A 57,259-nucleotide genomic window follows, 5' to 3' on the forward strand; every position below is an offset into this window, starting at 1 on the left:
CAGGACGTTCTCGCCGTCGAGGAGGACTTCGCCCTCGGTGACCTCGTACTTCGGGTGGCCGGCGATGACGTAAGACAGGGTGGACTTGCCGGAGCCGTTCGGGCCCATGATGGCGTGGGTCTCGCCGGAGTTAATGGTCAGGTTCACGCCCTTGAGGATCTCCTTGGGCTCTTCGCCCTCTTCGTTCGGGAGCACCTGGGCGTGGAGGTTCTTGATTTCCAGAGTTGACATAGCGATTTAATCTTTCTGTTGCGTGGGTTTCAGCAGGGGCGCTAGGCGTTGATCTTCGCTAGCTCGTCAGAAACACGGTTTTCCAGCTCTTCGCGCAGGGACTCGACCGGAATGCGGTTGATGACCTCGTTGAAGAAGCCGCGAATGATGAGCCGGCGGGCTTCTGCCTCCGGGATACCGCGGGACATGAGGTAGAACAGCTCCAAGTCATCGAAGCGGCCGACGGTGGCAGCGTGGCCGGCGCCCGTGATTTCGCCGGTCTCGATCTCCAGGTTCGGGATCGCGTCGGCGCGCGCACCGTCGGTCAGGATGAGGTTGTTGTTCGTCTCATAGGTGTCGGTACCCTGCGCGTCGGCGCGGATGAGCACGTCGCCCACCCAGCAGGTGCGAGACTCGGCCTTCTTGTCGCCCTGCAGCGCGCCCTTGTAGAGCACGCGGGAGCGGCAGTTCGGCACGGAGTGGTCGACCAGCATGCGGTTCTCGAAGTACTGGCCGGAGTCCGCGAAGTAGACACCGAGCAGCTCGACGTCGGCGCCCGGGGCGCTGAAGGTCACGCGCGGGACGATGCGCACGATCTCGCCGCCGAAGATGGCGGAGTTATGGCGCAGGGTGGCGTCGCGGCCCATCTTGATTGCTTGGTGCGACAGGTGGACGGCGTCGTTTTCCCAGTCGGCGTCGACAATCACGGTGACGTGGGCGCCGTCGCCAATGACGAATTCGACGTTGTCAGCGTGGGTGCCGGAACCCTCGTACTTGAGCACGACGGTCGCCTCGGCGTGGTGGCCGACCTCGATAGAGGTCGCGCCAAAGCTGGTAACGCCGTCGCCGCGGCCGGTGATCGTCACGATGGTCGGCTCCTCCAGCCGGGCCTCCGGCTCGATGGTCACGACCTGGGCCTCCGGCATGGAGGTCCATGCCTGGGCAGCCACGCGGTCGGTGGGCTTGCCGGCCCGGCCCAGCCGCTCGTCGGTGGGAGCGACCGTCTCGGTGCGGACCTCGTCCGGACCGGTGACCTTCACGTCTTGGGCTACGGCCTCAGCAAACTCGCCGTTGTGCAGGCCGCGGAGGTTGCGCAGGGAGATAAAGCGCCACACCTCGTCGCGACCCTTCGGGATGTCGAAGTCCGCCACGTCGAAGGAACCGAAGAGATCACCCTTGGTGACCTGGTTCGGGTTCTTACGAGCAGAAAATTCGTTTGAGTTCACCATCGGGACTAGCCCACCGATCCTTCCATCTGTAGCTCGATGAGGCGGTTGAGCTCGAGGGCGTACTCCATCGGGAGCTCCTTCGCGATAGGCTCAACGAAACCGCGCACGATCATAGCCATTGCTTCTTCTTCCGCGATGCCGCGCGACATCAGGTAGAACAACTGCTCCTCCGACACCTGCGAGACGGTCGCCTCGTGGCCCAAGGTCACGTGGTCGTTGCGGATGTCGTTGTAGGGGTATGTGTCCGAACGCGAGATGCTGTCGACCAGCAAGGCGTCGCACTCCACGTTGGAGGTCGAGTGGTGCGCGTTCTGGTTGACCTGAACCAAGCCGCGGTAGGCCGCGCGCCCGCCGGCGCGGGCCACGGACTTGGACACGATGTTCGAGGAGGTGTGCGGCGCCATGTGCGTCATCTTCGCGCCGGTGTCCTGGAACTGATCTTCGCCGGCGAAGGCGACGGAGAGCACCTCACCGCGGGCGTGCTCGCCGGTCAGCCAGACGGCCGGGTACTTCATGGTCACCTTCGAGCCGATGTTGCCGTCGACCCACTCCATGGTCGCGCCCTCTTCACACTTGGTGCGCTTGGTCACCAGGTTGTAGACGTTGTTCGACCAGTTCTGGATGGTCGTGTAGCGGCAACGGCCGCCCTTCTTGACGATAATCTCCACGACGGCGGAGTGCAGGGAGTCCGACTTGTAAATCGGCGCGGTGCAGCCCTCGACGTAGTGCACGTAAGCGTCCTCGTCGACGATGATGAGGGTGCGCTCGAACTGCCCCATGTTTTCCGTGTTGATGCGGAAATATGCCTGCAGCGGGATGTCCACGTGGACTCCCGGCGGAACGTAGATGAAGGAGCCACCGGACCAGACGGCGGAGTTCAGCGAGGAGAACTTGTTGTCGCCGGCCGGGATGACGGTGCCGAAGTATTCCTTGAACAGCTCTTCGTGCTCGCGCAGGGCGGTGTCGGTGTCGACGAAGATAACGCCCTGGCGCTCCAGGTCCTCGCGGATCTGGTGGTAGACGACCTCGGACTCGTACTGGGCGGCGACGCCAGCCACCAGACGCTGCTTCTCCGCATCCGGGATACCCAGCTTGTCGTAGGTTTCCTTAATGTCGGCGGGCAGATCGTCCCAGGTCTGGGCCTGCTCCTCGGTCGACTTGACGTAGTACTTAATGTTGTCGAAGTCGATCCCGGACAAATCCGCGCCCCAGGTGGGAATCGGCTTCTTCTCGAAGATGTTGAGGGCCTTGAGCCGCTGGTTGAGCATCCACTCGGGCTCGTTCTTTTGGCGGGAGATGTCGCGAACGACCTCCTCGCTCAGCCCACGTCGTGCCGATGCACCGGCCACGTCCGAGTCGTGCCAGCCATATTCGTACGCACCGATGGACTCGATGATCTCGTCATCGGTCATCTTGGCCTCGGTACCCGGCGCAGATTGTGCCTGAGTCATGACCCGCTCCTTTCTCACTGCATGTGAAGATTAGTTGCGTTGTTTAAAAATTGGTGTCAAGGGGATGTTAGTCGTGCAGATACCGTGGCCGTCCGCAATGGAGGCCAAAGGCTGCACGTGCTTGCCTAACAGGGCGGAAAAGACCTCCTGCTCCGCCTCACACAACTCGGGATGCTCCGCTGCCACGTGAGCCACGGGGCAATGGTGCTGACAAATCTGCACTCCCTGGCCTGCGCTGGTCACGGTGGCGGCGTAGCCGTGGTCGTCCAAGGCCGCGGCGAGCTCCGCCGCGATCTCTTCCACGGATTCGCCCTCCTGGACCAAGGGTTCCACGTCCGCCAGCAACCGCTCCATGCGAGCTTTCGCAAATTGCTTGACGGCCGCAGAGCCGCCGACTTCCCGGAGGGCGGTCAGCGCCTCGGAGGCGAGTTCGTCGTAGGCGTGCCCGAACTGGGCCCGCCCCTTGTCGGTGAGGCGGAAATGTTTGGCGGGGCGCCCGCGCCCGGCCGGTTCCCCGTACTTGGGGTGCGGCCGGCGGTGGACTACCTCCGTCAAATCCTCTTCCACCAGGATGTCTAGATGGCGTCGCACGCCCGCGGCGGAAAGCCCCAGGCGCTTTCCCAGGTACGAAGCGGTGACCGGACCGTCCTTGAGCAGCAGAAGCATGACTTGGCGGCGGGTGTCCCCCTCCGTGGAGCGAGACTCCTTTGCCGGGCTCGCCGCCGCGGCAGCTCGCGCCTTGTTCGTCATGTCTTCCACCTCCTTGCGCACTAGCCGTGCACACCTAACAAGTCGTATCCGAGTCAGCCACCTCGATACCGGGGCTAACACTTTAGACAACACTAGTGTTCCCTAATTCATTCCCGAATGCCACCAACGCTGGTTATCGGCGTGCCGCCCGCGGGCCCCCGCGGGTGGAGTGCGTAAAGTAGACGCCGATGAAACAGATTTTCGCCGACGGTCTCCGATCCCTGAGATCCGCGCTACCCCGCCTGGGCACGGCCGGTTCTCGGTCGGCGTTGCTGCACACCAGCAATGAGCCGGAGGCCCGCGCAGAGCGCGCTGCAGGCGGCGAAAGAGGCGCCCGCTTCGACCTCCTGCCGGTCGATCCCGCGGGGGGTAGCCGGGGGCGATATTCCGTCAACCATCTGCGGGGCTTTTTCATCCTCCGGTGGATGGGCACCGTCGGCGCGCTCCTTATCGCCTTCGGCGGCCTGGGCGCGGGTGCCGTGCCCGTGGTGGGCAACCCCTACGACAACGTCCCCTTCGGCTCGCTGATGTCCCGCATGCTGCAGACCGCTTCCGCCCTGGTCTTCCTGGGCGTGGCCCTCCTGGTGCTCGCCTGGGTGCTGATGGCGCCTTACGTGGGCGCGCCCCTGCGCCGGGCCCAGCGGCAACACCCGGCCGTGGCGCCGCACCTTTTGTGGCGCACCTTCGCCGGCTGGGTCATCCCGCTTATCCTGACCGCTCCCCTGTTCACCCAGGACATCTATTCCTACCTGGCCAACGGCTCCATCGTCGTCGATGGCTTGGACCCTTACTCGGCGGGGCCGGTCCAGTTGCTGGGCCCGGAAAACGAGCTCGCCCGGTCGGTGCCGTTCATCTGGGCCAACTCACCCTCCCCGTACGGGCCGGTCGCCCTGGGCCTGGCGGGCGCGGTCAGCTGGCTGACCCAGGACTCCATTCTCTTGGGAGTTATCGCCCACCGCCTGCTGTCCATCCTCGGCGTAGGCGCGGCCGGCTGGGCGCTGACCCGGCTGGCGCTGCGCTGCCGGGTCAAGGTGGCCACGGCCCTGTGGTTGGGGATCCTCAACCCGCTGACGGTCCTCCACCTCATCGGCGGCATCCACAACGAGTCGATCATGCTGGGGCTCATCCTGGTCGGCGTCGAGTTCGGCCTCCGGACCGCCGACCGGGTAACTGACCTCCCGACTAGCGCGGGGTTTAGTAGTCCCGTCGGCCGCGCGATCGCCGGTTACCTGGCCTTGTCTGTCGCGCTCATCTCCTGCGCCGGCATGGTCAAGGTCACCGGCTTTATCGCCCTAGGGTTCGTGGGCATGACCTTGGCGCGCACGCTGGTCCGCCACCGCGGCGCCAGCCCGCTGCGGGCCATCGCCCTGTCCGCCGCCACCCACCTGGCCCTACTTATTGCGACCATCGCCGTGATTACCGTGCTCACGGGTATCGGCCTGGGGTGGATCACCGGCCAGGGCGGCGCGGCCACCATCCGCTCCTGGATGTCGGCGACCACCTCGGTGGGCGTGGGCGCCGGCTTCCTCGGCATGCAGCTGGGGTTGGGTGATCACACCGACGCCATCCTCTCGGTCACCCGCACCCTGGGCGTCCTGGTCGCCGGGGTCTTCATGGTGCGCATGCTTTTCGCCACCTTCCGCGGCTCCATCCACCCCGTCGGCGGGCTCGGGGTCTCCACGCTGGTGCTGGTCGTCTTCTTCCCGGTGGTCCACCCCTGGTACATCCTGTGGGCGGTCTTTCCGCTGGCCGCGTGGGCCAACCGCTTAGTCTTCCGCGCCGCGGTGGTCGGCTACTCGGCCATCGTCAGCTTCTTCGTCCTGCCCCGCGGCTTGGGCCTGCCGCCGATGACTATCCTGCTCATCTACCTCGCTGCGGCGGTAATGTTCGTCATAGTCGGCGGAATCTGGTGGGTGCTATTACGCCGATCGCGGGTTGATCTCCTAAGGTAGAGCGGTGTGACTAAAACTTTCGATGGATCTTTAGCTTTAGAGCTCCGCGGGGTGCACAAGACCTACAGCGGCAAGCCCGCCGTCAACGGGCTCGACCTGCGGGTTCCCCGCGGTCAGATGCTCTGCCTGCTCGGCCCCAACGGTGCCGGCAAGACCACCACCATTGAAATGTGCGAGGGCTTCATCGCCCCGACCTCCGGGTCCATCCGGGTCCTAGGCCTGGATCCGACGTCCCAGGCCGACCAGGTCCGCGCCCGGATCGGCATCATGCTCCAGGGCGGGGGCTCCTATTCCGGCATCCGCGTGCGCGAGATGCTGCACCTGGCCGCCAGCTACAACCAGAACCCCCACGACCCGGACTGGCTGATGGAGCTGCTCGGCCTCGAGGGCGTAGCCCGCAATACCTACCGCAGGCTGTCTGGCGGCCAGAAGCAACGCCTCTCGCTGGCGCTGGCGATTATTTCCCGACCTGAGCTGGTCTTCCTCGACGAGCCAACCGCCGGCATGGACGCGCAATCCCGGCTGGCCGTCTGGCGGCTTATCGATGCCCTCAAGCGCGACGGCACCACCATCGTGTTGACCACCCACCTCATGGACGAGGCCGAAGCCCTGGCGGACTATATCGCCATCATCGACCGCGGTGAGCTGATCGCCGAAGGAACACCCAGCGAGCTGATGACCCGCACCGCGAACCCGCAGGTAACGCTGTCCACGGACGAGGCCATCGACGTGGATCGCTTTGCCCGCGACTGCGGCATCGGGCTCGACCTCGTCCGTCCCCTGCACTACCGCGTTCACGCGGCCGGCACGCCGGAGCTGCTCGCCCGGCTGACCCAGGCGCTGGCCGGCCAGGGGGTCCTCGCCCACCGCATCGACACCGCCCACCGCAATCTCGAGGATGTCTTCCTCGATCTCACCGGCCGCGAACTACGCAGTTAAGGGGAATAACCATGGATACACCCACCACACCTGCTGATTCCGCCCGGGCCGTCGGGCGCGCTGCGGACTTCCCGCCGGGCACCTTCCGCCCGGCACCGCAGCGGGCATCGGCGGCTCAGCTCGCCTGGGCCCAAGGGCTCATTGAATCCAAGCTCATGCTCCGCCACGGCGAGCAGCTGTTGCTCAGCATCATCATCCCGGCGCTGCTGCTCTTCGGCGCGGCCCGGATGCCGCTGCTGGCAGACGAGATTCACCTCGACCAGATCTTCCCGATGGTACTGGCCGTAGCCGCCACCAGCGCGGGCTTTACCGGCCAGGCCATCTCCCTGGCCTTCGACCGCCGCTACGGCGCCCTCAAGCGCACCGGCGCCTCCGGCGTGCCCGCCTGGACCATCGTGACCGGCAAGATCATGGCGGTGCTCTCCATGGTCACCGTCCAGGTGATCGTCCTGGGCGTCATCGCCGTGGCCCTGGGCTTTAGGACCAGCTGGGTGGGCGTGCTGCTCGCCCTGGTCATCCTCCTGTTCGGCGTGGCGACCTTCACCGCGCTGGGCCTTATCCTGGGCGGGACGCTGTCGTCGGAGATCGTCTTGGCGCTGGCCAACCTCATCTGGTTCCTGCTACTGGGCGTCGTCGGCTGGGCGATGTACAGCCAGGGGCTCGGCTCCAACGGGCTCCTCAACGTGGTGCCCACGGTGGCCCTGGCGGGTGGATTGGCCGACGCCTTCGCCGGTCACCTACCCTGGGTGCAGATGCTGGTCTTGGCCGCCTGGGCAGGCGCAGCGTCGTTGGCGGCGGCCAAATGGTTCCGATTCGAGGGCTAAGTGTGAGTTATTTCTAAAAACCCAGCTTGACCCCTACTTTTCTTTTTAGTTCGACCCCATACGGAGTACCCTAATGACCGTGAGTGACAACGTGACAACCTCTGCTTCCCCCGCCTCGGGCGATACCCGCCCCGGGTTCTTTTCCCGCCTGGGCAATTTCGTCCGGAACGGCGTGCCCAGCCTGCGCCAGCAGCGCATCATCGCGTTCATCCTGCTGCTGTGCCAGGGCGGCATCACGGTCTCCGGTTCCATCGTCCGCGTGACCGGCTCCGGGCTGGGCTGCGTGACGTGGCCCAATTGCCACCCCGGTTCGCTGGTGCCGCTGGAGGGCACGGCCCCGCTGATCCACCAGTTCATCGAGTTCGGTAACCGCCTGCTGACCTTCGTGGTGCTGGCCGCCGCCCTAGCCGCGGCCTTCGCCATGCACCGCGCGCGCCGCCGCAAGGAGCTCAAGGTCTACGCCTGGATTTCGGTCGCCGGCATCTTCGTCCAGGCGCTTATCGGCGCCCTGTCGGTCTTCCTGAAGCTGAAGTGGTGGGCGGTGGCCATGCACTTCCTGCCGTCGATGGTCCTGGTCTGGATCGCCGCGCTGCTGTATACCCGCCTGCGCCAGCCGGATGACGGCACCCCGACCCAGGCCTTCCCGCGTACCATCCGCAACCTGGCCGCCGTCGCCGCGGCCGCCCTGGCCGTCGTGCTGATTACCGGCACCTTCGTCACCGGCTCGGGCCGGCACGCGGGCGACGCCGAGGAAGGCATGCTGGGCCGCCTCCACCTAGACACCGAGTCCATGGCCGTGGTCCACGCGATGTGCATGTACGTCTACCTAGCCCTGACCCTGGTCGTCATCATCCTGCTCTACCGCAACCGGGTCGCGGCCCGCCCGCGCAACATCGGCTGGTACCTGGTGGTCGCTATTTTGATTCAGTGGGCCATCGGTGTCATCCAGTTCCGCCTGGGCATCCCCCGCTGGACCATCCCGGTGCACATCGGGATGTCCTCCCTCGTCACCGCCCTGACCGCGGCTCTGTATGCCTACGGCTTCGTCCGCACCGGCGGCACCGAGGGCCTCAAAACGGGCTCGATCGAGGGTGATAAGCACTACGCGGATCGCCAAGCTGCCCTCGCCGCGCGCTAAAAACAGTTAACGTGGGTGTATGCATGCTATTCAAGTAAAGCGCACCGGCGGCCCGGAAGTACTGGAGTACGTGTCCGTGGATGCCCCCGTCCCCAGCGACAACGAGGTTCTCGTGGATGTCGAGCGGGCGGGGGTTAACTATATCGACACCTACTACCGCGAGGGCATCTACAACGCCAACGTCCCGTTCATCCTCGGCCTGGAAGGCGTCGGCCGCGTCAGCCACGATCCGCGCGGCGAGATCGCCGAGGGCACCCTGGTGGCCTGGCACCACGCCTTCGGCTCCTACGCCGAGCAGGTCTGCGTGGACCGCAACCGCATGGCCCAGGTACCGGACGATTTCCCGCTGAATATCGCCGCCTCCATGATGCTGCAGGGCATGACGGCGCACTACCTCACCCACGGCGTCTACCAGCTGGAGGAAGGCTCCACCTGCCTGATTACCGCCGGCGCCGGCGGCGTAGGCCTGCTGGCCACCCAGATGGCCAAGTACTTGGGCGCCACGGTCTACTCCGTGGTCTCCTCCGATGAGAAGGAGCAGCTGGCCTACGAGGCCGGAGCGGACCAGGTCTTCCGCTACTCCGACGTGCTGGCCGAGCAGGTCCGCCGTTTCAACGGCGGCCAGGGCGTCGACGTGGTCTACGACGGCGTCGGCCAGGCCACCTTCCAGGAGTCCCTCGAGGTCGTCCGCCCGCGCGGCACGGTCTGCCTGTTCGGCGCGGCTTCCGGCCCGGTCGAGCCCATCGACCCGCAGGTGCTCAACACCCACGGCGCGATCTTCCTGACCCGCCCGTCGCTGGCCGCCTACACGGCTACCGATGCCGAGTTCCAGAAGCGCTCCCAGGCCGTCGTCGAGATGATCCGCAGCGGCCACCTGACCCTGCGCGTGAGCAACGAGTACCCTCTCGAGCAGGCCGAGCAGGCCCACCGCGACCTGCAGGCCCGCAAGACCACCGGCTCCATCGTCTTAAACCCCCGCGCCTAGCGCCCGAAGCACCCAAAAACCCAGCCCGCCTTCCGCCCGTTGGAGATATCCACGGGGAGGTCAGACGGGCTGGGTTTCCTTATTTGTTAAGCCGGGCCGGAGGGCCTACTAGAAGCCGAGGGCCTCGCCGACGGTCTGCCAGCCCAGGATGGCGTCGATGGACAGGCCGATAAAGAGCACGGACAGGTAGTTGTTCGAGTAGATGAACAAGCGCATGGGCTTGACCGTCTGGCCGCCCTTGACGCCCTGGTGCAGGCGGATGGCCATCCACAGGAAGGCCGCACCGGAGAGCACCGCGACCACCAGGTAGATCCAGGAGGTGGCCGGGACGATGAGCCAGGACACGATGACGGTGCCGATGGTGTACCAGACGATCTGGCGGGTGACCTCCTGGTCGGAGGCCACCACGGGCAACATCGGGACGCCAGCGCGGCGGTAGTCTTCCTTATACTTCATGGCCAGCGCCCAAGTGTGCGGCGGGGTCCAGAAGAAGATGATGAGGAAGAGCACGATGGCCTGCCACCACTGGCCCGGCTCGTCGGCCGGGGCGTTGTCCTTGATGACCGCCCAGCCGACCATCGCCGGCATACAGCCAGCCAGCCCGCCCCAGACGATGTTCTGGGCGTTGCGCATCTTCAAAAACTTCGTGTAGACGAAGACGTAGAACAGATTCGTCAGGATGACAAAGAAGGCGGCGAGCCAGGAGTTGGCCATGACCCCGAGCCAGAAGATGGACAGCGCCAGCATGATCCAGGCGAAGATAGCAGCGTTGCGCTTGCTGATCTTAGCACGGACCAGCGGGCGGGCGCGGGTGCGCTGCATCTTCTGATCGAGGTCGTAGTCCACCACGTTGTTGAACGTGTGGGCGGCCGCCGCGCCCATCCAGCCGCCGAAGAGCGTGGAGAGGATGAGCCAGATATTGTCACTGACGGCCTCGAGACCGCGCTGCGCCTGGAGCATCGCCGGAATTGCTGCGACGAGGAGGAGCTCAATGATCCTCGGTTTAGTCAGCGCAATATAGGCCTTGATGGTCTCCAAGGAATCATCCTCCAGCGTCCTGGGCACGAGCGGGTTGGTGGTCAATAGGCGGCCGCTAAAGGCCGCAGTTAAGTGGTCACCCCTTCGCGGGCGATAGTTCCGCGCACGCCGTGACTCGTTACCAACTTCACAACGCCGGCGGGTGGGAAGACTACTACAGGGCTTTAGTCGGACGAGGCGCGCCGCGAAAAAGCGCGCGCTGATCCAGCCCCAGCCTTTCCTATCCCTGCCAGCCTACAACGTTTGGCTGATAAACCTTAAATTCTCTCCGCTGCCGTGTCGAGACACCTCGGTACCGGCCGCCGGCAGCCCACCGAACGCCCGGCCCCCGGGCGGCCAAGTGCGGTTTGGCCCCAGCTCAGCGCGAGTGCGCGCCGCACCAGTACGGCGCCCCTCCACCGGGCCGGCTGCCGCGCCCGCCGCACAATTCGCCCCCGGCTTCGGTAGATGCGCCCGGAGGTGCTCCCTTGGGACCGCAAAGTTCACTAGACTGAGGGAGGAATTTTTCTATGTCGAAAACACCGAGCTAGTAAGGACCATTTACCGTGTCGGAAATTACCTTGTCGCCTGAGCTGCAGGCCATGACCGAGCGCCGCTACCCCGAGGATTGGACCGACCGGGACACCCGGGCAGTCGATACCATCCGCGTACTGGCCGCCGACGCCGTGCAGAACTGCGGTTCTGGGCACCCGGGTACCGCGATGTCGCTCGCGCCGCTGGCCTACACGCTGTACCAGCGGATCCTCAACCACGATCCGCAGGATAAGGACTGGGCCGGCCGCGACCGCTTCGTGTTGTCCGTGGGCCACTCCTCCCTTACCCAGTACATCCAGCTCTTCCTGGGCGGTTTCGGCCTGGAGATGGACGATCTGAAAGCCCTGCGCACCTGGGGTTCGCGCACCCCGGGCCACCCGGAGGTCCACCACACCGACGGTGTGGAAATCACCACCGGCCCGCTGGGCCAGGGCCTGGCGTCCTCCGTGGGCATGGCCATGGCCGCCCGCAAGGAGCGCGGCCTGTTCGACCCGGAGGCCCCCGCCGGCGAGTCCCCCTTCGACCACTTCGTCTACGTCATCGCCTCCGACGGCGACCTGCAGGAGGGCGTGACCTCCGAAGCCTCCTCCCTGGCGGGCACGCAGCAGCTGGGCAACCTGATCGTCTTCTGGGATGACAACCGCATCTCCATCGAGGACGACACCAACATCGCCTTCAACGAGGACGTCGTGGCCCGTTACGAGGCTTACGGCTGGCACGTCCAGACCGTCGAGTCCGGCGAGGACGTCGTAGCCATCGAGAAGGCGGCGCGCGAGGCGCAGAAGGTCACCGACAAGCCTTCCTTCATCCGGGTTAAGACCGTCATCGGCTACCCGGCGCCGAACAAGATGAACACCGGTGGCGCCCACGGCGCCGCCCTAGGCGACGAGGAGGTCGCCGCCACCAAGGAGATCCTGGGCTTCGACCCGCAGGAGACCTTCCACATCGACGCCGATGTGCTCGAGCACACCCGCGGGCTGGTCGAGCGCGGCGCGCAGGCCCACGCGGACTGGCAGCAGCGCTTCGACGCCTGGGCAGAGAAGAACCCGGAGGCCAAGCAGCTCTTCGACCGGATGCAGGCCCGCCAGCTGCCGGAGGACTTCGCGGCCGAGCTGCCGATCTGGTCCACCGAGGACAAGCCGCTGGCTACCCGCAAGGCCTCGGAGGCGACCATCCAGGCGCTGGCCGCTGCCCTACCGGAGATGTGGGGCGGCTCGGCCGACCTGGCCGGTTCCAACAACACCGTGATCAAGGGCGCGGATTCCTTCGGCCCGACCGCCATCGCCACCGACACCTGGTCCGCGCAGCCTTACGGCCGCAACCTCCACTTCGGCATCCGCGAGCACGCGATGTCGGCGATCATGAACGGCATCGCCCTGCACGGCAACACCCGCGTCTACGGCGGTACCTTCCTGATCTTCTCCGAGTACCAGTTCCCGGCCATCCGCCTGGGCGCCCTGATGTCCACGGATACCTACTACGTCTGGACCCACGACTCCATCGGCCTGGGCGAGGACGGCCCGACCCACCAGCCGGTCGAGACCCTGGCCGCCCTGCGCGCCGTGCCGAACCTGGCGGTCATCCGCCCGGCGGACGCGAACGAGACCGCCCAGGCGTGGGCCGCCGCCCTGGAGCGCCCGGCCGCCCCGAAGGGCCTGTCGCTGACCCGCCAGAACCTGCCCATCCTGGAAGGCACCGCGGAAAAGGCCGCCGAGGGCGTGCGCCGCGGCGCCTACACCCTGGTCGAGGCCAGCGGCGGCGAGCCCGAGGTCATCCTGATTGCCACCGGCTCCGAGGTCCAGTACGCCGTCGAGGCCGCCCAGGTGCTCGAGGAGCAGTCCGTGCCCACCCGCGTGGTCTCCGCCCCCTGCCTGGAGTGGTTCGAGGAGCAGGACGCCGAGTACCGCGAGCAGGTGCTGCCGGCCCAGGTCCGGGCCCGCGTCTCCGTGGAGGCCGCGGTCGCCCAGCCGTGGCACAAGTACACCGGCACCTTCGGCCGCAACATCTCCCTCGAGCACTACGGCGCCTCGGCCCCGGCGGAGGAGCTCTTCGAGAAGTTCGGCTTCACCGCCCAGGCCGTCGTCGAGGCTGCCCAGGAGTCCTTGGCCGCCGCCCGCGCCTAGTTTTCACCCGCCCGACCGAGCTACCCAATCCGAGATTTTCCTTAAGGAGAACGCACATGAACAACGTTGACAAGCTCGCCCAGATGGGCACCTCGACGTGGCTGGATGATCTGTCCCGCCAGCGTCTGCAGTCCGGCAACCTCCGCGAACTCATCGACACCAAGAGCGTGGTCGGGGTGACGACCAACCCGACCATCTTCGCCAAGGCCATGTCCCAGGGCACGGCTTACGACGCCGACATCGCTAAGCTCAAGGAGCAGGGCGCGGCCGTGGACGAGGCCGTCTACAGCTTGGCCATCGACGACGTGCGCGCCGCCTGTGACGAGCTGCACGACGTCTTCGTCGACAGCAACGGCGAGGACGGCCGCGTGTCCATCGAGGTCGACCCCCGCATCTCCGACGACGCCGAGGCCACCTTGAACCAGGCCCGCGACCTGTGGAAGAAGGTCGATCGCCCCAACGCGATGATTAAGATCCCGGCGACCGACGGCTCACTGCAGGCCATCGAGGACGCGCTGGCGGAAGGCATCTGCGTCAACGTGACCCTGATCTTCTCCCTGAAGCGCTACGTCAAGGTCGTCGACCGCTACAAGGAGGGCATCCGCCGCGCGGAGGCCGCCGGCCTGGACGTGACCAAGATCTTCTCGGTCGCCTCCATCTTCATCTCCCGCATCGACACCGAGGTCGACAAGCGGCTGGAGGAAATCGGCACGCCGGAGGCACTGAAGCTGCGCGGCCAGGTCGGCCTGGCCGAGGCCAAGCTCTGCTACGGCTTCTTCGAGTCCGCCTTCCTCCACCCGGAGCGCCTGCCCGCCCCGGATCCGCTGCCGGCCGGGGCGAACTTCCAGCGCCCGCTGTGGGCTTCTACCGGCGTGAAGAACCCGGAGTACCCGGCCACCCTGTACGTAACCGAGCTGGCCGGCCCGGAGACCGTCAACACCATGCCGGAGGCCACCCTGGACGCGTTCCTGGACGCGGACGTGCGCCTGGGCGATGCCCTGACCGGCATGCTGGAGACCGCGAACAGCACCTGCGGGCGCGCGGCCCAACTGGTCTCCCTCGAGGAGGTCTACGAGCAACTCGAGCAGGAGGGCGTCGACAAGTTCGTGGCCTCCTGGAACGAGCTGCTCGAGACCATGTCCGCGAAGCTCTAGGGCCGCTCCTCCGCCCGCCTGAAGGTGGGCGTTGTGTCCCTCCCTCAGGCCGCGATTCGCAGCGCACCGCCGAAGTAAACCGGCGGTGCGCTCCTCGCTACAATGGGTAACCGCAACCTTAAAATAAATATTGTCTTCTTAATCTCCGGCGAAAGGATTTCCCGTGTCAGACCCCAGTTCCTGGGACAACCCGTTAAGGGATGAAAGAGACAAACGCCTACCCCGCATTGCCGGCCCCTCCGGCATGGTCATCTTCGGCGTTACCGGCGATCTGGCACGGAAGAAGCTCCTGCCGGCCATCTACGACCTGGCCAACCGCGGCCTCCTGCCGGCCGGCTTCACCCTGGTCGGCTACGGCCGCCGCGACTGGGACAAGCAGGCGTTCGCCGACTACGTCCTCAAGGCCGTCCAGGACGGGGCCCGCACCGAGTTCCGCGAGCACGTCTGGCAACACCTGGCCCAGGGCGTCGAGTTCGTCACGGGCGGCTTCGACGACGCCGGCTTCGACAAGCTCTCGGCCCGCCTGAGCGAGCTGGATACCGCCCGCGGTACCGGTGGAAACTGGGCCTATTACCTGTCCGTCCCGCCGGAGTTTTTCTCCAGCATCTGCCACCAGCTCGAGCGCGTCGGCATGGCTAACAGCTCCGACAACACGTGGCGCCGCGTCATCATCGAAAAGCCCTTCGGCCACGACCAGAAGTCGGCCCGGGAGCTCAACGAGGTCGTCAACGCGGTCTTCCCGGAGCAGTCGGTCTTCCGCATCGACCACTACCTGGGCAAGGAGACGGTGCAGAACATCATGGCACTGCGCTTTGCCAACCAGATCTTCGAGCCGATGTGGAACGCCCACTATATCGACCACGTGCAGATCACCATGGCCGAGGACATCGGCTTGGGCGGGCGCGCCGGCTACTACGACGGCATCGGAGCGGCCCGCGACGTCATCCAGAACCACCTGCTGCAGCTGCTAGCGCTGGTGGCCATGGAGGAGCCCTCCTCCTTCGAGCCGGAGGCCCTGCAGGCAGAAAAGACGAAGGTGCTGCGCGCCACGACGCCGGTACACCCGCTGAACAAGACCACCGCCCGCGGCCAGTACACCGCCGGCTGGCAGGGCTCGGAATACGTCAAGGGCCTGCGCGAGGAGGACGGCTTCGATCCGGAGTCGGCGACGGAGACCTACGCGGCCTGCACGCTAGAGGTCAACTCCCGGCGCTGGGGCGGCGTGCCGTTCTACCTGCGCACCGGCAAGCGCCTGGGGCGTCGCGTGACCGAGATTGCCTTGGTCTTCAAGCACGCCCCGCACCAGCCCTTCCAGAACGGCCAGGCCGACGCCCTGGGACAAAACGCCGTGGTCATCCGCGTCCAGCCGGACGAGGGCGTGACCATGCGCTTTGGTTCCAAGGTGCCGGGCTCGACCATGGAGGTCCGCGACGTGAACATGGACTTCGCCTACGCCGAGGCCTTCACCGAGGAATCCCCGGAGGCCTACGAGCGGCTGATCCTCGACGCCCTGCTGGACGAGTCCTCGCTCTTCCCCACCAACGAGGAAGTCGAGCTGTCCTGGGCAATCCTGGACCCGATCCTCGATTACTGGGCCGAGGCCGGCCAGCCGGACGAATACCCGGCCGGCACCTGGGGCCCGGAGTCCGCCGACAAGATGCTGCGCCGCCGGGGCCACTCCTGGCGCCGCCCTTAAGAGCTCGAGCGAAAAGAGAGATTTGCCATGATTATCCCCTTGCCAGATACCACCACGCGCGACATCTCCAAGAAGCTGGTCGAGGCCCAGGAGCACTACACGCTGACCACCGGCCGCGTGCTGACCCTGATTGTCTCCGCGTACCAGGGCGATGACATCAACGTCATCCTCGACTCCATCCGGGATGCCTCCCACGAGCACCCGGCCCGCGTGCTGGTCGTCATCTCCGAGGACCCGGAGGCCGACACCAGCCTGGACGCGGAGCTGCGCGTCGGCGGCGAGGCCGGTGCCTCCGAGATCGTGATTATGCGCCTGCACGGCGAGCTCGCCCACCAGGCCGAGGCCGTCGTCACCCCGCTGCTGCTGCCCGATACCCCGATTGTGGCGTGGTGGCCGACCCGTTACCCGGATTCGCCGGCGGAGGCTCCCATCGGCAGCCTGGCGCAGCGCCGCATCACCGATATCGCCCATTCCGAAGGCCCGACCCCGGACATGCTCCAGCTGCTCTCTGACGGCTACCAGCCGGGCGACTCCGACATGTCCTGGGCGATGATCACCCTGTGGCGCGGCATCGTCGCCTCCGCCCTGGACCGCCTGCCGCACGAACCGGTCGGCTCGGTGACCATCTCGGGCCCCAAGTCGCACCCGGCCGTGGATCTGGCCGCCGGCTGGCTGGCCGATCGCCTGGGCGTGGCGGTGCGCCGCGCCGCGGACGACCCGAGCCTGCACCACCACTTCCCCATCTCCAAGCTCATCTTCCACCGGGACTCCGGCGACATCAGCCTCACGGTGGTCGACCACGGCAGCGTCGAGCTGGCCGTGCCGAACTCGCCCACCTCGCTGGTGGCCCTGAGCGTGCGCTCCCAAGCGGAGGTGCTCGCCGAGGAGCTGCGCCACCTGGACACCGATCAGATTTTCGCCAACGCTCTGCGCGCCCTGCCGCGCGTGAGCTACGTCTAATCAGGAAGGCACCCAACATGGTCGATATTCGCCGCGTCAAGGACAAGGCCGCCCTCACCGAGCAGGCCGCACTCGACTTCATCGATTTGGTTGCCGCTTGCCAGGCGCCCGGCGGCGGCCGCCACGGCGACGGGGTCGCCCGCGTGGTGCTCACCGGCGGCAGCGCGGGCATCGGCATGCTCGAGCAGCTGCGCCGGTTCGCCGACGCCGCGCAGGCCCAGGGCGAGGATTTCCCGGCCCTGCAGGTCGACTGGTCCCGCGTACACATCTTCTTCGGCGACGAGCGCAACGTGGCCGTCGACGATCCCGAGTCCAACGAGGGGCAGGCGCGCGCTGCCCTGCTCGACCACGTCGGCATCCCGGATTCCCACGTCCACGGCTACGGCCTGGGCGCGGCCGACCTCGAGCAGGCCGCCGAGGACTACGCCGCGGTGCTGGATGAGTACGCCCCGCGCGGTTTCGATCTGCACCTTCTGGGGATGGGCGGCGAGGGCCATATCAACTCGCTGTTTCCCCACACCCCGGCGGTGCGCGAGGAAGAACGCCTCGTGGTGGCGGTGACCGACTCCCCCAAGCCGCCGGCCGAGCGCGCCAGCCTGACCCTGCCGGCCATCCGCCGCGCCGAGCAGGTGTGGCTGCTGGTTAGCGGCGCGGAAAAGGCCGAGGCCGCCCAGCACGTCATCGACGGCGCGGACTTCCTCGACTGGCCGGCCGCGGGCGCCCAAGGCGCGGGCACTACCCGCCTCTACCTGGCCGACGACGCCGCCCGCGATTAGTCCCGGGCCGCCCGCCCGGCGGCCCCAAGAGGACACCATAGACACTAAAAGACGCAAACACCGCCTAGCTGGTTTGGCCAGCTAGGCGGTGTTAGGTTTCGGCGGGTAGCTACCGCGGCGGCTCACGCCGCGTTGGGCGGTTTAGCTGAAGGCGGTGATCAGGTTCAGGCCGATCACGCAGCCGAGCCAGATGATGACCATCACGATGGTAACTCGGTCCAGGTTCTTTTCCACGACGGTCGAACCGGACAGATTGGACTGCACCCCGCCGCCGAACAGGCTCGACAGGCCGCCGCCCTTGCCCTTGTGGAGCAGGACGAACACAGACATCAAGACTGCTGCGATAACCAGAATGATCTGCAATGCCAGGGTCATTAAAATTCCTTGCTTCTCGATAAGGCCGAAAGGTCCGCGCGCCGGTCAGCGGGAGCACGCAACGCGCGCGCCACGCTCCAGCGCTTGAAGTACTCCGGCTAGTCTACACCACCTGCCACTACGGCAGTAGCAGCGCCTCGCCGAAACCCCGGCACCAGAGATCCACGGTGCCGGGGCGGGCGCGACTGCTACTGGACGGCGTTGGCGGCGTTGGCCACCAGCTTGGCGAAGTCCTCGCCCACCAGGGAGGCACCGCCGACCAAGCCGCCGTCCACGTCCGGCTGGCTGACCAGCTCGGCCGCGGAATCGACCTTCATGCTGCCGCCATAGAGGATGCGCATCTGCTGCGCGGTTTCCTGGCCGGCCAGCTCGCCGAGGACGCCGCGGATGGCGGCGCAGACTTCCTGCGCGTCGGCGGCGGAGGCGACCTTGCCGGTGCCGATAGCCCAGACCGGCTCGTAAGCCACGACAACCTTAGCCAGCTGCTCCTTGTCCAGACCGGCCAGCGAGTTGCGCGTCTGGTTGACCACGTAGTCCACGTGGGTACCGGCCTCGCGCACGTCCAGCGGCTCGCCCACGCAGACGATTGGGCTAAGCCCCTGGCTCAGGGCCGCCGCGGACTTCTGCGCCACCGTCTCGTCCGTCTCGTAGTGGTACTGGCGCCGCTCCGAGTGGCCGACGATGGCCCAGCTGGCGCCCAGCTTGGCCAGCATGTGGGCGGAGACCTCACCGGTGAAAGCGCCGGATTCATGGCGGGAGACATCCTGCGCGCCGTAGGTGATCTTCAGGTTATCCCCGTCGACCAGGGTCTGGATGGTGCGCAGATCCGTGAACGGCACGAGGAAGGCCACGTCCGCCTTCTCGTAGTATTCCTTCGGCAAGGAGAAGGCGAATTTCTGCACCGAACCGATGGCCTCGATGTGGTCGAGGTTCATCTTCCAGTTGCCCGCAATGAGCGGTTTACGTGCCATGACGTGGTGGTCCTTTCTTAGGGTTTAAACGTAGGCTGCCCGCGAAGATACGCGGTGCGTGCGAGAGCTAGGCTTCGAGGACGGAAACGCCCGGCAGCTCCTTGCCTTCCAGGAACTCCAGGGAGGCGCCGCCGCCGGTGGAGATGTGGCTGAAGCCGTCCTCGTCCAGGCCCAGCGCCCGCACGGAGGCGGCGGAGTCGCCGCCGCCGACCACGGTGAAGGAGCCGTTGGCCTTGGTGGCGTCGATGATGGCCTGGGCCACGCCGGCGGTGCCGCGGGAGAAAGCCTCCATCTCGAAGACACCCATCGGGCCGTTCCAGAACACGGTCTTGGACTCGGCCAGCACGGAGGCGAACTCCTGGACGGTCTTCGGGCCGATGTCCAGGGACATCCAGCCCTCCGGGATCTCGGAGACGGAGGTGGTCTCGTGCTCAGCGTCGGCTGCGAACTCGGTGGCGGAAACCAGGTCGACCGGCAGGACGATCTTGTCGCCGAAGCGCTCGAGCAGGTCGCGGCAGTTGTCGATCTGGTCCTCCTGCAGCAGGGACTTCTGGACGTTGTAGCCCTTGGCCGCCAGCAGGGTGTAGCACATACCGCCGCCGATGATGATCTTGTCGGCCTTGCCGGCCAGCGCTTCGATGACGCCGAGCTTGTCGGAGACCTTCGCGCCGCCCAGGACGACGACGTAGGGGTGCTCCGGCTCCTTCGCCACGGTGGAGAGCACGTCCAGCTCCTTCTGGACCAGCTTGCCGGCGTAAGCCGGCAGCTTCTTGGCGACGTCGTAGACCGACGCCTGGGCGCGGTGGACCACACCGAAGCCGTCGGAGACGAAAGCGCCATTGTCAGCGGCCAGGGCGGCCAGCTCGCCGGCGAAGGCCTCGCGCTCGGCCTCATCCTTGGAGGTCTCGCGCGGGTCGAAGCGGACGTTTTCCAGCAGGACGACGTCGCCGTCGTTCAGGCCGTTGGCTCGCTCGTGCGCGTCCTCGCCGCAGACATCGCCGGCCAGGGCGACGTACTGGCCCAGAGCCTCGGACAGGGCTTCCGCGACCGGAGCCAGGGAGTACTTCGGGTTAACCTCGCCCTTCGGGCGGCCCAGGTGGGCGGTCAGGATGACCTTGGCGCCGCCGTCGACCAGCGCGCGGATGGTCGGCAGCGAAGCGGTAATACGGCCCGGGTCCGTGATATTGCCCTCGTCATCCAGGGGGACGTTGAAGTCGGAGCGCACGAGCACGTGGCGGGACTCCACGCCCTCGGACAGCAGTTCGTCTAGCGTCTTGAAAGCCATAGTTTTTCTACTCCTTTGGCGAAAGTTGATGCACCTAAAACAATACCGACCCAACGCGGGCGGCGCCGTCAGATGGGCTGGGCCTGCGCTGGGTCGGTGTCACAGAAAACTAGTTCTTAGAGAAACAGTTTCTTAGAGGTTGGCTGCCACCTGGTCGGTCAGGCGCAGCAGCTGGGCGGTGTAGCCCCACTCGTTGTCGTACCAGCCGAGAACCTTGACCAGGTTGCCGTTGGAGACCTTGGTCATGCCGGAGTCGAAGATGCAGCCGTGGCCGTCGGTGACGATGTCGGTGGAGACCAGCGGATCCTCGGTGTAGCCCAGGACGTCAGCGAACTCGCCGGTGGACGCTTCCTTGATGGCGGCGTTGACTTCCTCGACGGTGACGTCGCGGGAGGCGGTGAAGGTCAGGTCGGTAGCGGAGCCGGTGATGATCGGCACGCGCATGGCGTAGCCGTCCAGCTTGCCCTCCAGGTTCGGCAGGACCTTAGCCACGGCCTTGGCGGCGCCGGTGGAGGTCGGAACCATGTTGACGGCAGCGGCGCGGGCGCGGCGCAGGTCCTTGTGCGGAGCGTCCTGCAGGCGCTGGTCGCCGGTGTAGGCGTGGATGGTGGTCATCAGGCCGTTTTCGATACCGAACTTCTCGTCCAGGACCTTGGCCATCGGAGCCAGGCAGTTGGTGGTGCAGGACGCGGCGGAGATGATGTGGTGGTTAGCCGGGTCGTACTCCTCGGAGTTGACGCCGTAGACGAAGGTCGCGTCGACCTCCTTGCCCGGGGCGGAGATGATGACCTTCTTGGCGCCGGACTCGATGTGAGCGCGGGCGCTCTCGCCGGTGCGGAACTTGCCGGTGGACTCGATGACGATGTCCACGCCGTGCTCACCCCAGTTGAGGTCCTTCGGATCCTTCTCCTCGGTGACGACCACGCGCTTGCCATCGACGGTGATGGACTCGTCGTCGTAGGTGATTTCGCCCGGGAAGCGTCCCAGGACGGAGTCGTACTTCAGCAGGTTTGCCAGGGTCTGGTTGTCGGTCAGGTCGTTGACCGCGACGATCTCCAGGTCGTGCTCGCCTTCGACAACTGCGCGGAAGAAGTTGCGGCCAATGCGCCCGAAGCCGTTGATGCCTACGCGGATAGTCACTTGATGTTCTCCTAGAAAATTGGATGTACGTAAGGTTTTACGTCTGGTGGAACTCACCGAGGGCTACGTGAGGTAGCTTGGCTTTTCCTCGACAACTTCCAACAAGACCGATACTACCGACGCTCGCGCTAGCGCGCACGGGTTACGGAAAGCAAATCAACAAAACCAGACATAATCCCACACCCGGTGACTGATATTCCTGGACACGGCCACAAAATAGCGAACATACCCGCAGGTAGACGCCCGGTGCCCGATTCAGTCTGCATACGCGCGAAGGCAAGATAGCGGACGTGATTCTGGGCACAGGACCGCGGGCGGGGCGGGTTAAACCACTCCCCTGGTCGCGCTACGCCGGGCTTAGTTCTCGCCGTCGGCCTGGTGCTCGCCGTGCCCGGCGCCGTCTGCGTCGAAGAGGTCCTCGGTGACTGCTTCGCTTGTCGACGGGATGCCCAGCTCCTCGGCCCGCTTGTCCGCCATGGACAGCAGGCGGCGGATGCGGCCGGCCACCGCGTCCTTGGTCATCGGCGGATCGGCCAGGCGGCCGAGCTCCTCCAGGGAGGCTTCGCGGTGCTGTACGCGCAGCTGGCCGGCATCCGCCAGGTGCTCCGGCACGTCGTCGCCCAGGATCTCCATGGCGCGCTCCACGCGGGCGGCCGCCGTCACGGCCGCGCGGGCCGAGCGGCGCAGGTTGGCGTCGTCGAAGTTCTGCAGGCGTTCCCCGCTCATGCGGACCTCGTTGCGCAGGCGCTTCTTCTCCCACTTCAGGCGGGTGACCTGCGCGCCCATACGGGTCAGCAGCGCGCCGATGGCGTCGCCGTCGCGCACGACCACGCGGTCAGCACCCCGGGTCTCCTTGGTCTTGACGGACAGCCCCAGGCGCCGCGCGCAGCCGACCAGGGCCAGGGCGGCCTCCTGGCACGGGCAGACGACCTCGAGCGAGGAGGATCGGCCCGGCTCGGTCAGGGAGCCGGCGGCCAGGAAAGCGCCGCGCCAGGCTGCCTCGTTGTCGGCGATAGAGCCGGAAATCACCTGCGGCGGCAGGCCCACCACCGGGTGCCCGGAGCGGGTGATAAGGCCCAGGCGGCGAACCAGGTCGGGGGTGCCGTCGGTGATGCGGATGTGGATGCGGGCCCGCTTGTGGGCCTGGGCGGCGGTCGGGCCCACCACGTGGCTGCCCACCTTGATCCCGTAGAGCTCGTCCAGGGCCGTGATGACCCGGTCGGCTGTGTCCTGGTCGGGCAGCTGCACCTCGTACATCATGGAGCTGCCCGAGACGGTCAGCTCGCCGGCGAAACGCAAGATGGCCGCCAGCTCTGCTGCCCGCGCGCTAGTGCGGGTGGCGTGCACCGCCGTTAACTCTTTTTTCACCGCGTCGGTAAGAGTCATCTTTTATGCCTTCCTGCCCTTTCTATCCTGCGGTGCCAGCTTCCGGCCCGCAGCACCACACCGGTTGTCGTCAGGTAATCGAAATAGAGATGAAAAATATTGAAACAGATTGCCTATTCTAGCGCCCGGCCTCGAGGAAGGCGGAATGCATCCGGGAAAGCGCAGCGGACAGCTTATCCGGATCGTGGACGCTGGTGGGCTGCCCATTATCGTCCAGCCGGCAGAGATCCGCATATTCGACCGTGGCGCCTAGGGCGCGGGCCGCGCGCTGCAGGTACTCCCGCTCGCTGGGCGCGGTGAGGATCTTCTCCTCCACCAAGATCTTGTCGATCCGCAGGCCCGGGGCGTGCTGAGCCAGGACGTGGAGGTGGCGCTCCGCGGAAAAGCCTTGGGTCTCCCCCGGCTCCGCGGACAGGTTGAGCACCACCACGCGCAGGGCATCGGCGGCGCTGATGGCCTCCATCAGGCGCGGGATGACCACGTGCGGCAGCACGGAGGAAAACCACGAGCCCGGCCCCAGCGTGATGAGGTCGGCCTGGCCGATGGCTTCCAACACCAAGTCGTTGACCTTTGCGTCCTCGGGGATGATCCGCACGCGGCGGACCTGGCCCGGCGTCGAGGCCACGGCCACCTGGCCGCGGACCGAGCGCACCACCCGCGGGTCCTCGTCGAGGCCCGCGACCTCGGCCTCGATCTCCAGCGGCTCGTTGACCACCGGCAGGACCCGGCCGTGCGACTCCGTCAGCTCCGCGACCTTGTCGAGGGCGGCCTGGCTATCGCCCAAAATCTCGGTCAGCCCCGCGATGAGCAGGTTGCCCAGCGCGTGCCCGGCCAGCGCCCCGTGCCCGCCGAAACGGTGCTGGAGCGTGGTCGCCCAGAAGCGCCCCTCGTCCTCGCCGTCGGACAGCGCCGCCAGCGCCATGCGCAGATCCCCCGGCGGTATGATCGCCAGCTCGCGGCGCAGGCGCCCGGAGGAGCCGCCGTCGTCCGCCACGGTCACGATAGCGGTCACCTTCGTGGCGCCGGTCTCCTGCGCCGCGAGCAAAGTTTGGTACAAGCCGTGCCCGCCGCCCAGGCAGGCTACGTGGAAGGGATTAGACATCGGAAGAGATCCCTGCCGCCTTTCTATGGTCTCGTCGCCGGTGGCCGCTGCCTCAGGCCTTGGTTCTCAAGGCCTCGGGCACGGGACTAAGCAGCGGGCTGCGCACAGTCCGTGCCTGTGCCAGACCCATCCGCCGCGTTTGTCCACCGACGCTGCGGGCGTTTATCGCCCTGGTTCGTTGTGGGTGTATTCAGTTCCTTTAAATTTTCGTTATCCGGGGCGGGCTAGTTTTCCTAGTCCCGCTCGATATCTCTGTGCAGGACGCTCACGTCGACCTTGCCCTTCTCACCGAGCCGGTGGGCGATCTCCTCGGCCACGGCTACGGAGCGGTGGTGCCCGCCGGTGCAGCCGACGCCGACCGTGATGAAGTTCTTGCCCTCGTGGTGGTAGCCGGCCAGCATGGAATCCAACATCGCCATGAAACGGTCGATGAACTCCTCCGCGCTCGGTTGGGAGAGCACGTAATCAGCCACCGGCGCATCCGTACCGCGGTAGGGCCGCAGCTCGTGGACCCAGTACGGGTTCGGGAGGAAACGCACGTCGACGACTAGGTCCGCGTCACGCGGCGAGCCGTGCTTGAAGCCGAAGGACTCGACGGTCACGTGCTGCTTCTGGCTGCCCAGCGGCCCGAAGGAGGCCTCGATGGCGCGGCGCAGATCGTGGACCGACAGGTTCGTGGTGTCCAGGATGATATCGGCGCGGGCGCGCACGCTCGCGATGGCCTCGCGCTCTCGCCGGATGCCGATCTTCAGCGTGTCCTCGCCCTGCAGCGGGTGGGTGCGCCGGACGGAGTCGAAGCGCCGGATCAGCACGTCGTCCCGGGCATCCATAAACAGCACGGTGGGCTGCATGTCTCGCTCGCGCAGCTGGTCGAAGGTCTCCAGCAAGGAACCCGGGAACATCCGGCTGCGCACGTCGGTGACGACGGCGACCTTGTCGACGGGCGAGTCGTCCTGGGCGCACAGCTCCAGCAGCTCCACGATGAGCACCGGGGGCAGGTTGTGCGCGACGAAGTAGCCCTTGTCTTCCAGGACCTTGGCCGCCGAGCTAAGCCCGCCGCCGGACATGCCGGTCAGCAGGATGGGAGGGGTGACAAATTGTGCCATGGGGCCATTCTATCTGGTTCGCGGCCGATCCCGGCCCGTCAGGATTCTTAGCGGGCCTGCAGCCCGTCGAAGACGGTCTGGGCCAGCTTCGGGCCGAAGCCCTTGACCTCGGCGATTTCCTCGACGGAGGCCTGCTTGAGCTTCTTGACGGAACCGAAATGCTTGACCAGGTCCTTGCGCCGTTGCGGCCCGAGCCCCGGGATGGAGTCCAGCACCGACGAGCGCATCCGCGCCGAGCGTTGCTGGCGGTGGTAGGTAATCGCAAAGCGGTGGGCCTCGTCGCGGATCTGCTGGAGCAGGTAGAGTGCCTGCGAGTTTCGCGGCAGGATCACCGGCTCGTCGTCGCCCGGCACCCAGATTTCCTCCAGGCGCTTCGCCAGCCCCACGAGCACCACGTCGTTGATGCCCAGCTCGTCGAAGGCCTCCTGGGCCGCGGCCACCTGGGGCGCGCCGCCGTCGACGATGAACAGCTGTGGCGGGTAGGCGAAACGCCGCCCGGCCTCCGCGGCTTCCTCCACGACCTGCTCGTCGGAGAAGGTCTGCTCCTCCGATTCCTCGTCCGGGTTGGCCAGCTTGTCGACGTGGTGGCGCTTGAAGCGGCGGCGGGTGACCTCCGCGATCGAGCCGACGTCGTCGGAGCGGCCGTCGCCGGCGGCCTCCTTGATGCGGTAACGCCGGTAGTCCGACTTCCGCGGCAGTCCGTCCTCGAAGACCACGAGGGAGGCCACCACGTCGGTGCCCTGGATGTGGGAGATATCCGTGCACTCGATGCGCAGGGGCGCTTGCTCCATGCCGAGGGCTTCCTGGATGTCCTGCAGCGCCGCGGAACGGGCGGTCAGATCGCCCACGCGCTTGAGCTTGTGCTGGCGCAGGGCATCCTTGGCGTTGCGCGCGACCGTCTCCATCAGGGCGCGCTTGTCCCCGCGCTGCGGCACGCGCAGATCCACCCGGGCCCCGCGCAGCTTTTCCAGCAGCTGCTTGACCTCCGCGTCCTCGGCCGGCAGGCGTTGGACCAGAATCTCCGGCGGGACCACCTTGACCGTGCGGGACTTCGCGTGGGATTCCTGGTCGACGCCGCGCCGCGGCACTCCCAGGTCGATGGCCGCGTCCTCGGCGGCCTCCTGCTTTTCGCGTTCCACGGCGTCGGAATAGAACTGGATGAGGAAGTTCTGGATGAGCGCCGGCAGCGCCGGGTCCTCTTCCCCCTCGGCGACGGTCTCGGTACTAGCCTGGTCGCCGACCTTCTCCACGACCCAGCCGCGCTGGCCACGGATGCGCCCGTCGCGCACGTGGAAGATCTGCACCGCGGCCTCGAGCTCGTCGGTGTGGAAGGCGATGAGATCGGCGTCCGTACCGTCGCCGAAGACGACGGACTGCTGCTCCATGATCTTGTTGATGGCGCCCAGGTCGTCCCGCAGGCGCGCGGCCCGCTCGAATTCCAGGTTGGCCGAGGCCTCTTCCATCTCCTGGGTGAGCTGGCGGGTCACCGGGGCGGTGTTGCCGTTCATGAAGGAGACCAAGCGCTTAACCGTAGCGCGGTGCTCGTCCTCGCTGACGCGGCCGATGCACGGGGCATCGCACTTGCCGATATAGCCCAGCAGGCAGGGCCGGCCGAGCGCCTCGTGGCGGTTGAACACGCCCTTGGTGCAGGTGCGCATGGGAAACACGCGGGTGAGCAAGTCCAGGGTCTCGCGCACGGCCCAGGCGTGCGAGTAGGGCCCGAAATAGCGCACGCCCTTGCGCCGCGGACCGCGGTAGAAAAACGCGCGGGGGAAGCGCTCGCCCACCGATACCGCGAGCATCGGGTAGGTCTTGTCGTCGCGGTACATGACGTTGAACCGCGGGTCGAAGCGCTTAATCCAGGTGTATTCGAGCTGGAGGGCCTCCACCTCGCTGGCCACCACGGTCCATTCGACCGACGCCGCGGTCAGCACCATCTGGCGCGTACGCGGGTGCAGCTGGGTGATGTCCTGGAAGTAGTTGGACAGGCGGGCGCGCAGGTTTTTGGCCTTGCCGACGTAGACGACGCGCCGGTTTTCGTCTCGGAACTTATAAACCCCCGGTTCCGTGGGGATGGTTCCGGGGGCCGGCCGATAGGTAGTTGGATCAGCCACGGCGGCGCCTAATCCTGCGGCATGTAGCGGGCTTCTAGGGCGCGGAATTCGTTGACGGAGTCCATGATGGTGGACTTGTCACCGGCCTGCAGGGCCCACATCGGTACGTATTCGAATTCCGGCAGCTCGAGGCGAGCCATGCGCGCGCCCTCGGGGAAGGACAGTCCGTAGATGACCGCCCACGGGTAGAAGCGGGTGCCCACGATGTTGCGGATCTCTACCCCGTCCTCGTTGGCCCGCACGCGCGGGCGGGTCAGGATGAGCCAGAACAGGATGGATAGCAGCACGCCCACGCCGGGGAAGGCGAATTTGTCAATGGTGGTCACGGTCGCGCCCGTGAATTCGATGTCCAGGGTCAGGCCCATGAAGATGTGGATTGCCATGACCACGATGACGACGATGACCGCCAGCTTGCGCAGGTACGGGGACTTGACCTCGAGCTCCCACGGCTTGTTGCTGGTCTGGGCGAAGGGATCGATGCGGGTATAGGCCAGCAACTCCTCTTCGGACAGTTGTGGCTTCGCTGGCTTGCCAGTGCTGTCAGTCATCAGTGCTCCACTCCTTTGTCTGCGCCCTCATAGTCTACGTCCGCGCTACCGGATTGGTTAATCGCCCGCAGCTTCACAACGGTGTCAAGCGCCGCCACCATGGCTTCGGATCCCTTGTTCTCGGCGGAGCCGGCAAAGCCCGCCCGATCGACGGCTTGGTCGTGGTCGTTGACGGTGAGGATGCCGTTGGCCACCGGGGTGGATTCATCCAGCGCGATCCGCGTCAACCCCTGGGTGACGGAGTCGCAGACGTAGTCGAAGTGCGGGGTGCCGCCGCGGATGACGCAGCCGAGCGCCACCACGGCGTCGAAGCGCCGCGCCGCGGCCTGCACAGCCACGGGGATCTCCAGGGCCCCGACGACGCGGAAGCCCTCGGCGTGGGCGCCGTTGCGCGCGGCGGCCGCCAGCGCCTCGGCGTGCAGCTGGTCGCAGATATCCGCGTTCCAGGTGGCAGTGACAACGGCTACGGAAATCCCGCGCGCATCGACCGAGTCGATCGCCGACAAGCCTTCCTTACTCATTTCGGTACCTCTTTCCGGTCGGTGGTGTTTCCTGTCGGTGGTGCTTTTACCGGAGGTTTTCGGCCCTTCTCCGGCTGCCGTTTCGGCCTAGTTGCTCACGCCGTGCTCGGCGTCCCAGGCGGCGACCTGCGGCAGGTGGTGCCCCATCCGGTCGCGCTTGGTGCGCAGGTATTTGATGTTTTCCGCGTTCGGCGTGACCTCCAGCGGCTGGTGCTCGCTCACGTCGACGCCGAAGCCGGCCAGGCCCTGCCCCTTGTGCGGGTTGTTGGTCAGCAGGCGGGCCGAAACGATGCCCAAATCCCGCAGGATCTGCCCCGCCACGGAATACTCGCGGGCGTCTTCCGGCAGGCCCTGCTCCAGGTTCGCGTCCACGGTATCCAAGCCCTGGTCCTGGAGCTGGTAGGCCTGCAGCTTGTGGAGCAAGCCGATGCCGCGGCCCTCGTGGCCGCGCAGGTAGATGACCACGCCGCTGCCGGCGCCCTGGATAATCTCCAGCGAGCGGTGCAGCTGCTGGCCGCAGTCGCAGCGCCGGGAGGAGAAGACGTCCCCGGTCAGGCACTCCGAGTGGACGCGCACGGTGACGTTTTCCGCACCGCGCAGCTGCTCCGGGTCGCCGGCGATAAGAGCCACGTGCTCCTGGCCGTCCACCGCGTGGCGGTAGCCAATGGCGGTAAAGCGGCCGTAGTCGGTGGGCAGCTGGGTGTCCACGACGCGCTCGACCTGGGACTCGTGGCGGCGGCGCCACTGGATGAGCTGCTCGATGGAGATCATCGCCAGGCCGTGCGCGTCGGCGAAGCGGCGCAGCTCCGGCGAGCGCGCCATGTCCGTCGGATCCTCCTCGGAGACGATCTCGCACAGCACGCCGGCCGGGCGCAGGCCCGCCAGGCGGGCCAGGTCGACCGAGGCCTCCGTGTGGCCCTCGCGCTCCAGCACCCCGCCCGGGCGGGCGGCCAGCGGTACCACGTGGCCGGGGCGGGTGAAGTTCTGCGTGGTGGATTCCGGATCCGCCAGGCGGCGGATGGTCTCGGCGCGGGAGGTGGCGGAGATGCCCGTGGTGCCGGTGGCGGCGTCGACGGTCACGGTGTAGGCGGTGCCGCGCACGTCCTCGTTGCGCGCGACCATGGGCGGCAGATTCAGCCGGGCGCAGTCGGCCGGCAGCAGCGGGGCGCAGATATAGCCGGAGGAATAGCGCACCATGAAAGCGACCAGCTCCGGGGTGGCCAGCTCGGCGGCGAAGATTAGATCGCCCTCGTTTTCTCGGTCCTCGTTATCGACCACGACGACGGGCTTGCCGGCCGCGATCTCCGCGATGGCGGTCTCCACCGAATCCAGCCGCACGCTACCCGCGGCGGTCTGCTGCTCCTCAACGCTCATAGTGCTCAACCTTAGTCGGGTCGACAGCGCCGCCGGCCTTCGGGTAGGCCAGCATATTTTCCACGTATTTCGCCAGGATATCGACCTCCAGGTTCACTACGTCGCCAGGCTTTAGGTCGCCGTGGGTGGTATCCCGTAGGGTCACCGGGATGAGCGAGACCTCGAACCAGTCCTCGCCGCGGGCGCTGACGGTCAGCGAGGTGCCGTCGATGGCGATGGAGCCCTTCTCCACCACGTAGCGCGCCAGCTGCTCCGGCAGTTCGAAGCGCAATACCTCCCAGTGTTCCGAGGGCGTGCGCTCGATAAGCCGGCTCGTGCCGTCGACGTGGCCTTGGACGATATGGCCGCCTAGCCGCGCCGAGGCCGCCAAGGCCCGCTCCAGGTTCACCCGGTCGCCAACGCCGAGCTGGCCCAGCGCGCTGCGGTTCAGGGATTCCTGCATCACGTCCGCGGCAAACCCGGTCCGCTCCGCGTTGAGCTCCGCCACGGTCAGGCACACGCCGTTGACGGCGATCGAATCCCCCAGGCCCGCGTCCTGGACCACGTGCGGGGCGCGAACCCACAGCCGGATGGAATCCCCCAGCTGCTCGAGGGACTCCACTGCCCCAGTCTCTTCAATCAAGCCGGTAAACACTTCTGGTGCGTATCTCCTTCGCGGTTGACCGCCGCCGTATTCGGCGGCGCTCACTGCGTCTGCGTCTTCGTTCGTTCTAAAAGGTATTCAGTTGTGCTAGAGCTTCATGCTCTCCAACGCCGCGTCGCTGGTGACGTATTCCACCAGGACGTCTTCGCCCAGCTGGCGGGTACCCAGGTGGTGGAAGCGCGGGGCGCCCGCCAGGGTGTCGGCCAGCGGGTGGGCCAGGATGCCGAGCCCCTCGCCCAGCAGCACCGGCGAGATATAGGCGTTGATGGCGTCCACGTAGCCGCCGTAGAACAGGGCGCTGGCCAGCCCGGCCCCGCCCTCGACGAGCACGTCGCGCACCCCGTCGTCGTACATCTCCTCCATGGCTTCTTCGAGATCGCCGTACTGGGTATAACCCAGCTCCCGGAGGTTGGTCGACGCCGGGCCCGCGGCGCGCAGATCGCGCTTGCCGATGACCACGCGCCGCGGCTGGTGCTCATAGAGGCTGCCGTCGGCCCGCCGCGCGGTCAGCGAGGGGTTATCCGCGAGAGCCGTGCCGGTGCCGACCACGATCGCGTCGCGGTGGGCGCGGTCGCGGTGGGCGTACTCGCGGGCGGCGGTGCCGGTGATCCACTGGCTGGTCCCGTCGGCCGCGGCGGTGTACCCGTCCAGGGTCTGGGCGAATTTCACGGTCACGTGCGGACGCTTCAGGCGCACCGCGGTCAGCCACGGGATGACAGCGTCCCGGGTGCGCAGGGCGGGCGGCACGTCCCGCTTTTCGACCTCGATGCCATGCTGGCGCAGGGCCTCGGCGCCGCCGGCCGCGCCGGTGGGATCCGCGTGCAGGTAGATAACGCGCGCCACCTGGGCATCGATAAGCGCCTTCGCGCACGGGCCGGTGCGCCCGGTGTGGTTGCACGGCTCCAGGGTCACGACCACGGTGCTGCCGGCCGCGGCCTCGCCCGCCGCGCGCAAGGCCACGACCTCCGCGTGGTCACTGCCGGCCGGCTGCGTGGCTCCCTCGCCGACGATTTCGCCGTTCGCGCCGAGCACGACCGCGCCCACCGGCGGGTTCGGGCTGGTCGTCCCCCGCACGCCGGCGCCTAATTCGATTGCTCGTTCCATGGCGCGCTCGATGCCCGCTGCGAGTCCTTCTGGCATGCGATTCCTTTCCAAAGATTCTGGCTTCCTCGGCCCAGCCCGGCGGCTGTGCGCGCGGTAGGTGGCGGTTGTTAAGAGGCGGTGGCTTGGGTGGCGGCCGAGCGCAGTTCGTCGACGGCCCGGCCTGGGTCGGCGTGCTTGAAGACGGCTGAGCCGGCCACGAAGGCATCCACCCCGGCGGCCGCGGCCTGTGTGATGGTCGTGGCGTCGATGCCACCGTCGATCTCGATGAGGGTCTTCAGGCTGCGCTCGTCGATCGCCGCACGCAGGGCCCGGGCCTTGTCCAACATCTCCGGCATGAACTTCTGGCCACCGAAGCCGGGTTCGACGCTCATGACTAGGACCAGGTCGATATCCTCCAAGATCTCCAGCCAGGGCTCGATGGGCGTGTCCGGCTTGATGGAAATGCCGGCCATAACCCCCTGGCTACGCAGGTCGCGGGCCAGCTCGACCACGGCGGCCGCGCTCTCCATGGCCTCGACGTGGAAGATGACGCAGTCGGCGCCGGCCTCGATATAGGTCTGCGCCCATTTCTCTGGGTGCTCGATCATCAGGTGCACGTCCAGGTGCTGGTCGGTCAGGCCGTTGACCGTGGAGGTAATGCCCGGGCCAAAGGAGAGGTTGGGGACGAAGTGGCCGTCCATGATGTCGACGTGGATCCAGTCCGCGTTGGAGATGGCGGAGATCTGCTGGCCGAGCCGGGAGAAATCCGCGGCCAGGATGGACGGCGAAATGATCGGTGCTGACATGTCTACTATCCTACGTATCCTTCCGGCGCAGGGCCGCGAAGAACATCGCGTCCGTACCGTGCCGGTGCGGCCACATCTGGACGGACTTCTCCTCGCCCACGTCGGTCATTGCCTCCGGCAGGAGCGCGTGCGCGTCTTCTTCCACGGCGCCCAGCTGCGCGACGGCCTTGTCCACGATTGAGCGGGTCTCGCGCAGTTCCGGCGAGCACGTCGAGTAGATGAGGATGCCGCCCGGGCGGAGCAGCTCCAACCCGGAGCGCAGCAGCTCGAACTGCAGGCGGCTGAGCTCTGCCAGGTCGGCCTCCTCCTTGCGCCAGCGGGCCTCCGGGCGGCGGCGCAGGGCGCCCAGCCCAGAGCACGGCGCGTCCACGAGCACGCGGTCGTAGCCGGGTTCAAGGCCCGGATCGCGGCCGTCGGCCACGTGGACCCGCACCGGCAGGTCCCCGGCGGTGCGGTCGATGAGCTTGGCGCGGTGCTCGCTGACCTCGACGGCGTCCACCTTCGCGCCCTCGATGCGCGCGAGCGCGCCCATCAGCGCCGCCTTGCCGCCCGGGCCGGCGCACAGGTCCAGCCAGCGGCCGTGATCCTCGCCGCTGACCTCGGCCTCGACGACGGCACGGGCGATGAGCTGGGAACCCTCGTCCTGGACGGCGGCCATGCGCTCCTTCACCGGCTCCAGGTCCGCCGGGTCGCCGTGTTCCAAGTAGACCGCATAGGGCGAGTAGCGCCCCTGCTCGCAGCCGGTCATCAGCGCAAGTTCTTCGGTGGTGATTTCGCCGGGGCGCGCCACCAGGTGCACCATGGGGCGCTCGGAGTCCGCGGCCAGCGCGGCCGGCAGCTCCTCGCGGCCGACCACGCGGGCGAAGGATCGGGCGATCCACTCGGGGTGGGCGTGCTCGAAGGCCAGGCGGGCGACCTCGTCGTCCGGGGCCAGCAGGTTGATCCAGTCCTCGCGGCTGCGGCGGGTGACCGCGCGCATGATGCCGTTGGCAAAGCCCTTGGCCTTGGTCTCCCCTGCCGCCTCGACCAGACGCACGGTGGTATCCACTGCGGCGTGGTCCTCGACCCTGGTGTAGAGCACCTGGTAGACACCCATGCGCAGGGCGTCGAGCACGGCCGGCGCAATCGCCGACAGCTCGCGGCTCGAGCACCGCGCGATGACCGCGTCCACCACGCCCTCGGCGCGCAGGGTGCCGTAGGCGATTTCGGTGGCAAAGGCGGCGTCGCGGCCGCTAAGCTTCTGCTCCCGCAACGTGCGCGGCAGGATGAGGTTGGCGAAAGCGCCCTCCTGGTGCACGCGCTGCAGGGTCTCCAGCGCCACCGCGCGCGGCAGGTCCAGGCCGGCCTGCTTCGCCGCCTGCGCCAGGGAAGCCGCCTGCGCGCGCTCGTTCAGGCGCTGCCCGCTGCTGGCCCGCCCGGGACGACGGGACGAGCCGGCGTTGGCGCCGCCGCGTTCCTGCCGGTGGCCGCGGTTATCGCGGTTGTCGCGGAAGTTCTTCCCACCGCGGGAATTGCGACCGCCGCCGCGACCGTTACGTCCGCGGCCGTTGCCGTCGCGACTCTGGCCGGCTCCCTGGGCGGGCTTGTCCTTCGGCTTGTCCCCCGACTTCGAGCGGGAACGGAAACCACCACTCATTCGAAGACCACCTTTCCATCGTTCTGGTTCAGGCCCCGGGCCCAGGCCGCGGCCTCCATCATCTTCTTGCCTGGCGGCTGGATGTTGCCCAGCTGCACCACGTCGCTGCCGGTGCCGACGAAGACGGCGTCCTTAAACACGTGCAGCTCGCCCGGCTGCAGCTGTTTCAGCGCGTCACTGTCCGGGTGGGCCTCACCCTCCAGGCGGACGGGCGTCAACGGCCCCAGCTTGACGCGCTTGTCGCCCCACAGCGTCCACGCGCCCGGGGCCGGGGTGTGGGCGCGCACGGTGCGGTCGATGGCAAAGGCCGGGTCCTGCCAGCGGATGCAGGCATCGTCCTTGGAGATCTTGGCGGCGTAGGTCGCCTCCCCCTCCTGGGCGCGCGGCGCGGCCTCGCCGCTGTCCAACAGGTCCATCGTGGCGACCAGCAGGTCGCCGCCGGTATAGGCCAGCCGGGTCAGCAGATCGTCGGCGGTGTCGGTGGGTTGGATCTCCTCCGTGACGGTGCCGAGGATCTCGCCGGTATCCAGGCCCTCGTCGATCCGGAAGGTGGTCGCCCCCGTGATGTCGTCCCCGGCGGCGATGGCGGCCTGGACCGGCGCCGCGCCGCGCCAGGCGGGCAGGAGAGAAAAGTGCAGGTTGACCCAGCCATGCGGGGCCACGCCCAGCAGATCCGGGGTGATCAGGTTGCCGTAAGCCACGACCGGGATGGCCGCGGGCGCCAGCTCGATGAGCCGGCGGCGCAGCTCCTGGCCGTCCTCGGTGCCCGGCTTCAGGGTCGTCGGCGTGAGTACCTCAATGCCGTGGCTTTCCGCGCAGGCCTTGACCGGGCTGGGGTGCAGGCTCCGCCCGCGCCCACGGCGCGCGTCCGGCCGCGTGATGACGGCTACGACCTCGTGCTCGGATGCGATGAGCTTTTCTAAAGCAACCACGGCCGGCTCTGGTGTCCCGGCAAAAACAATTCGCATGACGGTTAGGCCCTCGTCCTTCCCAATTGACCTCTCGCTCCCCGCTTCCCGCGGGCTGACCGGGAGACCCGGTTAACCTTTGCGTTCAGCGTTGTCTCCCTCATGATACGGACTGGTACCTCCTAGCGGTTAAACCAGTCCGCGGAGCGAATGGCCGCCATTGCCTCCCGGCGGTCCTCGGTGCTCAGGTGCGCCAGGAACAGCACCCCGTCGAGGTGATCGGACTCGTGCTGGATGCAGCGCGCTAAGAGCCCGCCGGCGAGCAGAGATACCGGCCGGCCCCACTCGTCGAAGCCGCGGACTACCACCCGCTCGTGGCGCGGCACGGTGCCGGGCACCCCGGGGATGGACAGGCAGCCTTCGCGCCCGGGCACCAGGGGCGCGGCTTCCCCGTCGGTGCCGTGGGCCACCGGGGCCCAGGCGGGATTGACCAGCACACCGCGGCGGCGCGCGCTGCCGTCCGGGCAGTCGTAGACGAAGACCCGCTGGGTCACACCCACCTGGTTGGCCGACAGCCCGACGCCGCCGGCATCGTCCATGGTTTCGAGCATGTCCCGGGCCAGCGTGCGCAGCCCCGGGCCGAAGGAGGTCACCGCGTCCGCGGCGGTGTTGAGCACGGGATCGCCGAAGAGGCGAATCGGTCGCAATGTCATGGTCGTTGTCCCTTTCTGACGGCTGGCGCGCCGTCTTAGCCGATATGGATCGGATCTACCTGAATGCGCAGGGGCGCGTCGTCTTTGCGGGAAGTGCGCGCCGCGTTCGCCTGCCGCAAAGCGCGGCCGAGCTCGGAGCGCGGACCCAGCGGGGTGCGCACGAGGACCCGCTGGGGCGGGCCGAGGCGCTGTTCGTCGTAGTCGCCGGGCAGCTTCAGCCCCGGCGGGAGCGGCACCGGGCCGAGGATTTCCGCGTTGGCGGGCAGCTCCGCTAGCTCCAGGAAGCCGTCCAACGCCGCGTCCGGGCCGTCGATGGCGGCCATGTGCACCGCCGGCGGGAAGCGCACCTCGCGCCGGCTGGACAGCTCCGCGTGCGCGGCGGCCGCGAAGTCCCATTCGGCCAAATACCGCACCAGCGGCAGGTCCGGCTCGGCGGCGACGATGACCTCGCCGCCTTGGCCGGCCGGGGCGGCCAGGCGGGCGGCCCGGGCCCATTTGGCCAAGGTATCCTCGCCGGCACGCAGGTCCTGGCGGTTGAGCAGCGCGCCCGTGTCCATCAAGATGACCGCCCCATAGGCGCCGCCACGCACGGGTGGCTCCGCCCCGGGGGTCGCGACCACCAGCTGCGCGGCGTCTTCGATGTCCTCGATGACGCGGTTGCCGCCGGAGACCTTGACGCGTACCGAGGGGAAGGCGCGGCCGAATTCCTCGGCCGTGCGCTCCTGCCCCAGCACGATGGCGCGCAGCCGCGGCGAGCCGCACTCGCTGCAGCGGTGATGGGCGGCTATCCGCCCGCACCAGCGGCAGGTCGGAGCGGAGGCCTGCCCCGCGGCGCCGGGACCTTCCTCCGGCGGCAGGCCGATGGGCCCGTTGCAGTGGCGGCAGCGGGCCGGCGCGCGGCAATTCCCGCAGGCCAGGATCGGCATGTAGCCGGCCCGCGGGGACTGCACCAGGACGGGCTCGCCGCGGTCCAGCGCGCGGGCCATCGCCTGGAAGGCCGGGCCCTGCAGCCGGGTGGTCCCGCCCTCCGTGTTGCGGGATAGGTCGATGCCGTAGGTGCCGACGGGCAGCACCGCGGGCATCCGGGCGCGCAGGGTGGCCGGAGCCGGCACGAGATCGTGCATCCACCCGGACTCGACTAGCAGCTGGGCCTCCGCGGTGCGGGAAAACCCGGCGACAATAAGAGAGGCGGACTCCTGGGCGGCGCGGGTGCTCAAAACCTCGCGGGCGTGGACGTAGGGCTTGACGTTGTCGACCAGGTTGTCGTTGCCGTCGTCGACCACGACCGCCAGGCGCAGCCCCTTCACCGGGGCGAACGCGGCCGAGCGGGTACCCAGCACGATCCGGGCTTGCCCCTGGACCGCGGAGAGGAAACGCCGGTAGCGCGCCTGCGGGCCCAGGCTGTTGGACAGCACGGAGATCTGCTTGGCGGAGACGTAGTCGCGCAGGCTATCTTCCAGCTCGTCGAGCTGGCGCTGGGTGGGCACGACCAGCAGCACGGCCCCGCCGTCGATGGCGACCTTGGCGCTCAAGGCCGCCAAGGGGCGGTGCCACTCGTTACCGGGCGCCATCTGCCAGGCCGCGCGGGCGGGGTTGCCGCTTAAGACGTAGTCAACGAAAGACTGCCCGTGGACGTAGCCGGCCCAGTCGGACAGGTCCGGTTCCGTGGTGGAACCGAGCTCCTCCCAGGGCGTGGAGAAGTCCGCCTCTTCGGCCTTGGCGTGCCGCGGCGGCAGGGCCGAGCGGATGATGTCAGAGCGCACCCCGCCGTAGCGGTCGGCGAGGGATTCGACCAGCGCGGCCAGCTGCGGCGGGTAGACCACGAAATCCGAGATGACCCGTTCGATAAACCGCAGCTCGCCGCTAAACTCCGGGCTCGGCTCGCGGCTGAGCACGAGGGCATCGCACAGGCGGCCGGCGAAACGGATGCGCACGCGCACCCCGGGCTGCGCGGCCGCCGAGTCGGCCTCGCTGACGTAGTAGTCGAAGCCGCGGTCCAAGTGGGAGATGCCCAATAAAGGCAACACCCGCGCCACCGGTTTGGTGGCAGCGGGTGTCTTGGGAGGCATAGGCCCCGATTCTACAGCCCGGCTGCAGCGCGCAGGGCGGCGGCCCGTTCGGTCGACTCCCAGGGCAGGTCAACATCCGTGCGCCCGAAGTGACCGTAGGCGGCCGTCTGCCGGTAGATGGGCCGCAGCAGGTCAAGGTCGCGGATGATGGCGGCCGGACGCAGGTCGAAGACCTCGTTAACAGCAGCCTGGATGGCGGCATCGGTCAGCTCGCCGTGGGCGGTGCCGAAGGTCTCCACGTACAGGCCCACGGGCTTGGCGCGGCCGATGGCGTAGGCCACCTGCACCTCGGCCTTGTCGGCCAGACCGGCCGCGACGATATTCTTGGCCACCCAGCGCATGGCGTAGGCCGCCGAGCGGTCGACCTTCGACGGATCCTTACCGGAGAAGGCGCCCCCGCCGTGGCGGGCCATGCCGCCGTAGGTGTCGACGATGATCTTGCGGCCGGTCAAACCGGCATCCCCCATCGGTCCGCCCAGGATGAACGAGCCGGACGGGTTGACCAGCAGCGTGGTGCGCTCCGAGTCGTAGAAATGGGCCAGGCCGGCGTCCTTGATGACCCACTCCACCACGTGGGTGCGCAGCTGCTCGGCCAGCTGCTCCTGGGTGATCTCCTCGTCGTGCTGGGTGGAGATAACGATGGTGTCCAGGTGCTTCGGGTTCCCGGCGTCGTCGTAAGCGAAGGTGACCTGGGTCTTGCCGTCTGGGCGCAGGTGGTCGACGATGTCCTCCTTGCGGACCTGGGTCAGGCGGCGGGCTAGGCGGTGGGCCAGGGCGATGGGCAGCGGCATGTACTCGTCGGTTTCGTTGGTGGCGTAACCGAACATCAGGCCCTGGTCGCCGGCGCCGGCCTGGTCGTCGGCCTCGAATTCGTCACCGGAGCGGACCTCGGTGGACGAGTCAACGCCGGCGCCGATTTCGGCGGACTGCTCACCGATGGCGACGTTGACGCCGCAGGTATTCCCGTCGAAGCCGACGTCAGAGGAAGTAAAGCCGATCTCAGTCAGGGTCGAGCGCACCAGCTGCGGGATTTCGACGTAAGTGGAGGTGCGCACCTCCCCGACCACGTGGACCTGGCCGGTGGTGACCAGGGTTTCAACGGCTACGCGCGCATGCGGATCCCCATCCAGCATGGCGTCCAAAATGGCGTCGGAAATGGCATCGCAGATCTTGTCTGGGTGACCTTCGGTTACAGACTCGCTGGTAAATAGGCGGGTCGCCGGGGCGGCGTTTTCTGACACGTATTTATCCTTTTCTACGAACTACATTCTCCAGCTCGACTGACGCATCAAGCTTTAACAATCCCCCACCATAGACCAAGCAGTCTATAAGGGCAACCTAGTCTGTCTACGGGTTACTCAGCTCACGCCTCATTCGCGGCGGCCCTAACCCGGTCGACCGTGGCCAAGATCTGCGCCGCGACGACCTGTTTCGTCCCACGCTCGACTATCTCGGGCTCGGCGCCGGGGGTTAGCAACCAGCCCTGGTTGTCTAGCTGACCAAAAACCTTGCCACGGCCGACCTCGTTGGCCATGAGGACGTCACAGCCCTTGCGCTCCAGCTTGGCCTGCGCCAGCTCCACGGCGGTGTGGTTTTCGTCGCCGGTCTCCGCCGCGAAGCCGACCAGCACCTGGTGGGCCGGCAGCTCGCCGGCGGCTCGCTTGTCAACCAGCGTCTTCAGGATGTCTGGGTTTTCCACCAGCTCGAGGCGGGACAGGTTAGCGTCATCCGCGCCCTTTTTCATCTTGGATTCGGCCACGGTGGCCGGGCGGTAGTCGGCCACGGCCGCGGACATGATGACCACGTCGGCGTCCGCGGACTCGGCCAGCATGGCCCCCAGCATGTCCCGCGTCGAGGTCACCTGCACCACGCGGGCACCGGCCGGGACCGGCAGGTCCTCTACGTTGCCGGCGACCAAGACGACCTCGGCGCCGCGCTGGCTGGCCAGCTCGGCCAGGGCAAAACCCTGGCGCCCGGAGGAACGGTTGCCCAGGTAGCGCACCGGGTCGAGGTCTTCCTGCGTGCCGCCGGCGGAGATAACCACCTTCATCCCCTGCCAGTCGGCACGTGGCGCGTAGCCGGCCAGGGTCGTGCGGGTCAGCTCGGCGATCTGCGCGGGCTCCAGCAGGCGGCCGGCACCCGAGTCGGCGCCGGTGAGCCGGCCGTGCGCCGGGTAGAGCACGGTCATGCCGCGGCGGCGCAGGGTGGCCACGTTGTCCTGGGTAGCCGGGTTGTTCCACATCTCCGTGTGCATGGCGGGCGCCACGATCACCGGGCAGGTCGCTACCAAAACGGACGCGGTGAGCAGATCGTCGGCGCGCCCGGCGGCCAGGCGGGCGATCAGATCCGCGGTGGCCGGGGCGATGACGATGGCGTCGGCCTGCTGCCCGAGTGCGACGTGTTGCACCTCGTCGACGGCCGTGAAAACCGAGGTGTCCACCGGGTGGCCGGACAGGGCCTCGAAAGTCGCGGCGCCCACGAATTTCAGCGCGTTCGGGGTCGGGATGACCCGCACGTCCGCGCCGTTTTCCTTCAGGTCGCGCACGAGGTGGCAGGCCTTGTAGGCGGCGATGCCCCCGGCCACTCCCACCAGGATGCGGGGAGTACCTGCCGCCGGCTGGGGCGCTGCTTGCTGCTCTTGTCCGTTCTGCTCAGTCACAGCACCTCATTGTACGCACCCGGCCCACTCCCCCGGCGTTGTCTCGTGCCCTGGGCACACAAAAACCTCCCGGCGGGGCGGGATGCCCAGTCCGGGAGGTGTGCTGCGGGGAACGCGAGTGGCTTAGTTGCCTTCCTCGTGGTCCAGCAGGCCCGCGTCGATCTCACGCAGGGCGATGGACAGCGGCTTTTCGCCGGCTTCCGGGGTGACCAGCGGGCCGACGAACTCGAACACGCTATCACCGTGGTTCTGGTAGTAGCTGTTGATCTGGCGAGCACGCTTGGCGGCGAAAATCACCAGGGCGTACTTGGAAGATACCTTGTCCAGCAGCTCATCGATCGGCGGAGCGGTGATGCCCTCGGGGGCGTCGAAAACCGGCTCGGCCTTTACTGCCTCAGCGGTGTCATTGGTGGTCACGTTAGTCACATGCACCTTTTCGTTGAATTGCGGATACTTGAATACTGACTCTAACCTTGCAGGATAGCACTGATGGCGGCGACCGCCTCTTCCAAGTCCTCGTTGACCACCACGTGGTCGAACTCGTCTTGGGCTGCTAGCTCCTGCCGCGCGGTTTCCAGCCTACGCTCGATCACGTCCTGCGGTTCCGTACCCCGGCCGGTCAGGCGGTCTACCAGGATATCCCACGACGGGGGCGCCAGGAAGACCAGCTGTGCCTCGGGCAGCGCCTGCTTGACGGCGCGGGCACCGGCCAGATCAACTTCGACCAAGACCGGCCGGCCTTCGGCCATCGCGTCCTTGACGGGCTGCGCTGGCGTACCCGACCGCTGGAGCCCGCCGTGGATCTCTGCCCACTCGAGCATCTCGCCGGAGTCGATACGTTCTTGGAACTGCTCCGGGGTGACGAAGAAATAGTCAACCCCGTCTTGCTCACCAGGACGGGGTTGGCGCGTCGTCATGGACACGCTGAAGTACAGCCCGTCCACTCCGGTGCGTAGGCGCGAAACCACCGTGGATTTACCCACTGCGGACGGCCCAGCCAGTACCACTAGCCGCCCGCGTTTGGTTGCACCAGACATGACGGACTTAGGAGGAGTAGCCGAAGCGCTCCAGCAGGGCGCGACGCTGGCGCTCACCCAGGCCGCGCAGGCGGCGGGTCTGAGCAATCTCCAGGTCTTCCATGATTTCCTTAGCCTTGACCTTGCCCACCTTCGGCAGTGCTTCCAGGAGAGCGGAGACCTTGGTCTTGCCAATGATCTCGTCGCTTTCTGCCTTGTCCAGTACTTCCTTCAGGTTGGTAGCGCCGCGCTTCAGATCAGCCTTCAGCTCAGCGCGAGCCTTGCGGGCCTCAGCAGCCTTAGCGAGGGCTTCCTTACGCTGCTCATCGGTCAACTTTGGAAGGGCCACAGGGTTTCCTCCGATTCGTTAGATTGATTTTGACGTCCAGTACATGAATACCAGATTCCGGAGCCTGTACCAGCGCATTACACGCAGGCACGCGCTCCGACTTCTGGCAATCCTAGCACTGCTAGTAAATCGATGCCGTTACCGGGCTTGGTGTCGCGCACCGTTTCAGCACGTCATCGAGGTGCGGTTACTAAAATACCAGGTTAGGCCCGGGGCCGATAATCGGCCCGAGGCGCGCGCTAATCCCGGAAGTCCGCGGCTACCGTTTCCACGGCTTTGCGCAGGTCATCCACCTTCGGGACGCGCTCCAGGATGGCGCGCGAGACGTTCGCGAAGCCCAGTTCGCTGCGCCCGGCCACGATCGCGCGGACCTCGTTGGGACCGGCGCCCTGGGCGCCCACGCCCGGCAGCAAGACCGGCCCATTGAGCTGGTCCAACTCTGGCGGCGTGTCCAGGGTTGCCCCGACCACCACGCCGATATCCCCGACCTGGCCGGGGCGGGTTTCCGCGTTGCGCTCGGCGCAGGCATCCACCACCGACTGGGCCACGGTGCGGGAGGTGCCCGGCTCCTGGAATCCCTGCAGGCGGCGGGCCTCCGGGTTGGAGGTAGCCGCCAGCACGAAGATGCCGCGACCAGTCGCCCGCGCGGCCGCGAAGGCCGGCCCCAGGGCGCCCACGCCCAGGTAGGGGCTCAGGGTGACCGCGTCGGCCCGCAAGGGCGAGTCCTCGCCCATCCAGGCGTCGGCGTAGCCGGCCATGGTGGATCCGATATCGCCGCGCTTGGCATCCGCCACGCTCAAGCAGCCGGCATCCCGCAGGTCGGCCAGGGTCTCTTCCAGGGCCGCCAGGCCCGCGGAGCCGAAGCGCTCGTAGAACGCCACCTGGGGCTTGACGAGTGCGGCCACCGGCGCGAAGGCCTCCACGCAGCGGCGGCTGAATTCGCGCACGCCGGCGGCGTCCACGCCCAGCCCCCACTGCTCGAGCAGGTACGGGTGCGGGTCGATGCCGACGCACAGCCGGCCGCGCTCCTGGCCGGCCGCGACCAGCCGCTCGCCGAAGCCCGGCGTGGTACTCCCGGGCTGCTGCTGACTAGTTGTTGACTGGGGCATGCTTGAGCTCCTGCAGGGCGCGTACCTCGAAGTTGCCCTGGCGCTGCGCCTCGAGCGCCTGGACTCCGGCGGTCACGCCCTGGACGGTGTTAATCAGCGGCACGTCCACCTCGACGGCGGCGGCGCGGATCTCGTAGCCGTCGTGGCGGGAGCCGGAGGAACCGGCCGGGGTGTTGATGATGAGGTCGACCTCGCCGTCCAGGATGCGGTCCACGATCGACTTGCCCTCTGCCCCGCCGCGGATGTCCGAGGACTTGAGCACGGATTCGCACTCGATGCCGTTGCGGCGCAGGATGGAGGCGGTCCCGGCGGTGGCCAGGATCTTGTACCCCATCGTCGACAGGCGGTGGATCGGGAAGATGAGCGTGCGCTTGTCGCGGTTGGCCACGGAGACGAAGACCGAGCCTTCCTTCGGCAGCTTGGCAAAGCCGGCGGTCTCCGCCTTGAAGTAGGCGGCGCCGAAGTTGTCGGCCAGGCCCATGACCTCACCGGTGGACTTCATCTCCGGAGAGAGCAGGGTGTCCAGCATGGAACCGTCCGGGCGGCGGAAGCGGTTGAAAGGCAAGACTGCTTCCTTGACCGCCAGTGGGTGCTCCATCGGCAGCGCGCCGCCGTCATAGCTTTCCGGCAGCATGCCCTCGGCGCGCAGGTCGGCGATGGTCGCGCCCATCATGATGCGGGCGGCGGCCTTCGCCAGCTGCACGCCAGTCGCCTTGGACACGAACGGGACCGTGCGGGAGGCGCGCGGGTTGGCCTCGATGATGTAGAGCACGTCGTCCTTGAGCGCGTACTGGACGTTCATCAGGCCCTTGACCCCGATGCCCTCGGCGAGCTTGCGGGTCGATACGCGGACCTTCTCGATGTCTTGCGGCCCCAGGGTCATCGGCGGCAGCGAGCAAGAGGAGTCGCCGGAGTGGATACCGGCTTCCTCGATGTGCTCCATGACGCCGCCCAGGTAGACCTCCTCGCCGTCGCACAGGGCGTCGACGTCAATCTCGATGGCCGAGTCCAGGAAGCGGTCCACCAGCACCGGGTGGTCCTCGCTGAGCTCGGTGGCGCGTTCGATGTAGGACTCCAGGGAGGGCTCGTCGTAGACGATCTCCATGCCGCGCCCACCCAGCACGTAGGACGGGCGCACCAGCACCGGGTAGCCGATGTTGGCGGCGACCTCGCGGGCCTCCGCGAAGCTGGTGGCGGTGCCGAACTCCGGGGCCGGCAGCTCGGCGGCGGCCAGCACCTTGCCGAATTCACCGCGGTCCTCGGCCAGGTTGATGGCCTCCGGGGTGGTACCCACGACCGGCACCCCGGCCTCGGCCAGGCGCTCGGCCAGACCCAGCGGGGTCTGTCCGCCGAGCTGAACGATAACACCGGCGACGGTGCCGGAGACGGACTCGGCGTGGTAGATCTCCATGACGTCCTCGAAGGTCAGCGGCTCGAAGTAGAGGCGATCAGCGGTGTCGTAGTCCGTGGAGACGGTCTCCGGGTTGCAGTTGACCATGACGGTCTCGTAACCCTGGCGCGACAGCTCCAGCGCGGCGTGCACGCAGGAGTAGTCGAACTCGATGCCCTGGCCGATCCGGTTCGGGCCGGAGCCCAAGATGATGACCTTCTCACGCTCGCGCTGCTCGGCCACCTCGGACTCGGCGTCCGGGTCCAGCTCGTAGGCCGAGTAGTGGTACGGGGTCTGGGCCTCGAACTCGCCGGCGCAGGTATCCACGGTCTTGTAAACCGGGCGGATCCCCAGCGACCAGCGCAGGGAACGCACGCCATCCTCACCGGCGAACTCGGTACGCAGCGCGGCAATCTGGGCATCGGACAGGCCCAGGTACTTGGCCTCGCGCAGCAGGTCGGCGTCCAGGACCGGGGCCTCCAGCAGCTTGGTGCGGAAGCTGACCAGCGCCTGCAGCTCGGCCAGGAACCACGGGTCGATGCCGGAGGCCTCGTGGACCTCGTCGACGGTAGCGCCCAGGCGCAGGGCCAGCTCGGCGTCGTACATGCGGCCTTCGGTCGGGGTGCGCAGGTCCTCCAGGACGGCCTCCTTGTCCGTGGCGCGCTCGCCCGCGAAGAACTCATCGTCGGTGGTCCAGAAGCCCGCGGGCTTGTTCTCCAGCGAGCGCATGACCTTGTTCAGGCCGGCGATGTAGTTGCGGCCAATACCCATGGCCTCGCCCACGGACTTCATGGTGGTGGTCAGGGTGTCGTCGGCGCCCGGGAACTTCTCGAAGGCAAAGCGCGGGGCCTTGACGATGACGTAGTCCAGGGTCGGCTCGAAGGCCGCCGGGGTCACGCCGGTGATGTCGTTGGTGACCTCGTCCAGGGTGTAGCCGATGGCCAGCTTCGCGGCCAGCTTGGCGATCGGGAAGCCGGTGGCCTTCGACGCCAGCGCGGAGGAACGGGACACGCGCGGGTTCATCTCGATGACGATGATGCGGCCGTCCTCGGGGTTGACGGCGAACTGGATGTTGCAGCCGCCGGTGTCCACGCCCACGGCGCGGATGATGGAAATACCCAGGTCGCGCATCTTCTGGTACTCGCGGTCGGTCAGGGTCAGCGCCGGGGCCACGGTCACGGAGTCGCCGGTGTGCACGCCCAGGGCGTCGACGTTTTCGATGGAGGCGATGACCACGACGTTGTCGTCGCCGTCGCGCATGAGCTCGAGCTCGAATTCCTTCCAGCCGAGGATGGACTCCTCGATGAGCACGTTGGCCTCCGGGGAGGCGGCCAGGCCGCCACCGGCGATGCGATCCAGGTCCTCGTAGCTAAAGGCCAGTCCGGAGCCTAGGCCGCCCATGGTAAACGACGGGCGGACGACGACGGGCAGGCCCAGCTTCTCGACGGTGGCGTGGACCTCGTCCATGTTGTAGCAGACCGCCGAGCGGGCGGACTCGCCGCCGACGGAGGCCACGATGTCCTTGAACTTCTGGCGGTCCTCGCCGCGCTCGATGGCGTCGATGTCGGCGCCGATGAGCTCGATGTCGTACTTGTCCAGGATGCCCAGGCGATCCAGCTGGATGGCGGCGTTCAGGGCGGTCTGGCCGCCCAGGGTGGCCAGCACGGCGTCGATGCGGTGGCCCTCCTCAATCTCCTTGACGAAGATCTTCTCGATGAACTCCGGCTCGATGGGCTCGACGTAGGTGTGGTCGGCGAATTCCGGGTCCGTCATGATGGTGGCCGGGTTGGAGTTGACCAGGGTTACCCGCAGGCCTTCCTCCTTGAGAACGCGGCAGGCCTGGGTGCCGGAGTAGTCGAACTCGCAGGCTTGGCCGATGACGATGGGTCCGGAGCCAATGACCAGGACGTGGTTAATATCGTTGCGCTTAGGCATGGTCTCTTTACAATCCTTCCTGGTCTTTACTTGTTGTCTGCACACTGGCTGAGCAGCTCGATGAACTGGTCAAACAGCGGGTTGGTGTCGTGGGGGCCGGCGGCAGATTCCGGGTGGTACTGCACGGAATAAGCCTTGCCGCTCTTCAGCGCCACGCCCTCGACGGTGCCGTCGTTGAGGCAGGTGTGGGTGATGATGGCCGGCCCGAAGTCCGACTCGAACTCCCCGCCCGGCTTTCCAGTCGGGTTTTCCAGCGCGAAACCGTGGTTCTGGGAGGTGATGTCGATCTTGCCGGTCAGATGGTTTTGCACCGGGACGTTGATGCCGCGGTGGCCGAACTTCATCTTGTAGGTGCCCAGTCCCAGCGCGCGGCCGAGCAGCTGGTTGCCGAAGCAGATGCCGAAGAACGGGTAGCCGGCGGACAGGATGTCGCGGACGATACCGACCATCTCGTCGGCCGTGGCCGGGTCGCCCGGCCCGTTGGAGATGAAGACCCCGTCCGGCTGGTACTGCTCGATCTCCTTGAGCGGGGTGCCCGAGGGCACGACGACGGTCTCGATGCCGCGGCGGGCGAAGTGGCGCGGGGTGGCGGACTTAATACCCATGTCGTAGGCGACGACGGTGTAGCGCTTCTGACCTTCCGCTTCGATGGTATACGGCGCGTCGGTGGTCACCTCGCCGGACAGGTCGGCGCCTTCCATGGCCTCTTGGCCCTTGACCTCGGCGAGCAGCTCCTCAACGTCGCGCTCGGCGGCCTCGCCGCTGAAGATGCCGGCGGCGATGGAGCCGTAGTTGCGCAGGTGGCGAACCAGGGATCGGGTGTCGACGCCGCGGATGCCGATGATGTTCTGGGCTTCCATCTCCTCCGGCAGGCTGCGCTCGGCGCGCCAGTTGGACACGCGGTGAGCCAGGTCGCGGATGACCAGGCCGGCCACCCAGATGCGGTTGCCGCGGGACTCGTTGTCCTCGTCGTTCCAGCCGGTGTTGCCGATCTGCGGGGCCGTCGTCACCACGATCTGGCGGTGGTAGGACGGGTCCGTCATGGTCTCCTGGTAGCCGGTCATGCCGGTGGTAAAGACGGCCTCACCGAGGGTGGTTCCGGTGGCGCCGAAACCGAAGCCGCGGAACGTACGGCCGTCGGCCAAGACCAGGATGGCCGGCGTGGAGGTGTGGGCGGAGTCAGTCATGAATGTGCCTTTCGCTGACTAGTGAATCTTGAAAAGTATTATATGCGGTCTTATGTATTTCTTCCACGACTGACTTTAGTCGTCAGCCCCGCGGGAGTACGTCACCGCGCCACGCAGGATGGTGTGGGTAACCTGCGCGTTGAATTCCTCCCCCTCATAGGGGTTATTCCGCGCCTTGGAGGCCAGCCGCGTCGAGTCCGAAGTCCACGGGCTGTTCGGGTCCACCAGCGCCAGGTTGGCGGGCTCGCCCACCGCGATCGGACGCCCCTGCCCCGGCAGGCGGGTGATCTCCGCCGGGCGCTCAGACATCACGCGGGCGACGAAGCGCCAGTCGGCCAGGCCGGAAGCGACGAAGATCTTGGCGATAATCGCCAGCGAGGACTCCAGGCCGAGCATGCCCGGCTTGGCGTTTTCGAACTCCACGCACTTGTCCTCGGCGCCGTGCGGCGCGTGGTCGGTGGCCACGCAGTCGATGACCCCGTCCAGCAGCGCTTGGCGCAGCGCCTGCGTGTCGTGCTCCTCGCGCAGCGGCGGGTTGACGCGGAAGACACCGTCGTAGGTGTGCAGCTTGTCGTCGGTCAGCAGCAGGTGGTGCGGGGTCACCTCGGCGGTCAGGGGGATGTCCTGGGACTTCGCCCACTTGAGCAGCTCCACCGTGCCGGTGGTCGAGGCGTGGCAGATGTGCACGCGGTTGCCGTAGTCGCGGGCCAGCAGGGCGTCGCGGGCCACGATCGATTCCTCGGCGACCCGCGGCCAGCCGGTCAGGCCCAGCTTCGCGGCGGTCTCACCTTCGTGCGCCACTGCCCCGTCGGTCAGCCGCGGCTCCTCGGCGTGCTGGGCCAACAGGACGTCCAAGCCCTTGGCGTATTCCAGAGCGCGGCGCATCAGCTGCGGGTCGACCACGCACTTGCCGTCGTCGGAGAACATCCGGACCTTGGCGTCGCTGCGGGCCATCATGCCGAACTCGGTCAGCGTCTTGCCCTCGAGCCCCTTGGTGATAGAGCCCACCGGGTGCACGTCGCAGGTGCCGATGCGCTGGGCCTTGGCCCAGATGGACTCGGCGATGACCGGCTGGTCCGTGACCGGGTTGGTATTGGCCATGGTGAACACGGCGGTAAACCCGCCCTTGGCCGCGGCCTGGGAACCGGTCTCGATGGTCTCGGTGTCCTCGCGGCCCGGCTCGCGCAGGTGGACGTGCATGTCCACCAGGCCCGGCAGCAGGACGTTGCCCGCGCCGTCGATGACCTCGGCCTGCTGGGCGTCGTCGCCAGCCAGCTTCTCGGCCAGGCCCGCGCCGATCTCGGCGATTACGCCGTCGCGGACCAGGACGTCAACCGGGTCGCCCTCGCCGTAGGGGCGAACGTTGGTGATGAGCAGCGGGCGCTGCGGCGCCGGCTGGGTGGCGCCGGTAGCCGGGAATTGAGAAGTGTTGGTCATGAGTGTTTTCTCCTATTCCGCCGAGCTTTCGCCGCCGGCGAGCAAAGTGAACAAGACTGCCATACGCAGGTGCACGCCGTTGTTGACCTGCTGCAGGACGGCGGTGTTGTCGTAGTCAGCCACCTGGTAGTTGATTTCCATGCCGCGGAGCATCGGGCCCGGGTGCATGATGATGGCGTCCTTTTTCATCTGGGACGCGCGCTGCGGCGACAGGCCGTAGAGGTTCGCGTATTCGCGGTGCGACGGGAAGAAGCCGCCGTGCATGCGCTCGGCCTGCACGCGCAGCATCATGACCACGTCGGCATCGGCCAGCTCGGCGTCGAAGTCGTAGGCCACGCGCACCGGCCAGTTCTCCACGCCGTTCGGCAGCAGGGTGGCCGGGGCGACCAAGGTGACCTCCGCGCCGAGCTTGGTCAGCAGGTCCACGTTGGAGCGCACCACGCGCGAGTGCAGGCAGTCGCCCACGATCTTCACGCGCAGACCGGAGAAGTTCCCGCCGGTAATGCCCAAACGCTGGCGCATGGTCACCGCATCCAGCAGGGCCTGGGTCGGGTGCTGGTGCGCGCCGTCGCCGGCGTTGATGACCGACGGGCCGTTACCGTCCGGGGCCACCCAGCGGGCCAGCTGCTGCGGCGCGCCCGAGGACGGGTGGCGGATGATGATGGCGTCCGCGCCGATGGCGGCCAGGGTCAGGCCGGTATCGCGCAGGGACTCGCCTTTCTTCACCGAGGACGTCGGGGCCGACAGGTTAATGACGTCGGCCGACATCCACTTGCCGGCGGTCTCGAACGACGAGCGGGTACGCGTGGAGTTCTCGTAGAACAGGGTGTAGATGGTCCGTCCGCGCAAGGTCGGCAGCTTCTTGACCTCGCGGCCCTCGAGGACCTCTTTGAAACGGTCTGCCTCGTCCAGAAGCGCCACCAGGTCGGTCGCGCTGACGTCGGCAATATCGAGTAGGTGCTTCATGACTAATCCTCCCGGTTGACGCGGGTCAGCACGACCGCGTCGCGGTCATCAAGGTCGCGGCTGTAGACGGCAATGTCCTCGTCGCGCGAGGTGGGGATGTTCTTGCCCACGTAGTCGGCGCGGATCGGGACTTCGCGGTGCCCGCGGTCGACCAAGCAGGCCAGCTGGATAATGCGGGGGCGCCCCACATCGGACAGGGCGTCCAGGGCGGCGCGGATGGTGCGGCCGGAAAACAGGACGTCGTCGACCAGGATGACGGTCGTGCCGTCGATGCCGCCGCCGGGGATCCGGGTCGGCTGCAGGGCGCGGTGCGGTTTGGAACGCAGATCGTCGCGGTAGAGGGTGATATCCAGGGAGCCGCACGGCACGGTCACGCCGGCGAATTCTTCGATCTTTTCTGCCAGCCGGTGGGCCAACGGCACACCACCGGAAGGGATACCCAGCAGGACGACTGGGTTCGCGTCGGCCTCATCAAGGGCCGTCTTTTCAATGATTTGGTGCGCGATGCGTGCGACAGTACGCGCGACGTCGTCTGAGCTCAGCAGCTCAGTGGACTCCGCGGAGGTGTCGGAACCACTCATCGTGACCTCCTTCCCCGCCTCACGGTGCGGTCTTTAAAGGATGTCGAATAAGGGTCAGATGAAATTATTCACGTAGCCGGGTACGAGGCGTCGCCTTCCCCGCTCGTGCTAAGGCGAATTTTAGCAGCCTCGGTACCCCGATCGCACCCCTGCGCGTAGCTGAAACACATCCTCCCCCGAACTCGGGGGCGGGCCGAGCGCGCGGCCGGCCAAAAACTGGGACAATAGTTGGTTACACTCCACCGAATACCCGGACTTTTTAAAGGAGTTCTTCAACACCGTGACATTCCAGGCACAACACGTCATCCCCGCCGACCGCGAGCAGGTATGGGATTGGCACACCCGTCCCGGCGCCGTGAGCCGCCTGACCCCGCCCTTCCTCCCCATGGCCCCGCGGGAGCAGGCCCGCAGCCTGGCGGACGGCACCACCGTGTTTTCCCTGCCCGCCGGGCTCAAGTGGGTGGCCCGCCACGACTTGTCCCGGTACCGCCGCGGGGTGTCCTTCAGCGACGTGTGCGTCTCCGCCCCACTCAAGCGGCTGGCCTCGTGGCGCCACGACCACCACTTCGCCGATCACGCCGACGGCACGCTGATTACAGACACGGTGGACACCCGCATCCCCGATAGCGCGCTGGAGGCCTCTTTCGCCTACCGGCAGCACAAGCTAATCGGGGACTTCAACTTCATCAACCAGCTGCGGGATCAGGGCATCGACGTCCTGGCAACCGAGACCCGCCCGCTAACCGTGGCAATTACCGGCTCCCGCGGCTCCGTCGGGCGCGCACTGACTGCCCAGCTGACCACGCTGGGCCACCGCGTTATCCAGCTGGTCCGCTCGGAGGCCAAGGAGGGCCAGCGCACCTGGAACCCGAACTCGCCGTCGCGCAACCTGCTCGACGACGTCGACGTGCTGGTCCACCTGGCCGGCGAGCCCATCTTCGGCCGCTTCAACGACAAGCACAAGCAGGAAATCCGCGACTCCCGCGTGGGGCCCACTCGCAAGCTGGCCCAGCTGGTGGCCGCTAGCCCGGATACCCACACCTTCGTCTGCGCCTCAGCCATCGGCTACTACGGCAACGACCGCGGCGACGAGGTGCTCACCGAGGACTCCGCTAGCGGCGACGGTTTCCTGGCCGAGGTGGTCCGCGACTGGGAGGCCGCCACCGCCGAGGCTCGTGAGGCCGGCAAGCGCGTGGTCAACATCCGCACGGGTATCGCCCTGACCGGGGCCAGCGGCCTGCTGCCGCTGCTGCGCGCGCTGTTTTCCACCGGCCTGGGCGGCTCCTTCGGCGACGGCGACTTCTGGTTCTCCTGGGTCGCTTTTGACGACCTGTGCGATATCTACACCCGCGCCATCTTCGACACCGCCCTGTCCGGGCCCGTCAACGCGGCCTCGACTGCCCCGGTCCTCAACCGGGAAATGACCCAGGCCCTGGCCGAACAGCTCAAGCGCCCGGCCGTCATCCCCATCCCCGCCCTCGGCCCGGCCCTGCTGCTGGGCAAGGAGGGCGCCCGAGAGTTAGCGCTGGCCGACCAGCGCGTGGCCCCGGCCAAGCTGCAAGAGCACGGGCACGTCATGCGCTTTGACACCATCCAGGACACCTTCGCCCACGAGCTGGGCAACCAGCGCCTCTGGCAGCCCGCAGACGCGAACTAGCCGCCCGCGCCCCACGCCGGATTGCTCTCCGTTATGCTGGATGGACGGGTTACCCGCCGAGGACCTCGGTAGGTAACGAATGATATTCGACCCCCTTTAAGCTACAAGTTTGGATTTTGTCCCAGTGACTGATGAACAACCCCAATTGCACCCGGACACCCCAGTGGAGCCGGTGACCCTCGCCCGCGTCGCGGAGATCTTCGACGCCGAAAAGCTGCAGTACCGGATGGAAAACCAGCCGGTCAGCGACGAGGAGACCATCGACATCCTGCGGACCGGTTTTTCTAACGCCGCCATCGCCATGCAGGTGCGGGAAAACACCCTCATCCTGGATTCGGTGTGGCGCGGCGACGTGCCGGCCTCCGAGGGCCCGAAGGTCCTGGCCCAGCTCAACCAGTGGAACACCGAGCACTTCGCCCCGACCCTGCGGTTCTTTGAGACCGGCGAGGGCAGCCTGGCCGTCTCCGCCGTGCGCGAGCTCAACATCAGCCAGGGCCTGTCCCGCAACCAGATCGGCGCCTTCGTGATGTCCACCCTGGACGCCGTCGTGCAGTCGTTTACCTGGCTGGAACAGCAGTACCCGGAACTCGTGACTTGGGAGGAGCACAATGACTAACCAGAATCCCGCCGACACCGCCCTGCCGGAGGTCACCCTGGACCGCGTCATCGACGCGATGCGCACCTTCGAGATCGAGCTGGAAAAGATCGAGGGCCGCAACGACGCCGCCACGGCCAACCTCAACGGCCTGCCGTGCATGTTCGCGGTGCTGGACTCCGTGGTCATCGTGCGCTGCGACGTGGCTACCGACGCCTCCTTCTCGCAGGCTGATGCCGGGCTCTTCCTGGCGGCCAACCAGATCAACTCGGTCTCCTTCGGCGCCCGCGTGGCCATCGCCGAGCACGAGGACATGCTCATCGTGCGTTCCGAGCGCGACCTGCCGGTGGCCGCCGGCGCCACCGACGGCCAGCTGACCGCCGCGCTCCAGGCCGCCGTCGACGGCGTCATCGGCGCGCAGAACGCCATGGTCTCCGCCGCCGAGGAAATGGCCAAGATGGGCTCCGAGACCGCCCAGGAAGCCGGCGGCGAAAACTAAAAGCCCAGACAGCACAAAAGCTGGCTGCCCTCCTCTACCAACCTCGCGCATTAGCGCGGGTGGAAAGGAAAGGCAGCCAGCTTTTTAGTTTTCGCAGCCAGCAGCCGGAGACCGGCGCGCCGCCTCAGCGGCTACTCGGTCGGCGAGTCCTTCTCCCCTTCCGGGTTGCCCGCAGCCTCAGCCTCTTCGGCTTCGGGCTCGGGTGCGGCCGGCGCAGCGGCAGAGGTCTCAGCAGCGGCCGGATCCGTAGCTTCGGTGACGTCGTCGGTGCCCGTTGCGTCTTCGTCGGCATCGGCGGCATCTAGGTCCTGCTCGGCGGCCATCGGGCTGCCGGTGCGGCGGGACTGCGCGATGTCGTCGAGGACGGCGTTGATATACGGGGCGGCCTTGATGTGCGAGTATTCGCTGGCCAGCTCCACGCCCTCGGTCACCGCGGTAGCCAGCGGCACCTCCGGGTTGAACAGCAGCTCCCAGGTGGACACGCGCAGGATGGCGCGCTCGACGGGAGGCAGCCGGTCCAGGCGCCAATCGTCGGAGAGGTAGCGGGCGATCGCGTCATCGATATCGTCCAGCTCTTCGGCCACGCCTTGGACGATCTCGGCGGTGTAGTCCGCGATCGGCGCAACGCCGTGCTCGCCTTCCAGGGCTAGGCCCTTTCGCTCTTCCACGATGGCCACCGGATCGATGTCGCGGTTTTCTGCCTCGTAAAGGATGTCGGCGGCACGCCGCCGTGCCCGGTACCGCGCGCCGTGGCGACGGTTACGGGACACACGCTCGGGAGACGAGCTGTGCTGCTCGTTATTTTCTTCCGTCACTGGGTCCTTCTTTGATTCTTGCTGCACGCTAGTTGCTGACGCGGGACAGGTACTCGCCCGTCCGGGTGTCAACCTTGAGCACGTTGCCGGTCTCGATGAACAGCGGGACCTGGATCTCCGCGCCGGTCTCCAGGGTGGCCGGCTTGGTGCCGCCATTGGAGCGGTCGCCCTGCAGGCCCGGATCGGTGTGCTCGACCTTCAGGTCAACGTTGATCGGCAGCTCGGCGAACAGCGGCTCGCCCTCGTGGAAGGAGACCTGCACGCGCATGTTCTCCAGCAGGAACTTGGCGGCGTCGCCGAACTTGTCCGGGCTCAGCTCGACCTGCTCGAAGTCCTTGTCGTCCATGACGACGTAGTTGCTGCCGTCGTGGTACAGGTAGGTCATGTCGCGGCGGTCCACCGTCGCGGTCTCGACCTTGGCGCCGGCGTTCCACGTCTTATCCGTGACCTTGCCCGAGACAACGTCCTTGAGCTTGGTGCGCACGAAGGCAGGGCCCTTGCCCGGCTTGACGTGCTGGAACTCAATAATCTGCTGGAGCTTATTGTCAATCTTTAGAACAAGACCGTTCTTGAATGCGGTGGTATCAGCCACGAATCAATCTCCCGAAGTCTGTTGGATTAAAAGTTACGTCTTGCCAGTCTACTATCCCTGCCGGAATGCGTGTAAAACCGGCGCCCACTTTTTAGTGCGGAAGGAACAATGCCGTCTAGAAGGAACGCAGTTCCTTCGGCGAGCGGGTGATGATCGTCGGCGCGCCGTCGGTGATGATAAGCGTGTCCTCGATCCGCACGCCGCCCTTGCCGGGTACGTAGATGCCGGGCTCGATGGTCAGCGTCATCCCCGCGGCCAGCGTGCCCTTGGCGTTGCGGGCTGCAGCGGGTGCCTCGTGGACCAGCAGGCCCACGCCGTGGCCGGTGGAGTGGACGAAGTACTCGCCGTAGCCGGCCTCTTCGATGACGTCGCGGCAGGCCTTGTCCACGTCCGCGAGTGCGGTGCCCGGGGTCGCCGCCGCCACGCCGGCTTCCTGGGAGCGCTTGACGATGTCGTAGATTTCCCGGGCGAAGTCGTCGGGCTGGCCGATGACGACGGTGCGCGTCATATCCGAGTTAAAGCCACGCAGGTGGGCGCCGAAGTCGATGGTGACCAGGTCCCCGTCTTCCAGCACGCGGTCGTCGGCGCCGTGGTGCGGCAGCGCGGAGTTCGGGCCGGAAGCCACGATGGTGTCGAAGCTGGTGCGCTCCGCGCCGGCCGCACGCATCCGGTACTCCAGGTCGGCCGCGATCTGACGCTCGGTGCGGCCCGCGCGCACCTCGCCGGCGGCCAGCATCGCCTCAAAGGCATCGGTCGCCAGCTGCGCCAGGGAGTCCAGCCGTTCCAGCTCGAGCGGATCCTTGTAGAGGCGGATCTCCTCAATCACGCCGGAGATCGGCACCAGGGTCACGTCCTCCGGGCAGGCCTTCTCGAGTGCCGCGTGCTGGTTGACCGAGACCGTGTCGGCCTCAAAGCCGACCCGCAGCGGACCCTGGCCTTCCAGGGTCTTGAGCAGGGCCGTGCCGACGCCGCGCTCGATAATCGGCTCGATATCCGGCACTTCCTGCTTAATCTGGGTGGTGTACCGCCCGTCGGTGGCAATCGCGGCGGAGAGATCCTTCCGCAACAGCAGCGCGCCGTTCGAGCCGGAGAAATTCGACAGGTAGCGCACGTGAATCAGGTCCGTGACCAAAATCGCGTCGATGCGCTGCCCGGCTAGCTTCGCCGCTAGCTTGCGGCGCCGGTCGCTGAAACGAGTATCTGCCAAGGCCATGGTTATTCCTTTCCGCTCGGACAATGCACTAAAGGCAGGCCTTAAAGGCCCACCGCGTAGGACACCCATTCTAGCCTGTGTACGCGGACACGGTTACCGTTTTCACACCGGCCGGGCCGCGGCGTCCTTAGGCCTCGGCGGTCAGGTATTCCAGCGCCGCGAGGTAGCCGACCGGGCCCAGGCCGGCGATGACGCCGCGGGCGATGCAGGACAGATAGGAATGATGCCGGAATTCTTCCCGGGCGTGCACGTTGGACAGGTGGACCTCGACGAAGCCCACGCCGTCGGCGATTTCCGCTAGGGCGTCGCGGATAGCCACGGAGGTGTGGGTAAAGGCCCCGGGGTTGATGATGACACCGGCCCCGGCGTCGGCGGCGGCATGGACGCGCTCGATGATTTCGCCCTCGTGGTTCGACTGGAAAAAGTCCAGCTCAATATCCGCGCCGCCGGCGCGCAGCTGGTCGCCGCGCTGGCGGATCATCTCCTCGATGTCGGCCAGGGTGGTCGTGCCGTAGACGTCCGGCTGGCGCTTGCCCAGCCGGTTCAGGTTGGGCCCGTTGATGATGACTACCTGCATTAGTTGCTCACCTTCTCAAAAGCTTGGCGCAGGTCCTCGTCGCTCGGCCCCTCGATGCGGGTGGTAGCCCCCACCGCGGTCAAGGCCACGAAGCGGATTTTCCCGTCGCGGTTCTTCTTATCATGGCGCATGGCCGCGTGCAGCTCGGGCCACTGGCCGTCGCGGTAGGCCACCGGTAGGCCGACGGACTCGAGGATGGTGCGGTGCAGTTCGACCACGTCGGCGTCGATGAGCCCGCGGGCCTCGGCCAGGTGCGCTACGAACATCATGCCCACGGCCACCGCGTTACCGTGCCGCCAGGAGTAATCCTCCGCGCGCTCGATGGCATGGCCGAAGGTGTGCCCGTAGTTCAGGGTCTCCCGCAGGCCGGACTCCTTGAGGTCCTCGCCCACCACGCGGGCCTTGACGGCCACCGAGCGGGCGATGAGCTCCGGCAGGGCGCCGTCCGGGTCCAGGCAGGCGGCCGGATCGCGGCGGTAGAGCTCGATGATCTCCGGGTCGTGGATGAAGCCGGTCTTGATGATTTCCGCCGAGCCGGCCACCATCTCGGCTTCCGGGAGGCTGCGCAGCACCTCGATGTCCGCGAAGACGGCCAGCGGCTCGTGGAAGGAGCCGACCAGGTTCTTGCCGGCCGCGGTGTTGATACCGGTCTTGCCGCCGACGGCGGCGTCCACCATGGCTAGCAGGGTCGTCGGCACCTGCACCACGCGGATGCCGCGCATCCAGGTCGCCGCGACGAAGCCCGCCAGATCCGTGGTCGCGCCGCCGCCGAAGCCGACGATGAGGTCCTGCCGGCCGAAGCTGGCCGCGCCGAGCTTGTCCCAGAGCTCGCTGACCACGCTGAGCTGCTTGGCGCGCTCGGCGTCCGGCAGGAGCCACACGTGGCAGCGCACGCCGGTTGCCTCCGCGGCATCGGCCAGGCGGCGGGCGGAAGCGCTCAAGATCTCCGGGCAGAGGATGGCTACCTGCGCTGCCCCGGACTCGCGGATGGTCTCCACGATGGCCGGGGCCAGCCCGTGACCAATGTGGACGTGGTACGGTGCCGGACCGTTGACCGGGATGACGGACATGAGCTTCTCCTCTACAAGAAGTAGGTGGTGGTGTGGTGGTGCGCGCCCGGGCCGAGGTCTGACCCGGGCGGGT

At 67.1% G+C, this 57,259-nt stretch carries 51 protein-coding genes and 1 pseudogene (1 of these 52 running past the window's edge); 13 read left to right on the forward strand and 39 right to left on the reverse strand.

All coding sequences use genetic code 11. The features are described 5' to 3' along the window. The 4 genes in view from sufC to VVS03_RS00565 are tightly spaced (at most 41 nt apart) and all read right to left on the reverse strand, a layout consistent with a single transcriptional unit that may run on beyond the window. Positions 1-231, reverse strand: the 5' end (the start) of a protein-coding gene (gene sufC / locus VVS03_RS00550) for a Fe-S cluster assembly ATPase SufC (RefSeq protein WP_368533997.1). Its footprint begins 528 nt before the window's first position; the window shows 231 of its 759 coding nt (coding positions 1-231); its start codon is at positions 229-231; its stop codon lies beyond the left edge, outside the window. Positions 232-272: 41 nt separating this feature from the next. Next, positions 273-1,439, reverse strand: coding sequence for a Fe-S cluster assembly protein SufD (gene sufD / locus VVS03_RS00555; protein ID WP_368521169.1), 1,167 nt, complete (start codon positions 1,437-1,439; stop codon positions 273-275). 5 nt (positions 1,440-1,444) lie between these two features. Next, the gene (sufB, locus tag VVS03_RS00560; RefSeq protein WP_368526515.1) at positions 1,445-2,890 is read right to left on the reverse strand and encodes a Fe-S cluster assembly protein SufB; all 1,446 of its coding nucleotides are present in this window, start codon (positions 2,888-2,890) and stop codon (positions 1,445-1,447) included. Between the two features lie 30 nt (positions 2,891-2,920). Beyond that, positions 2,921-3,640, reverse strand: coding sequence for a helix-turn-helix transcriptional regulator (locus VVS03_RS00565; protein WP_368519302.1), 720 nt, complete (start codon positions 3,638-3,640; stop codon positions 2,921-2,923). A gap of 188 nt (positions 3,641-3,828) precedes the next feature. Between VVS03_RS00565 and mptB the strand changes: the two genes are divergently transcribed. From mptB to VVS03_RS00590, 5 genes are all read left to right on the forward strand, one after another. Further along, the gene (mptB, locus tag VVS03_RS00570; RefSeq protein WP_368534547.1) at positions 3,829-5,592 is read left to right on the forward strand and encodes a polyprenol phosphomannose-dependent alpha 1,6 mannosyltransferase MptB; all 1,764 of its coding nucleotides are present in this window, start codon (positions 3,829-3,831) and stop codon (positions 5,590-5,592) included. A 6-nt stretch (positions 5,593-5,598) separates the two neighbouring features. Next, positions 5,599-6,531, forward strand: a complete 933-nt coding sequence (locus VVS03_RS00575; RefSeq protein WP_409338386.1) for an ABC transporter ATP-binding protein — start codon at positions 5,599-5,601, stop codon at positions 6,529-6,531. 11 nt (positions 6,532-6,542) lie between these two features. Next, entirely contained in the window at positions 6,543-7,355 is an 813-nt protein-coding gene (locus VVS03_RS00580; RefSeq protein ID WP_368533994.1) for an ABC transporter permease, read from the forward strand. A gap of 73 nt (positions 7,356-7,428) precedes the next feature. Next, the gene (locus VVS03_RS00585) at positions 7,429-8,493 is read left to right on the forward strand and encodes a COX15/CtaA family protein (protein WP_409338157.1); all 1,065 of its coding nucleotides are present in this window, start codon (positions 7,429-7,431) and stop codon (positions 8,491-8,493) included. A gap of 19 nt (positions 8,494-8,512) precedes the next feature. Beyond that, positions 8,513-9,478, forward strand: a complete 966-nt coding sequence (locus tag VVS03_RS00590; protein WP_368533993.1) for a quinone oxidoreductase — start codon at positions 8,513-8,515, stop codon at positions 9,476-9,478. A 108-nt stretch (positions 9,479-9,586) separates the two neighbouring features. Here VVS03_RS00590 and VVS03_RS00595 read toward each other — a convergent pair whose 3' ends face one another. Continuing rightward, positions 9,587-10,516, reverse strand: coding sequence for a heme o synthase (locus tag VVS03_RS00595; RefSeq protein WP_368534065.1), 930 nt, complete (start codon positions 10,514-10,516; stop codon positions 9,587-9,589). Positions 10,517-11,097: 581 nt separating this feature from the next. Between VVS03_RS00595 and tkt the strand changes: the two genes are divergently transcribed. The 5 genes from tkt (at position 11,098) to pgl (ending at position 17,759) form a co-directional block, all read left to right on the forward strand. Then, positions 11,098-13,173 carry a transketolase gene (gene tkt, locus VVS03_RS00600; protein WP_368534064.1) on the forward strand — a complete coding sequence of 692 codons (2,076 nt, stop codon included), beginning with the start codon at positions 11,098-11,100 and terminating at the stop codon, positions 13,171-13,173. Positions 13,174-13,229: 56 nt separating this feature from the next. Next, positions 13,230-14,327: a transaldolase gene (tal, locus tag VVS03_RS00605; RefSeq protein ID WP_368534548.1), complete on the forward strand. Its 1,098-nt coding sequence runs from the start codon at positions 13,230-13,232 to the stop codon at positions 14,325-14,327. 163 nt (positions 14,328-14,490) lie between these two features. Then, the gene (zwf, locus tag VVS03_RS00610; RefSeq protein WP_368533991.1) at positions 14,491-16,023 is read left to right on the forward strand and encodes a glucose-6-phosphate dehydrogenase; all 1,533 of its coding nucleotides are present in this window, start codon (positions 14,491-14,493) and stop codon (positions 16,021-16,023) included. Between the two features lie 27 nt (positions 16,024-16,050). Next, positions 16,051-16,983 carry a glucose-6-phosphate dehydrogenase assembly protein OpcA gene (locus VVS03_RS00615; RefSeq protein WP_368533990.1) on the forward strand — a complete coding sequence of 311 codons (933 nt, stop codon included), beginning with the start codon at positions 16,051-16,053 and terminating at the stop codon, positions 16,981-16,983. Positions 16,984-17,000: 17 nt separating this feature from the next. Continuing rightward, on the forward strand, positions 17,001-17,759 hold the full coding sequence (gene pgl / locus VVS03_RS00620; protein WP_368533989.1) for a 6-phosphogluconolactonase: 759 nt from the start codon (positions 17,001-17,003) through the stop codon (positions 17,757-17,759). 141 nt (positions 17,760-17,900) lie between these two features. Here the strand turns inward: pgl and secG are convergent, their stop codons facing one another. The 29 genes from secG to pyrR all read right to left on the reverse strand — a co-directional run bounded on the left by secG (position 17,901) and on the right by pyrR (position 50,168). Then, positions 17,901-18,134 (reverse strand): preprotein translocase subunit SecG, encoded by a 234-nt coding sequence (secG, locus tag VVS03_RS00625; protein WP_368521174.1) that lies wholly within the window; start codon positions 18,132-18,134, stop codon positions 17,901-17,903. Positions 18,135-18,322: 188 nt separating this feature from the next. Continuing rightward, the gene (tpiA, locus tag VVS03_RS00630) at positions 18,323-19,105 is read right to left on the reverse strand and encodes a triose-phosphate isomerase (RefSeq protein WP_368533988.1); all 783 of its coding nucleotides are present in this window, start codon (positions 19,103-19,105) and stop codon (positions 18,323-18,325) included. A gap of 67 nt (positions 19,106-19,172) precedes the next feature. Beyond that, positions 19,173-20,390, reverse strand: coding sequence for a phosphoglycerate kinase (locus VVS03_RS00635; protein WP_368533987.1), 1,218 nt, complete (start codon positions 20,388-20,390; stop codon positions 19,173-19,175). Between the two features lie 132 nt (positions 20,391-20,522). Then, on the reverse strand, positions 20,523-21,530 hold the full coding sequence (gap, locus tag VVS03_RS00640; RefSeq protein ID WP_368533986.1) for a type I glyceraldehyde-3-phosphate dehydrogenase: 1,008 nt from the start codon (positions 21,528-21,530) through the stop codon (positions 20,523-20,525). Between the two features lie 357 nt (positions 21,531-21,887). After that, entirely contained in the window at positions 21,888-22,916 is a 1,029-nt protein-coding gene (gene whiA, locus VVS03_RS00645) for a DNA-binding protein WhiA (protein ID WP_368533985.1), read from the reverse strand. Between the two features lie 118 nt (positions 22,917-23,034). Continuing rightward, positions 23,035-24,018 carry a uridine diphosphate-N-acetylglucosamine-binding protein YvcK gene (yvcK, locus tag VVS03_RS00650; protein ID WP_368519288.1) on the reverse strand — a complete coding sequence of 328 codons (984 nt, stop codon included), beginning with the start codon at positions 24,016-24,018 and terminating at the stop codon, positions 23,035-23,037. Between the two features lie 233 nt (positions 24,019-24,251). Beyond that, a complete protein-coding gene (gene rapZ, locus VVS03_RS00655) occupies positions 24,252-25,124 on the reverse strand; it encodes an RNase adapter RapZ (protein ID WP_368533984.1) in 873 nt (290 codons plus the stop codon). A gap of 47 nt (positions 25,125-25,171) precedes the next feature. After that, the gene (gene uvrC, locus VVS03_RS00660; protein ID WP_368533983.1) at positions 25,172-27,238 is read right to left on the reverse strand and encodes an excinuclease ABC subunit UvrC; all 2,067 of its coding nucleotides are present in this window, start codon (positions 27,236-27,238) and stop codon (positions 25,172-25,174) included. 8 nt (positions 27,239-27,246) lie between these two features. Beyond that, a complete protein-coding gene (locus tag VVS03_RS00665) occupies positions 27,247-27,786 on the reverse strand; it encodes a PH domain-containing protein (RefSeq protein WP_368533982.1) in 540 nt (179 codons plus the stop codon). Beyond that, complete coding sequence (gene ribH, locus VVS03_RS00670) at positions 27,786-28,307, reverse strand: 6,7-dimethyl-8-ribityllumazine synthase (RefSeq protein WP_368533981.1); 522 nt, start codon at positions 28,305-28,307, stop codon at positions 27,786-27,788. Before ribH ends, VVS03_RS00665 begins: the two co-directional genes overlap by 1 nt. 87 nt (positions 28,308-28,394) lie before the next feature. Continuing rightward, positions 28,395-29,681: a bifunctional 3,4-dihydroxy-2-butanone-4-phosphate synthase/GTP cyclohydrolase II gene (locus VVS03_RS00675; RefSeq protein ID WP_368533980.1), complete on the reverse strand. Its 1,287-nt coding sequence runs from the start codon at positions 29,679-29,681 to the stop codon at positions 28,395-28,397. Next, positions 29,671-30,315 (reverse strand): riboflavin synthase, encoded by a 645-nt coding sequence (locus VVS03_RS00680; protein WP_368533979.1) that lies wholly within the window; start codon positions 30,313-30,315, stop codon positions 29,671-29,673. The genes VVS03_RS00675 and VVS03_RS00680 overlap by 11 nt, the downstream gene beginning before the upstream one ends. 96 nt (positions 30,316-30,411) lie before the next feature. Next, a complete protein-coding gene (gene ribD, locus VVS03_RS00685; RefSeq protein WP_368533978.1) occupies positions 30,412-31,464 on the reverse strand; it encodes a bifunctional diaminohydroxyphosphoribosylaminopyrimidine deaminase/5-amino-6-(5-phosphoribosylamino)uracil reductase RibD in 1,053 nt (350 codons plus the stop codon). A 71-nt stretch (positions 31,465-31,535) separates the two neighbouring features. After that, positions 31,536-32,213: a ribulose-phosphate 3-epimerase gene (gene rpe / locus VVS03_RS00690; protein WP_368533977.1), complete on the reverse strand. Its 678-nt coding sequence runs from the start codon at positions 32,211-32,213 to the stop codon at positions 31,536-31,538. A 10-nt stretch (positions 32,214-32,223) separates the two neighbouring features. Next, positions 32,224-33,849 (reverse strand): RsmB/NOP family class I SAM-dependent RNA methyltransferase, encoded by a 1,626-nt coding sequence (locus VVS03_RS00695; RefSeq protein ID WP_368533976.1) that lies wholly within the window; start codon positions 33,847-33,849, stop codon positions 32,224-32,226. Then, positions 33,846-34,817: a methionyl-tRNA formyltransferase gene (gene fmt, locus VVS03_RS00700; RefSeq protein ID WP_368533975.1), complete on the reverse strand. Its 972-nt coding sequence runs from the start codon at positions 34,815-34,817 to the stop codon at positions 33,846-33,848. Before fmt ends, VVS03_RS00695 begins: the two co-directional genes overlap by 4 nt. Before the next feature lie 122 nt (positions 34,818-34,939). Beyond that, a complete protein-coding gene (def, locus tag VVS03_RS00705) occupies positions 34,940-35,470 on the reverse strand; it encodes a peptide deformylase (protein WP_368533974.1) in 531 nt (176 codons plus the stop codon). 35 nt (positions 35,471-35,505) lie between these two features. After that, entirely contained in the window at positions 35,506-37,539 is a 2,034-nt protein-coding gene (locus tag VVS03_RS00710) for a primosomal protein N' (RefSeq protein ID WP_368533973.1), read from the reverse strand. Positions 37,540-37,550: 11 nt separating this feature from the next. After that, positions 37,551-38,780: a methionine adenosyltransferase gene (gene metK / locus VVS03_RS00715; protein ID WP_368533972.1), complete on the reverse strand. Its 1,230-nt coding sequence runs from the start codon at positions 38,778-38,780 to the stop codon at positions 37,551-37,553. 122 nt (positions 38,781-38,902) lie between these two features. Continuing rightward, a complete protein-coding gene (coaBC, locus tag VVS03_RS00720) occupies positions 38,903-40,132 on the reverse strand; it encodes a bifunctional phosphopantothenoylcysteine decarboxylase/phosphopantothenate--cysteine ligase CoaBC (RefSeq protein ID WP_368534063.1) in 1,230 nt (409 codons plus the stop codon). Positions 40,133-40,321: 189 nt separating this feature from the next. Beyond that, complete coding sequence (rpoZ, locus tag VVS03_RS00725; protein ID WP_070768356.1) at positions 40,322-40,624, reverse strand: DNA-directed RNA polymerase subunit omega; 303 nt, start codon at positions 40,622-40,624, stop codon at positions 40,322-40,324. Between the two features lie 41 nt (positions 40,625-40,665). Next, a complete protein-coding gene (gene gmk / locus VVS03_RS00730) occupies positions 40,666-41,235 on the reverse strand; it encodes a guanylate kinase (RefSeq protein WP_368533971.1) in 570 nt (189 codons plus the stop codon). A gap of 7 nt (positions 41,236-41,242) precedes the next feature. Next, complete coding sequence (mihF, locus tag VVS03_RS00735; protein ID WP_070768354.1) at positions 41,243-41,563, reverse strand: integration host factor, actinobacterial type; 321 nt, start codon at positions 41,561-41,563, stop codon at positions 41,243-41,245. Positions 41,564-41,802: 239 nt separating this feature from the next. Next, positions 41,803-42,672, reverse strand: a complete 870-nt coding sequence (gene pyrF, locus VVS03_RS00740; protein ID WP_368533970.1) for an orotidine-5'-phosphate decarboxylase — start codon at positions 42,670-42,672, stop codon at positions 41,803-41,805. Beyond that, positions 42,653-45,997, reverse strand: a complete 3,345-nt coding sequence (gene carB / locus VVS03_RS00745; RefSeq protein ID WP_368533969.1) for a carbamoyl-phosphate synthase large subunit — start codon at positions 45,995-45,997, stop codon at positions 42,653-42,655. The genes pyrF and carB overlap by 20 nt, the downstream gene beginning before the upstream one ends. Positions 45,998-46,023: 26 nt before the next feature. Continuing rightward, on the reverse strand, positions 46,024-47,184 hold the full coding sequence (carA, locus tag VVS03_RS00750) for a glutamine-hydrolyzing carbamoyl-phosphate synthase small subunit (protein WP_368533968.1): 1,161 nt from the start codon (positions 47,182-47,184) through the stop codon (positions 46,024-46,026). A 75-nt stretch (positions 47,185-47,259) separates the two neighbouring features. Continuing rightward, complete coding sequence (locus VVS03_RS00755; RefSeq protein ID WP_368533967.1) at positions 47,260-48,621, reverse strand: dihydroorotase; 1,362 nt, start codon at positions 48,619-48,621, stop codon at positions 47,260-47,262. Between the two features lie 12 nt (positions 48,622-48,633). Continuing rightward, positions 48,634-49,587: an aspartate carbamoyltransferase catalytic subunit gene (locus VVS03_RS00760; RefSeq protein ID WP_368533966.1), complete on the reverse strand. Its 954-nt coding sequence runs from the start codon at positions 49,585-49,587 to the stop codon at positions 48,634-48,636. Between the two features lie 2 nt (positions 49,588-49,589). Continuing rightward, positions 49,590-50,168, reverse strand: a complete 579-nt coding sequence (gene pyrR, locus VVS03_RS00765) for a bifunctional pyr operon transcriptional regulator/uracil phosphoribosyltransferase PyrR (RefSeq protein ID WP_368519267.1) — start codon at positions 50,166-50,168, stop codon at positions 49,590-49,592. A 280-nt stretch (positions 50,169-50,448) separates the two neighbouring features. Here pyrR and VVS03_RS00770 point away from each other — a divergent pair, with 280 nt between their 5' ends. The 3 genes from VVS03_RS00770 (at position 50,449) to VVS03_RS00780 (ending at position 52,919) form a co-directional block, all read left to right on the forward strand. After that, positions 50,449-51,825: a TIGR01777 family oxidoreductase gene (locus VVS03_RS00770; RefSeq protein ID WP_368521187.1), complete on the forward strand. Its 1,377-nt coding sequence runs from the start codon at positions 50,449-50,451 to the stop codon at positions 51,823-51,825. A 124-nt stretch (positions 51,826-51,949) separates the two neighbouring features. Next, positions 51,950-52,441: a YbjN domain-containing protein gene (locus VVS03_RS00775; RefSeq protein ID WP_368533964.1), complete on the forward strand. Its 492-nt coding sequence runs from the start codon at positions 51,950-51,952 to the stop codon at positions 52,439-52,441. Next, complete coding sequence (locus tag VVS03_RS00780) at positions 52,434-52,919, forward strand: YbjN domain-containing protein (RefSeq protein WP_368521189.1); 486 nt, start codon at positions 52,434-52,436, stop codon at positions 52,917-52,919. Before VVS03_RS00775 ends, VVS03_RS00780 begins: the two co-directional genes overlap by 8 nt. Positions 52,920-53,179: 260 nt before the next feature. Here VVS03_RS00780 and nusB read toward each other — a convergent pair. The 5 genes and pseudogenes from nusB to aroB all read right to left on the reverse strand — a co-directional run. Next, a pseudogene (nusB, locus tag VVS03_RS00785) lies at positions 53,180-53,689 on the reverse strand (transcription antitermination factor NusB); the annotation flags it as partial. 73 nt (positions 53,690-53,762) lie between these two features. Then, positions 53,763-54,326: an elongation factor P gene (gene efp, locus VVS03_RS00790; RefSeq protein ID WP_070768344.1), complete on the reverse strand. Its 564-nt coding sequence runs from the start codon at positions 54,324-54,326 to the stop codon at positions 53,763-53,765. 115 nt (positions 54,327-54,441) lie between these two features. Then, positions 54,442-55,539 carry a M24 family metallopeptidase gene (locus VVS03_RS00795; protein ID WP_368533963.1) on the reverse strand — a complete coding sequence of 366 codons (1,098 nt, stop codon included), beginning with the start codon at positions 55,537-55,539 and terminating at the stop codon, positions 54,442-54,444. 127 nt (positions 55,540-55,666) lie between these two features. Continuing rightward, positions 55,667-56,116: a type II 3-dehydroquinate dehydratase gene (aroQ, locus tag VVS03_RS00800; RefSeq protein ID WP_368533962.1), complete on the reverse strand. Its 450-nt coding sequence runs from the start codon at positions 56,114-56,116 to the stop codon at positions 55,667-55,669. Next, positions 56,116-57,186: a 3-dehydroquinate synthase gene (gene aroB / locus VVS03_RS00805; protein ID WP_368533961.1), complete on the reverse strand. Its 1,071-nt coding sequence runs from the start codon at positions 57,184-57,186 to the stop codon at positions 56,116-56,118. Before aroB ends, aroQ begins: the two co-directional genes overlap by 1 nt. Positions 57,187-57,259: the final 73 nt, after the last annotated feature.

The organism is Corynebacterium sp. LK2537 (genome assembly GCF_040946485.1).
Lineage (GTDB): Bacteria > Actinomycetota > Actinomycetes > Mycobacteriales > Mycobacteriaceae > Corynebacterium.

Excerpts from the sequence above, each read along its gene's own strand:
- sufD (WP_368521169.1), bottom strand. The coding sequence starts at position 1,439 with ATGGTGAACTCAAACGAATTTTCTGCTCGTAAGAACCCGAACCAGGTC.
- sufB (WP_368526515.1), bottom strand. The coding sequence starts at position 2,890 with ATGACTCAGGCACAATCTGCGCCGGGTACCGAGGCCAAGATGACCGAT.
- VVS03_RS00565 (WP_368519302.1), bottom strand. The coding sequence starts at position 3,640 with ATGACGAACAAGGCGCGAGCTGCCGCGGCGGCGAGCCCGGCAAAGGAG.
- mptB (WP_368534547.1), top strand. The coding sequence starts at position 3,829 with ATGAAACAGATTTTCGCCGACGGTCTCCGATCCCTGAGATCCGCGCTA.
- VVS03_RS00580 (WP_368533994.1), top strand. The coding sequence starts at position 6,543 with ATGGATACACCCACCACACCTGCTGATTCCGCCCGGGCCGTCGGGCGC.
- VVS03_RS00585 (WP_409338157.1), top strand. The coding sequence starts at position 7,429 with ATGACCGTGAGTGACAACGTGACAACCTCTGCTTCCCCCGCCTCGGGC.
- VVS03_RS00590 (WP_368533993.1), top strand. The coding sequence starts at position 8,513 with ATGCATGCTATTCAAGTAAAGCGCACCGGCGGCCCGGAAGTACTGGAG.
- tkt (WP_368534064.1), top strand. The coding sequence starts at position 11,098 with ATGACCGAGCGCCGCTACCCCGAGGATTGGACCGACCGGGACACCCGG.
- tal (WP_368534548.1), top strand. The coding sequence starts at position 13,230 with ATGAACAACGTTGACAAGCTCGCCCAGATGGGCACCTCGACGTGGCTG.
- VVS03_RS00615 (WP_368533990.1), top strand. The coding sequence starts at position 16,051 with ATGATTATCCCCTTGCCAGATACCACCACGCGCGACATCTCCAAGAAG.
- pgl (WP_368533989.1), top strand. The coding sequence starts at position 17,001 with ATGGTCGATATTCGCCGCGTCAAGGACAAGGCCGCCCTCACCGAGCAG.
- secG (WP_368521174.1), bottom strand. The coding sequence starts at position 18,134 with ATGACCCTGGCATTGCAGATCATTCTGGTTATCGCAGCAGTCTTGATG.
- tpiA (WP_368533988.1), bottom strand. The coding sequence starts at position 19,105 with ATGGCACGTAAACCGCTCATTGCGGGCAACTGGAAGATGAACCTCGAC.
- VVS03_RS00635 (WP_368533987.1), bottom strand. The coding sequence starts at position 20,390 with ATGGCTTTCAAGACGCTAGACGAACTGCTGTCCGAGGGCGTGGAGTCC.
- whiA (WP_368533985.1), bottom strand. The coding sequence starts at position 22,916 with ATGACTCTTACCGACGCGGTGAAAAAAGAGTTAACGGCGGTGCACGCC.
- yvcK (WP_368519288.1), bottom strand. The coding sequence starts at position 24,018 with ATGTCTAATCCCTTCCACGTAGCCTGCCTGGGCGGCGGGCACGGCTTG.
- rapZ (WP_368533984.1), bottom strand. The coding sequence starts at position 25,124 with ATGGCACAATTTGTCACCCCTCCCATCCTGCTGACCGGCATGTCCGGC.
- VVS03_RS00665 (WP_368533982.1), bottom strand. The coding sequence starts at position 27,786 with ATGACTGACAGCACTGGCAAGCCAGCGAAGCCACAACTGTCCGAAGAG.
- ribH (WP_368533981.1), bottom strand. The coding sequence starts at position 28,307 with ATGAGTAAGGAAGGCTTGTCGGCGATCGACTCGGTCGATGCGCGCGGG.
- VVS03_RS00675 (WP_368533980.1), bottom strand. The coding sequence starts at position 29,681 with ATGAGCGTTGAGGAGCAGCAGACCGCCGCGGGTAGCGTGCGGCTGGAT.
- ribD (WP_368533978.1), bottom strand. The coding sequence starts at position 31,464 with ATGCCAGAAGGACTCGCAGCGGGCATCGAGCGCGCCATGGAACGAGCA.
- rpe (WP_368533977.1), bottom strand. The coding sequence starts at position 32,213 with ATGTCAGCACCGATCATTTCGCCGTCCATCCTGGCCGCGGATTTCTCC.
- VVS03_RS00695 (WP_368533976.1), bottom strand. The coding sequence starts at position 33,849 with ATGAGTGGTGGTTTCCGTTCCCGCTCGAAGTCGGGGGACAAGCCGAAG.
- fmt (WP_368533975.1), bottom strand. The coding sequence starts at position 34,817 with ATGCGAATTGTTTTTGCCGGGACACCAGAGCCGGCCGTGGTTGCTTTA.
- def (WP_368533974.1), bottom strand. The coding sequence starts at position 35,470 with ATGACATTGCGACCGATTCGCCTCTTCGGCGATCCCGTGCTCAACACC.
- VVS03_RS00710 (WP_368533973.1), bottom strand. The coding sequence starts at position 37,539 with ATGCCTCCCAAGACACCCGCTGCCACCAAACCGGTGGCGCGGGTGTTG.
- gmk (WP_368533971.1), bottom strand. The coding sequence starts at position 41,235 with ATGTCTGGTGCAACCAAACGCGGGCGGCTAGTGGTACTGGCTGGGCCG.
- pyrF (WP_368533970.1), bottom strand. The coding sequence starts at position 42,672 with ATGCCCCAGTCAACAACTAGTCAGCAGCAGCCCGGGAGTACCACGCCG.
- carB (WP_368533969.1), bottom strand. The coding sequence starts at position 45,997 with ATGCCTAAGCGCAACGATATTAACCACGTCCTGGTCATTGGCTCCGGA.
- carA (WP_368533968.1), bottom strand. The coding sequence starts at position 47,184 with ATGACTGACTCCGCCCACACCTCCACGCCGGCCATCCTGGTCTTGGCC.
- VVS03_RS00755 (WP_368533967.1), bottom strand. The coding sequence starts at position 48,621 with ATGACCAACACTTCTCAATTCCCGGCTACCGGCGCCACCCAGCCGGCG.
- VVS03_RS00760 (WP_368533966.1), bottom strand. The coding sequence starts at position 49,587 with ATGAAGCACCTACTCGATATTGCCGACGTCAGCGCGACCGACCTGGTG.
- pyrR (WP_368519267.1), bottom strand. The coding sequence starts at position 50,168 with ATGAGTGGTTCCGACACCTCCGCGGAGTCCACTGAGCTGCTGAGCTCA.
- VVS03_RS00780 (WP_368521189.1), top strand. The coding sequence starts at position 52,434 with ATGACTAACCAGAATCCCGCCGACACCGCCCTGCCGGAGGTCACCCTG.
- VVS03_RS00795 (WP_368533963.1), bottom strand. The coding sequence starts at position 55,539 with ATGGCCTTGGCAGATACTCGTTTCAGCGACCGGCGCCGCAAGCTAGCG.
- aroQ (WP_368533962.1), bottom strand. The coding sequence starts at position 56,116 with ATGCAGGTAGTCATCATCAACGGGCCCAACCTGAACCGGCTGGGCAAG.
- aroB (WP_368533961.1), bottom strand. The coding sequence starts at position 57,186 with ATGTCCGTCATCCCGGTCAACGGTCCGGCACCGTACCACGTCCACATT.